The sequence below is a fragment of the Pseudomonas sp. Mb7 genome (assembly GCF_054790525.1).
Map to the genome: position 1 here is coordinate 2458521 of NZ_CP186501.1, position 57324 is coordinate 2515844.

Below are 57324 nucleotides of genomic sequence, written 5' to 3' on the forward strand. Positions count from 1 at the left end.
CAGCGCCCAGCGCATCAATTTGATCTCGAAGTCATTCGAAAGCAGTCGGGACAGCGTGCAAGTGTTCATGGTGTTTCCTTGTTCTTTGGGTTGACGACACTCGCTAGAGAACGGCGCGCTGGGAAAATTACAACCCGACGCAGACTGAAGCGCGACAAAACGCAGGCCGCTTGCGCACTTATGAGTTGCAAGGCTGACATCAATGGGCAAAAAGGCCTTTGTGTCAGCGCCGAAGTTAAATAGAATCAGTCTCATTTGAATTCTTACTTCGCGCAGGGCCTCTTGAGATGACTGAAGCAGCGACGCCGTCGGAGCAGAGCCTGCACGAGCTATACCGCGATCATCGAGGCTGGCTCGAAACATGGCTTCGCCGGCGGATGGGCAACGCGTGGGATGCGGCTGATCTCAGCCAGGACACTTTCTTGCGAGTGCTGTGCAGCGCTCAGCCGATTGCCGACATGCGCGAGCCGCGCGCGTATCTGCTGACCGTGGGCAAACGCCTGCTGAGCAATTTCTACACCCGCCGCAGCCTGGAAAAGGCCTATCTCGAAGCACTCGCGCAGTTGCCCGAGGAATGCGTGCCGTCGCCCGAGCAACGTTGGCTGCTGCTGGAAACCCTGCAAGCGCTGGATGAGCTGCTCGATGGTTTGCCGCGAGCGGTGCGTCGGGCCTTTCTCCTGAGTCAGCTCGAAGGCCTCGCTTACCGTGAAATTGCCGAACGGCTGCAGGTTTCTGAACGCAGTATAAAACGTTACATGGCAATGGCTTACGAACATTGCTTGATGTTGGATCTATGATGCGTGTTGCGCCCAGCACCGAATCGCGCGAAGTTGCCCGTGCCGCCGCACAGTGGTTGGCATTGCTCGAATCCGGCGAGGCCAGTGAAGCCGATCACGTGCGACTGAAGCACTGGCGCGACAGCGATAGCCGCCATGAAAACACCTGGCAGAAGATTCAATTACTGCGCCAGCGCTTTTCCAGTCTGCCAGCAGAATTGGCCATGGCCACACTCGATCGCCCGGATCTGGCGCGGCGTGCAGCTCTGAAAAGGGCGCTGGGTCTGGCGGCGCTGGTGCCGACGGCGTGGTTGATCAGTCGCCAGTTGCCGCTCGACGTCTGGCGCGCGGATTTGCAGACTTCCACCGGCGAACACACGCGAACACGGCTGGCCGACGGCAGCACCTTGCAACTGAACACCGCCAGTGCGGTGAACGTCGATCTGGCCAGCCGTCAGTTGACGTTGGTGCGCGGCGAAATGGCGCTCAACGTTCCGGGTAGCACGGCGTTGACGGTCAACGCGCCGTACGGTCGGATCATTGTCAGCCGCAGCGAAGTCTGCGTGCGCCTCAACCAGCGTGATTGCACCGTGTCGGTGGTCAGCGGTTCGGTGCAATTGCAGCCGTTGCACGGGCCGGCGCTGCAGTTGAACGCCGGGCAACAGGTCAATCTGCAGGCTTCCGGCGCCGGGTCGGTCGCGCTGTTCGACGCCAAAATGCCGGGCTGGCGTGACGGTGTGTTGATGGCGCAAAACCAGCCGTTGGGGGACTTTCTTCGCGAGTTGAGCCGTTATCGCTCGGGGCTTCTGCGCTGGGAGCCGGCACTTGAACGTCTGCGTGTCACCGGCAGTTTCCGCCTCGACGACACCGATAAAGTGCTGACGCTGCTGGCGGCGAGCCTGCCGTTGGAGGTCCATTCGCGCACGCGTTTCTGGGTAACGCTGGCGCCGCGAAAAAATTTCGTCTGAAGCCTGTCCCTTTTTTTCGCCTCACCGGTCATTGCAGGTAAGTGAACAAAATCGAGAGCTTCTTCCAATGCCCGCAGTATTCCCAAGTCGTTTGCGTCCGTTGTTGCAGTTGAGCCTCCTGCTGAGCCTGAGTGCCAGCCCTGTGTTGATCCAGTCCAGTTGGGCCGAAGACGCCGCTCGGCGCAGTTACCAGGTGCCGGCCGGTAGTTTGAGCGCCGCACTGACCCGCTTTGCCGGGTTGGCCGGGGTCAATCTGTCGGTCGATCCGGCACTGGTGAGTGGCCGCAACAGCAACGGCTTGTCCGGTGAATTCGCTGTGGAGGAGGGGTTCGCTCGCTTGTTGCTGGGTTCCGGTCTGCAACTGCAACCGCTGGGTGAGCAGGCCTATACACTGATTCCAGCCGCCGAGGGCAGCAGCCTGCAACTGGCGCCGACGTCGATTCTCGGTGCCACCGGTTCCAGCGATGCCGATGTGTTTGCCGGCGGCCAAGTCGCGCGGCGTGGCTCGCAGGGTTTGCTGGGGTCGAAAGACTTCATGGAAACCCCGTTCAGCATGACCACCTACACCAGCGAGGCGGTGAAGAATCAGCAGGCGCGCACCTTGGGCGATCTGATTTCCAGCGATCCATCGGTGCGCGCGACCAATCCGGCCGGTGGACGTTACGAGCAGTTCACCATCCGTGGTTTCAGTTTGTTCAACAGCGACGTCGCCTATAACGGCCTCTATGGGGTGCTGCCGACTTACACGATCGACATGGAAATGGCCGATCGCGTCGACATTCTGAAAGGCCCGAGCCAACTCATTAACGGCATCTCGCCACGGGGTAGCGTGGGCGGAGGCATCAATGTGGTGCCCAAGCGTGCCACCGACAAACCGATCACCTCGCTGACGGCCAACTATGCATCGAACAATCAGGTCGGTGGCGCGGTGGATGTCGGCCGGCGGTTCGGTGAGGACAATCAGTTCGGCCTGCGCTTCAACGGCGTCAAACAGTCCGGTGATACCGAGTGGGATGATCAAAGTGTCGACCGCGACATGGCCGTGCTCGGCCTGGATTTTCGCGGTGAGCGCTTGCGACTTTCGACCGATATCGGTCACACCGAACGCGACACCGACGCGCCGCAGGAGCGCGTGCAGGTCGCGGCCAATGCCAAGGTTCCGAGCGCGAACAAGGTGCATCGCAACTACGCGCAACCGTGGACTCAGGCGAAAACCGAGGACACCTTCGGCACGCTCAACGCCGAGTTCGACGTCAATGACTCGGTGATGCTGTACGGCGGCGTCGGCGCGCGCAAAAGTAATCATGACTTCTTGCGCCACGCCGTTTCCGTCACCAACGATGCCGGTGATTTCAGCGTTCAACCGCGTGATTTCACCCGCGACGAGAATGTCCGTACCGCAACGGCCGGCGTGCGCAACTGGTTCCATACCGGGCCGGTGAGCCATGAGGTCAATCTGGTGGCCAGCTACTTTTATATGGATTTCGAGAATGGCGGCGCGCGTTATGCGGCCGGGCGCAGCAATCTGTATGACCCGGTGGAAACCGCCAAACCCGGTACGCCGACGCGCTACGACGCCAAGGTGTACACCGAAAACCGCTTCAGCGGCGTGGCGTTGTCCGACACCTTGGGCTTCTTTGATGATCGGCTTCTGTTAACCCTCGGTGCGCGCTGGCAACGAGTGAAAGTCGATGACTGGAGCGATGACGTCAAAGGCGACACGGCTTACGACGAGGAAAAGGTTTCGCCCTCGGGCGGCATACTGTTCAAGGCGACTGACAAGCTGTCGCTCTACGCCAACTACATGGAAGGCCTGAGCCAAGGCAAGATTGCGCCGTCAACGTCAGTGAACGAAGACGAAATCTTCCCGCCGTTTATCAGCCGTCAGGTCGAGATCGGAGCCAAGTACGACGCCGGTTCGTATGCTTTAACGGCAGCAGTATTCAGGATCAAGCAACCCGCCTATGAAACCAACGCCACGACCCGGGTCTTCGGCCCGAACGGCAAACGACAGAACAACGGCGTGGAGCTGAGCATGTTTGGCGAACCGCTCAAAGGCGTCCGGTTGCTCGGCGGCGTGATGTACATCGACAGCGAGCTGACCCACACCACCAATGGCGCTTTCGACGGCAACCGTGCGCCGGCGACGCCGAAATACAACGTCAATCTGGGCGCAGAATGGGACGTGCCGACTGTGCAGGGGCTGACGCTGACAACCCGTGGCATCTATTCCAGTTCGCAGTATCTGGATCAGTCGAACGAGAAGGAGATCGACGCTTGGGAGCGCTTCGACGTGGGTACGCGGTACGCCTTCAAAGTCGATGAAAAAACCATCACCCTGCGCGCCAATGTCGAGAACGTTCTGGATAAAAGCTACTGGAGTTCAGCAGGCGCTTCGGATGACAGTGAACCGGGGTTGACGTTGTCGACACCGAGAACTTATCTGCTTTCAGCGACAGTGGATTTCTGATTCCACTCGGAAAATCAAAAGCGTGCTATCAGCGAGCTGACCCACTCTTACAGTGATGTCCTGACCACCAATGGACAGTCAACTCGCTGAGTGCCCGAAAGCTCCAGGGTCTCGATCAGATGCCGTGCAGCCTGGCGCCCAATTTCGTAGTACGGCAGTTGCACGGTGGTCAGCGGAGGGATGAACAACTCGGCAATGCCGATCATGTTGTCGTAGCCGAGGACGGCGACATCGTCGGGAATTTTCAGGCCACGCCCCAACAACAACTGATAGGCACAAAAGGCAATGCGGTCGTTGCCGCAGATCAAAATATCAAATTGGGGACGACCATCAATGACATGCCGGTCGAGAATGGCGGCTGTTTCACTGTAGGCATCATGATCGGAAAGGTCGTATTGCAGGAGCGTGTCCGGCGCCAGTCCGAATGCCTGACAGGCACGCTGCAGGCCTTTTTGTCGCAGCCCCCATGCCAGACTCTGTTTCGGCAGATTGATACACAGCGGACGCTGGTAGCCGAGGCTCAACGCGTGGTGTACGGCGCGATACTGGCCCATTTCGTCGTCGGGTACATAGCTGACGAGGCTGCTGTCATCTGCCAGACAATTGGCAAGCACTAAAGGCTTGCTCTTCAAGCGCTCGGGAATGCTGACCTGGCGAAACCCCATGGCGCTGAAGATCAAGCCATCCGGACGGTGCGACAGCATCAGGTCGATGTTCTGGTCGGTGGGCGGGTTGCTGAGCAGGTTGAGGATAAAGACATTCCAGCCGGCCTGTTGCGCGGTCTGCTCAATGGACAGCAGCAGCTCGACCGCGAAAGGTGTGGTCGCAGTGTCCAGCGCGAACACACCGATGGTGCGCGACTGGAGGTTGTCACCGCGCATCTTGCGCGCTGACAGGCTGGGTACGAATTGCAGTTCATCAATGGCACGACGCACCCGTAGAAGGGTTTCGGGGCTCAGTTTTTCCGGACTATTGAGCGCTCGAGACACCGTCATCAGGGATACGCCGGCCAGCTGTGCAACGTCTTTCACTGAAGTCATGCGAAGTGCGGCCGGTCAGGTTGGCGCAGAATCATGACACAGGGCCCGGGCTTCTCGCGACCCGAATGACGCCGCTCATGACCATGCAGAACCGAGCGGCCATGCCTTGGCAATCGAGACGCGCCCGCCACTCCCACTGGCCACCAGCTTCACGCCCAGACTGTCGGAACGCGGATAGAGGCGACTGCTGAGGCTGAAGCGGCCGTTTTCGTCGAATACCTCGATGGATGAGCGATCAAGAAACACGCGCAGTTCCAGGCGCTCTTGTGTCGGGTCTATCGCCACGCTGCGCTGGCCTGTGACTTGCGCACCCGAGCGGCTGCGATCAAGCACCAGACGCTGCAGTGATGCATCGTAATAGAGCAGGGTTTCTTCACGGCCATCGTCGCTGCAACGCAAAGCGACTCCCAGGTGGCCGTCAGTGCAGCCGAGCAGATCCAGATGCACATGGATTTCCAGCATGTCGCCGTTTACTTGCGGTACCCAGCGAGTTCCCGAATCTCCCCACCACGGCGTACCCGGCAATTGCGCCATTCGCAGCGCGCTGAGCTCCCGTGCCGGATACACGCAAAGGCGATCGGCGCGCAGCTCAAGTTCGCGGGGCAATCCGAGCATGCCGCACCAGTGATGGGCCTGGCTGGGCATCGGGCTTTCCCACATGTCCAGCCACGCCCAGATGAGGCGCCGACCATCGGCGGCCAACAGCGTCTGCGCCGCATAGAAATCGTGGCCGTTATCCAGCTCGATAAAAGGCCCGCCCGTGAAGTGCCACTGGTTGTCGAGTTGGCCCACTCGATAACCGGTCTGGTACTTGTTGAGCCGATCGTAACCGTCGGCTTGCATGCCTTGCGGAGAGTACAGCAGCACATCGCGTCCATTCAGGCGAAACAGGTCCGGGCATTCCCACATATAGCCATCGCCTTCGCTGCCGGCGGACACATAGTCGAGGAATTCCCAGACGTGCAGATCCGTGGAGCGGTACAGCGGCAGCAGCGGCCTGTCGCCCAGACGTGCGCCGGCAATCAGGTACCAATAACCATCGTCCTGCCAGACCTTGGGGTCACGAAAGTGCATGATGGCGTCTTGCGGCGCGCTGTCGATGACGGCCCCGTGTTTGACGAAGCGGATGCCATCGGTACTGGTTGCCAGGCACTGCACTTGACGGATCAAGCGTTCGTCACCCACTTCGCCCAGCCAGGTGTGCCCGGTGTAGATCAGGGCCAGGGTATCGCCACAGACCACGGCGCTCCCGGAAAAACAGCCGTCGCGGTCGCAGTCATCGCCGGGTGCCAGCGCAATGGGCAGGTGTTGCCAATGCACCAGATCGGCACTCTTGGCGTGGCCCCAATACATCGGCCCCCATTTCGCGTCGAAGGGATGATGCTGATAGAAAACGTGATATTCACCGCGGAAGTACACGACCCCATTCGGGTCGTTCATCCAGCCTGCCGGTGGGGCAATATGATAACCGGGTCGATAATCCTCAATGACGCGGGACTGGCTGTCAGCCAGTGCGTGCTGCGCAAGGTCAAGGGTCGAAGACATTGGATCGCTCGGAGTATTCAAAGACAGGGTCATAGGGCGTGTGCTCGGATTGAGCGTAGAGAGAGGTCATCCGATACGGATTCAATGGCGTGCGGGTGGCGCTTCAATGCCGTGCCGTCGCTGTCGAACAGATGGATCTTGTTGATGTCCAGCTGCAGTTCGACCCGATCGCCCGCCTGCCATCCGGCGTTGACTTCACAACGACAGATAAGTGGCTCGTCCTGCCCGGTATCCAGGTGCACATAGGTTTCACTGCCCAGGTATTCGACCCCGGTCACGACGACGCCTGCCGTGCCCTGCGCCGCTTTGAGCGACAGGTGTTCCGGACGAACGCCCAGGCTCAGCGAGGCTTCTGCCGCCAGGTCCGAGCTGTCGAAGGGCAGGGTGGTCATCCCCAAAACAGTTGCATCGACCAGGCTGGTTTCGCCCGGCGCATGCAAGCGTGCCGGCAGGAAATTCATTCTCGGCGAACCGAGAAAACCGGCGACAAAGCGGCTGGCAGGGCGCTCGTAGAGTTCGCGCGGTGAGCCGACCTGCTCGACGTGACCGCCATTGAGCACAACAATTTTGTCGGCCAGGGTCATCGCTTCGACCTGATCGTGGGTGACGTAGATCATGGTTGAGCGCAGTCGCGCATGCAGCCGGGCGATTTCGTTGCGCATCTGCACCCGCAAGGAAGCATCCAGGTTGGAGAGCGGCTCATCGAACAACAAAATGTCCGGTTCCCGCGCCATGGCTCTGCCCATTGCTACACGCTGACGCTGCCCTCCAGACAACTCTTTTGGCTTGCGTTGCAGCAGTTTGTCCAATTGCAGGATTTGCGCAGTTTTCAGCACCCGCTCGCGCAGGCTGCTCTTTTCAGTCTTGGCCAGTTTGAGGCCAAAACTGATGTTGTCGTAAACGCTCATGTGTGGGTAAAGCGCATAGGACTGAAACACCATGCCGACGCCACGCTCGCGCGGCTCCAGGTCGTTGACCCGGCGCCCGTCGATCAGCAGGTCGCCGGCACAGATCGAATCCAGTCCGGCGATCAGCCGCAGCAGCGTCGACTTTCCGCAGCCCGAAGGGCCGACGAATACCACGAATTCACCCGCAGCGATCTCCAGGTTGATGTCGCGAAGAATCCGCGCGCCGCCCAATTGTTTGTTCACGTTGTCCAGTTTCAATTTCATCACGATGCGGTTCCTTGTCTTTATTGGGCATCAACCCTTTAACGCGCCGGCAGTGAGGCCGGAAACGATTCGGCGCTGGAAGATCAGCACCAGAATCACCAGTGGGACGGTGACCAACACCGAGGCGGCCATCAACAAGCCCCAAGGCAACTCATGGGGGCTGCCGCCGGAAATCAAGGCGATGGCCACCGGCACCGTGCGTTGGCTGTCGGTGAGGGTGAACGTCAGGGCAAACAGGAACTCGTTCCACGCGGCGATGAAGGCCAACAAGCCCGTGGTGACCAGGGCGGGCCAGAGCAGCGGCAACAGCACGCGGGTCAGCGTCACCCAAGGCGACGCACCATCCATGATTGCCGCTTCCTCCAGTTCATGGGGCAGTTGTCCCATAAAGGTGGTCAGCACCCAGACGGTGAAGGGCAGGGTGAAAATCGTGTAGCTGAGGATCAACGCCCACGACGTGTTGTACAGGCCCAAGGCGCGGATCACTTCGAACAGTCCCGACAGCACCGCGACCTGGGGAAACATCGACACGCCAAGCACCATCATCAACACCGTGCCACGCCCACGGAATTTCACCCGGCCCAAGGCATAAGCAGCGGTCAGGCTGAGGAAAAGCGCCAGGGTGACCACGCACAGCGCAACCACCAGCGAATTACCGATTGCTCGCAGGAACGAGGCCTGGTGGAGGACCGCAGCGTAATTGGAGAAGTCAGGATTTTCGATCCAGTAGCTCACCTCGAACAAGGCGCTGGAGGGCTTCAGCGACGTCACGATGGCGTAGTAGAACGGGAAAACCGCATACAGCAGCAAAACCCCGATCAGGCACCAGAATCCGAGGCGCAACAGCGCTTTTTTCAGCAGGCGCGGGCTCATGCGCGGACCTCCAGTTGACGGCGTCCGAGGTAGAGGTAAAGCATGGCGATCACCGCGACCACGAGAAACAACAGCGTCGACGCCGCGCTGCCGTAACCGACATCCTGGAACTCCACCAAGTGCTGGCGGGCATACACCGACATGCTCATGGTGCTCGAGGAGTTCGAGGTCAGCACATAGATGACGTCGAATACCCGCAGCGAATCAAGGATGCGAAAGATCGCCGCCACCAGCAGTGCAGGCATCAACAGTGGCAGGGTGACGCGCCAGAACACCTTCAGCGGATGAATGCCATCGACCCTGGCCGCTTCGTAGCAATCGCTCGGCAACATCTGCAAGGCCGCCAGCATCAGCAGCGTGACGAAAGGCACGGTCTTCCAGACATCAACGATGATCACCGCCCACATCGACAGGTCGGCATCTGCCGTCCAGGCCAGGGGAGCATCAATCAGGCCGAGGCTGAGCATCAGGTGATTGATGATGCCGAACTGGTCGTTGAGCATCCATGACCAGATCTTCGCCGAGACAATCGTCGGAATCGCCCACGGAATCAGAATCAACGCCCGCACCAGAGAACGGCCGGTGAATTTGATGTTCAGCAGCAACGCCACCAACAACCCCAGCACGACCTCCAGTCCCACCGAGACCACCGTGAAATACAACGTGTTGCGCACTGCATTCCACCACTGTGGATCGACGAGGATGCCCGACCAGCCGGAACCGCTGAACAACAGATAATTGCTCAAGCCTATGAAGGTTGCGCCACCGGTGTCCGCCAGGCTGGCGTCGGTCAGACTGAACCAGAATGTGCGCAGCAGCGGCCAGGCGGCGACCAGGGCCAGGCAGACCAGCATTGGCGTCAGAAACAGCCAGGCAGCGCGCACCCGGCGACGTTGTACAGGCGTTTCCCTCGTGAGCAGCAGCTCGTCAAAGGGGGCATGGGTTGTAGAGACAGACATGGTGATTTCCTTCCTTGTGGCTTACCAGTTCCGGCGTTTGATGCGCGTAAGTTCGCTTTCCAGTTCGGCAAGAGCCTGATCCACGGGCAACTCGCCCGCCAGCACGCCATGCACCCGGTCGAAGAAGGCATTTGAGACCCGTGGATAACGATCGGCGGTGATGGCGGCGGGGCGCATGACCCCAGCGTTGAGAATGCTGTGCAGCTGAGCGTAATAAGGCATGGCCGCGAGCAACTCGGGATCTTGATACAGCGACTCGATTACCGGGTTATAGCCGCCTGTCAGGGCGCGATGTTTTTGCTCTTGGGCACTGGTCAGGTAGCTCACCAGTTCTGCGGCAAGTTTGGGATGAGCGCTGTAACGCGATACCGCCAGGCCCCAGCCACCAAGGGTGGAGGCATGCTCGCCGGTTTCGCCGCCGCGGGGCAGGGGAGCGACGCCGACCTTGTCTTTTACGGCACTGTCCTGGCTTTGCACCAGGGCCCAGACATAAGGCCAGTTACGCATGAATAGCGCATTGCCCGACTGGAATACGCCACGTCCTTCTTCCTCGGTGTAATTGAGCACGCCACGCGGGGAGATATCTCCGACCCAGCTTTTCGCCAGCGTTAACGCCGCTCTCGAGGCCTGACTGTTGACCACGATGTCGCCGCGTTGATTGATCAGGCCGCCTTGCGGTTGGCTGCTGATCCACTCCAGCGCATTACACGTCAGCCCCTCGTAGGCACGTCCCTGAAAGATGTAACCCCAGGCATTGGCGTTCCCGGCGTTGCGTTCAGCCTGTTGCACGTCCCTGGCGGTAGCGGTCATTTCCTCCCACGTCTGAGGAACCTGTTTGTTGTATTTCTCAAGCAAGTCCTTGCGGTAATACAGCAGCCCCGAGTCGGTGAACCACGGCATCGTCACCAGCCGGCCGTTGACCGTGGCGTTATCGACCTGGGCCTGGAAATAGCCTTGGGTCGCGTTGGCGGGAAGCACCTCCCGCAGATCCAGCAGGTGTTTGGCCAGCATCCCCGGCCACACCATGTCGATTTGAATGATGTCGATGTCGGTGGACTGCGCACTGAGGATCTGCTGGTAGAACGACAACCTCTCGGTTGCCGAGTTAGGCGTGGAGACCACCTCGACGTTGTTGCCGGTCTGTTTCGACCATGTCTCGACGGCCTCTTTGCACAGTTGCAACTCCGCACCCACCGCACCGCAAGAGATCGTCAGATCGGTTGCGTTCGACACGGATGGCAGTGCGGCAGACAGGGTGATCAATGCGACTGGCAGGAGCGATTTCAGGTGTTTCATCGAGCGTCCTTTATTTTTGTTTTTAGAAAAGTTAACGTTAACATCGCCAAATGTAGCAGCGTATTTGCGAGGAGGCATCCTTTTTTTGTCGTTTGTGACAACTCGCGATTCACGCAAAAAAGGCAACTGCGGCAACCAAAAAATAAAAACAAAACAGGGAATCAACATGCAGAAAGGATCAAGCTGGCTACTGGTCGGCGTGCTCGGCACATCGGCGGCGGCTTCTCAGGGCGCGACACTGGAAGAGCGCATGGCCGCACTTGAAGCGCGTGCCAGCGCAGCGGAAAAGCGTGCAGCCACGGCCGAACAGCAGACCCAGGCACTTGCCCAGGAATTGCAGCAGGTCAAACGCGCGGCGCCGCCCTTGCAACCCGTCGCCTCTAACGTAACAGCCATTTCGGCGCCTGCTCTGGACACCCGACTGGCAAAACTCGAAGCCCGTCAGCAAAGCCTGGAGAAGGAGGGCAATTCCGGACACCTCACCGATGGGTTCAGCTTCAACGGCTATGCGCGCTCCGGATTGCTGGTTGACGAGGGGCTGGGTGGCGGGCGTGGCGGCCCTTATACAACGCCGGCCGGTTCGGTGGGCGGGGCAGTCGGGCGACTCGGTAACGAGGACGACACCTACATGCGTATCGACCTGTCGAAAGAGGTCTATGCGCAAAACGGTACCCGTTCCAAGTTCACGGTCTCCATCGCCGACGGCGTGGAAAGCTCCAATGACTGGACGGCCGACGAAAGCAACCTCAACGTACGCCAGGTATTCGCCACGCTCGACCATGTCGCCGCGTTCAAAGGCAATTCAGTATTCGAGAACGCTACGCTGTGGGCGGGCAAGCGCTTCGATAGAGATAATTTCGATATCCACTGGCTGGACTCCGATGTCGTTTACCTGGCCGGCACCGGCGGTGGAATTTACGATGTGCAGATGAACAAGCATTGGCGCTCGAATTACTCGTTGATTGGGCGTAGCTACGGGGATTTCAGTCAGGGCGGTATCAATGCCGATGTGGAAAGCTACGTCCTGACCTCCAACCAGTTCTTCGAGGATGGCCAGTGGCAGTGGATGTACAACGCCATCGGCGCCAAGAAAAACGATTTCGGCACCCACACCAACAAGGCCGGTTTGACGCCTGCGGATAGCGGTTTGCACAGCATGCTGGCCAATCACCAGAAAACCTTTTTCGGCAGGGAAGGCTTCTTCAAAACGGCGCTGCTCTATGGGCAAGGCCTGGGGGCAGAGGTCAAGAACGTTGGCTCGGATGGTGAACTGATCGACGACGCCCGCGCGCTGCGTCTGGCGCTTTACGGTGAGACGCCGCTGACCTCTGACTGGCGCATCGGGCCCAGCTTGCTGGCTGAACAGAGCAAGGATAGATACGTTAAAGGTGACGACTACCGCTGGCTGACCCTCAACGTGCGCTTGGCCAACAAAATCAACAGCAACTTCGAAATGGCCTACGAAATGAGCTGGCAAACCATGAACCTCGACCCCAAGGGCTATCTACAACGTAATGCGGTCGATGGTAACTTCTGGAAATTCACGGTCGCCCCGACATTCAAACTTGACGTCGGCGATCTACTCACGCGTCCGGAGCTGCGAGTGTTCGCCAGCTACATGAACTGGTCTTCGGATCTGGACAGGTTCAGTACTAACGACTCCTTTGGCATGTCCGACTTCCAGGCGGGAGGCGTGTGGCAATACGGCATCCAGATGGAAACCTGGTTTTAATCGTTGAACGCACTTGCGATAGTGCAGTGCTGGAGCGGTGAAGGATGCTCCAGGCTAATGATGTCGTTTCTTCCCAGGATGGATGATTACCCAATGCTCAAGTTCAATGCTCATCTCGGTTTCCAATTCAATGAATTGCCTTTTCTGCAACGCATCGAAGCCGCCGCAGCCGCCGGTTTCCGGGCAGTTGAGTTCCCGTCGCCGTACGAATTCGGCGCCAGTCTGCTTGCCGACCATCTAGCTCAATACAGTTTGCCGTTGATTCAGTTCGCCGCCCCGGCTGGCGTGAGCAAAGGCATCGCCGCGTTACAGGGCAGGGGAGAGGAGTTTCGTGACGGGTTGCTCCAGGCCGCCCGCTACGCAAAGACCTTGGCGTGTGCGGATGTCCACATCATGTCGGGCGTCACCACGCAGAATGACGCTGAGCGAACCTACGCGGGCAACCTGGAATATGCAGTCAAGTACTTGGAAGATCAGGGGCTGCGGCCGCTGATCGAAGTGATCAGCGCGGAGGCGATGCCGGGCTATTACATGTCCGACTTCAGCAAGGCGCAACAGGTACTGGAGACCTTTCCGAGTGTCGGGCTGATTCTTGATCTTTACCATGCCCAGCTTTTGACCGGAGACGCAGCCGATGTGCTGGCGCGGTTTTATGACAGAACTGTCCATGTGCAAATTGCCGATTGCCCGGGTCGTCACGAGCCGGGAACGGGGAGTATCGACTTTGCTGCGTTGTTCGCGGCGCTGGAGCAGCGCGGCTACGCAGGATGGATCGGATGTGAGTACCGTCCTTCTGTATCTACCGTTGCGAGTCTTGACTGGTTCAAGCAGCTGAGTACTTAGGTTCCAGACAAAAATCTTTGAATCGCAGATATAGGTAAATCGCCGCCATCAAAGGCAGAAGCCCTTGATGGCCGAGCGAGAAGAACTCATCGATATCGGCCTGACGTTGGCGAGTAGGGGGAGTTAATGCCGGACGCGGTTTTTGTAAGTCGAACTATCTTGTTCGGAGATTGTGATCCGGCAGGGGTGGTTTACACCCCGCGATTCTCATATTTTGCTGTAGAGGCCATTGGTATAGCACTCGACAGATGGGTAGGGGGGCCGGGGCTTAGGGCGGTGATGAGTTTTAATATATTGCCGCCGGTGCGTGCGATGTCGATCGAGTTGCTGTCTCCGGTGACGTGGGATGACGAATTGACTATTAAAGTCAGCGTGGCCAGGTTGGGCGAGCACTCTTTTACTTTTTTGGTTGAGGGTTTTATAGGCGAAGGCGTGCTGGCATTTACCGCGAATGTCACACACGTTTGTGTCTCACCGGAAAGTAAGGAAGTTGTACCCATTCCAGCTCCGTTGCGAGCGCTTCTTTCATAGACGATCAGACGGTTCCTCACAACAAAGCGCAACACTGGACTGGGATGCAAGATAAGCGTGGATCGATTGCAAAGCGATTCATTGAAAGGACGAGGACGAGCACGATGAACCGAACCAGTCATATTTGCCTGATGGCCAACTATAACGAATGGATGAACGTAAAGATTTATGAGGCAGCCAGAAGCCTGTCAGATGAAGAACTCTTAGTGGATAGGAAAGCATTCTTTGGTTCAATTCTCGGGACGTTGAACCACGTGGTGGCCGGCGACACTGTCTGGCTAAATCGATTCGCCAAGCACCCTGCTAACTACTTGGCACTGGCACCGATTCAGCAGCTTCCTGCCCCCAAAAGCCTCGACCAGTTGCTTTTCTCGAATATCCGAGATCTTTCGGCACATCGAGTGTGGATTGATCAGCAAATTGTAGAGTGGTCTCGCTCCATTGCAGAGCCGGACCTGGATCACACCCTCAATTACACAAGCATCAAAGGAATACCTGCTGACAGGAGCTTTTATGGCTTGGTCATGCATTTTTTCAACCATCAGACGCACCACCGCGGACAAGTGACAACGTTGCTTTCACAAGCGGGTGTCGACATAGGTGATACGGATCTGGTCGCCCTCATTCCGCTTACATAACGGGGCAAGGCATCGTGCTCTACAATCGCTCATCCCAAGCAGTGTTTGATGTAGCGTTCGGTCAGTTCGACCTTCTTCTAAAGGGCGAATCAGTACCTATCGCAACTACGTTTGTGTGCCTGGGGCAGTCAGCTGCCAGTTCGGCACTGGGCCGCTTGCGTGAACACTTCAACGACCCGTTACTGGTACAAGTGGGGCGCCGCCTGGAACCCACAGCGCTGGGTCTGGAGTTGCTGCCAAAGGTGCGTGCAGCGTTGGCACTGACCCGGGAGATCGTCGACGCTCCGCTGAGTTTTGACCCGGCGAACTGCGACCGGCATATCACTCTGGTGGCCTCTGATTACGTCGCCGACGTGCTGCTTCCGGCGGTCAATCGTTCATTGCAGACATTGGAAGCGGCGGGGCGGATCACCAGTCAGCTGGATCCCAAGGACGCGCGGCGTTACACCGTGCGATTGACGGCCAGCGGTAAAGAACTGCATGACCGCGTGCTCAAAGTTGCACTTGAGCGAGAGTCGCGTCTGCTCAGCGGATTGACCCCGGCTGAGGTCGATACGTTGGTCGACTTGCTTGGGCGTTTGCATATGCAAGTGCCCAATGTGAACAGTTATGACCCGAGTGAGGAGTGAATCAGCGGAAGACCGAGATTTAGCTGGAAAATTCGTCATTCATCGTCGATATGCGCTTAACTACACTAAATGGTCGTTTAGTTGAGCTATAAGAACCACCCTAAAATCAAGGGAGCGGGCGATGATTCAAGGTAAAGCAAGCGCACAAGACGTGATCAATGCGCTGAATCTCGAGCCTCATCTCGAAGGCGGCTATTTTCGTAGAACCTATCAGTCAGACCATCGCGACTGGCTCGAAACCGCTGGCGGCCCACGCTACCTGATGACGTCGATCTACTATTTGCTGACCGAGCAATCACCGGTGGGCCAGTTTCATTTCAATCAGTCTGACATCCTGCATTATTTCCACTTGGGCGACGCACTCGAATACAGCCTGATCCATGCGGACGGTTCATTGCAGACAGTCATCATGGGCAACGATGTTCTCGCAGGACAGCATCTGCAATTGCACGTACCGGGTGGCATCTGGAAAGCATCACGATTGCTGGACGGCAAAAACGGATTTGGATTGATCAGTGAAGCGGTTTCGCCAGGATTTGATTTTGCCGACATGGAGATGGGGAATCGCCAGAAGCTCACGACAGCGTTTCCACAGCATCGAGCATTGATTGAACAGCTGACGCGGGATGAGGATTGAGCGATGCAGATTCAGAGGATTATCAGGCTGGAGGGAAAGCCGGTTTGGAGCATTGCAGGAGAATGAAATCTTGCGGGCAACGTGGCTAATCTCGAAACATCTTGTTACGTGTAATGTATATTATGTTAAATCATATCCATTGCAACGCCGCCGATTGAGCAACATCAACAAACGTCCACTTCAAATGTATTAACTTAACCTGAACCTCGCTAACCCAAGGATTCCCCATGCCTGCCGACGTGGATGTTGCAATTATTGGCGGTGGCCAGTCGGCACTCGCCGTGGCTTACTTCCTGCGCCGTACCGGGCGTTCCTTTGTGATTATTGATGCCGAAGCAGCACCGGGTGGCGCTTGGCGGCATGGCTGGGATTCCCTGCGACTGTTTTCACCGTCGACCTGGAGTTCCATCGCCGGTTGGATGATGCCTCCGGTCACTGACGGTTACCCCAGTCGCGACAACGTACTCGATTACCTGCGCCAGTATGAGCAACGCTACCAGTTTCCTGTCGCACGGCCCTACTGGGTCAACGCTATTGAACGTCGAGGCAATCACCTCAACGTAAAAGCCCAGGGTCGCACTTGGCTGGCCCGCACCGTGGTCAGCGCGACCGGCACCTGGCGCCATCCTTACCTGCCGCATTACCCAGGCAGCGAAACCTTTACCGGTCAGCAATTGCATTCGGCCCATTACGTTAACGCCAAGCCGTTTGCGGGAAAAAAAGTCCTGGTGGTGGGCGGTGGCAACTCCGGTGCACAGATCCTCGCTGAAGTCTCGCAAGTGGCCGATGCCACCTGGGTCACTCCGCAGCCGCCAGAGTTTCTTGCCGATGACGTTGATGGACGCGTGCTCTTCGAACGCGCCACCGAACGCTGGAAAGCGCAGCTGGCCGGCATCGTCATTGAACAACCGGTTGGCGGCCTGGGCGATATCGTGATGGTGCCGCCAGTCGTTGAGGCACGGGAGCGCGGCGTGTTGCACGCGGTTCGGCCGTTCCTGCGCTTCACCGAGACCGGCGTGACTTGGGCTGATGGCTCGCAAACGCCGGTCGACGCGGTGATCTGGTGCACCGGCTTCCGCCCTGCCCTCGGCTATCTGGAATCACTGGGCGTGTGTTCCGCCGACGGGCGCGTGGCCGTCAAAGGTACGCATTCGATTCAGGAACCGCGTTTGTGGTTGGTGGGTTATGGCGACTGGACTGGCGCCGCTTCCGCGACACTGATCGGCGTAACCCGAACGGCGCGCAGTACCGTTGAGGAAATTGAGCGGTTTTTGCTGGAGCAGTGAGTCAGCGCGGCGCGGTTCAGGCAACGTTGAGGTCCCTCTCAGGAATTAAAATGTCTTAACCCGCTTTGTTCTCAACCAGGCAATTGCCTCCATCCACCACGAGCAATTCCCCTGTGATGTAACTCGCTTCAGGTGAAGCCAGGAATACAACGGCTGCGGCCACTTCGTCTGGTCGCCCCGCTCTCCCGAGAGGCGTAGAACGTGCGGCGTTGACTTCATCAGGCGTGCTCGACCCTGTAGCTATCCAGCCAGGGGCAACTGAATTCACAGTGATACCTTGATGAGCCACCTCAAGAGCTAGACTCATGTTCATTCCTACCATTCCCGCCTTTGCAGCACTGTAAGCAGCCTCCCCTGGATTACTCGCCCGTGTGCCGGTAGTTGAGCTGATGTTCACTATGCGGCCATAGCCTCTCGCTCGCATCCCAGGCAACACCCCTTGGGTTAACAGAAACGCAGTTGTCAGATTTCTAGCGATGGAAAGATTCCAGCTTTCGAGGCTCGTACTCGTGAACTCGGAGAACTGTTCTGGACTCCCTTGCATCGCCATACCGGCATTATTTACAAGAATATCGATGCGGCCCCAGACGGCCTCAGCCCAAGCGACGAATTCACTCACCTGATTTTCCTGAGTCAAGTCGACCGGTCGACCCACTGCTTCGAAGCCGGCGGCACGTAACTCCGCAACCCGCTCATTGATGCGTGCGCTGCTTGCCGTGACGATCAACTTGGCCCCTTGAGCCCCAAGACGATGGGCAATGGCCATACCGATTCCAAGCTCACTGCCCGCTCCACTCACAAGTGCCACTTGATCTGCCCAGGTTGAATTCATCATCGTTGCCTCTGTAATTGCAATTACGCACCTCGCTCACTGATCAACCTGAGTGAGTGCCTTCCCCTAGGTGATGCTCCCATGGTGGGCATGGTGACCAAGCCTCCACGAGCTTATCGATGAAGAGTCGAATTTTTGGAGAGAGGTGCCGCTTGCTAGGGTAGATCACCCGAATAGGCTCTGCGGCCTCTGCATACCCAGCGAGCAATTGAACAAGCTTGCCGCTCCTCAAATCGTCGTTCACCACGTAGGAAGGAAGAGTCGCGATACCCAGGCCAGCGACAGCTGACTGGTGTAATGACTCAGCACTGTCCATCTGTAGCCTTCCACCATGAGTAACGGACACAGAGCTACCATTCACGCGAAAATTCCAGGGAAGCAATCTCCCACCGCTCACGAAATGCAGGCACTGGTGCTCGGACAAATCCTGAGGCGTTTCAGGCTCGGCATGTTCAGACAAATACTTGGGTGAAGCGCAGGTAATCATTTGTTGGTAGGCCACAGTGCGCGTTAACAACCGAGAATCTTCCTTCGGTGGACCGATGCGCATGGCCAAATCAAATCCCTCATCGATCAGATCGACCAGCCTGTCAGAGAAGGTGATATCCACGCTCAGGGAGGGCCAATCCTTAAGACAGCACTCAATGTGCTGAAGGACATGAAGTCTGCCCAGCGCAACCGGCAGACTCATCCGCAGTCGCCCACTGGGTGTCGAACGACGAAACGCAAGGGCATCCTCCACATCATCCAGATCCTGAAGAACGCCCACACAGCGCTCATACAGGACCTGGCCGTCATCGGTCATGCTCAAGCTACGCGTAGTGCGATTCAGTAAACGTACCTGTAAACGAGCCTCGAGCCTGACTATCGACTTCCCCACTGCAGAGCGCGTAAGGCCAAGCTGTTTTGCCGCCGCAGTGAAGCTTCCAGCGTTTACCGAGCTCACAAACGCGGCAATATCATTCAGGTTATGGAGTTCCATACGGCCTCGGTGGTCTCAACGTTCGGGCTGCTTGGCACCTGTTATGGGGAACCCTGTTCCCCAATACTAAGCATAGTATCTCAATTAGCTAATCCACTCCCAACGATCAATTGAGGTCATTATGAACACTAAAGTCCAAGCAGCCGTCCAGACCTGGGCCAATAGCCTTAGCGATCTGGTACCCGTTCTTAAGGGAATCGATACCACCACAAAAATTAGCGACATCCGCGACGCTTACGCAAAAATGCTCGCGCAAAATCCAGCGCCAGCTGGCGTTAAATTCGAAGCAGTCGACATGGGTGGCGTACCCGGCACACTGGTTACTCCGGACGAGATCAAAACCGACGCGGTCGTGATGTACATCCACGGCGGCGCCTACATTGTAGGTAGTCCAGACGGCTACCACGGCATCGGCGGCAACTACGCGAAAATGCTCGGTGCTCGTGTGTACATGCCGGACTACCGACTCGCTCCTGAGCACAAGTTTCCAGCCTCTATTGACGACACATTGCGCGCTTACGAATGGTTGCTTGAGCAGAAAATCCCGGCTAACAAAATTGCGTTCTCTGGCGAGTCGGCTGGCGGCGCAATGGTTGTCAGCGTCATGGTCGCGGCTAAATCGAAAGGGCTTCCATTGCCTGCGGTTGGCTCCTCCATCTCACCATGGGCGAACCTCGAACACACCGGTGCTTCCATGAGCAACCGTGAAGGTCTGGATCCTCTGAACTCCAAGCCTGTCCTGGACATCCTCGCCAGAGCATTCCTGGGCGACACATTGGCCAGTCATCCTCTGGCCTCACCTGTGTTCGCGGACGTCACCGGTCTTCCACCAATCTTGGTGCAGATCGGCGAGAACGAGCTGATGTTGAGCGATGCAATGCGCCTTGCAACTCACCTGGCTGATAACCAAGTTCGCGTGAACCTGGAAGTATGGCCTGCGATGTTCCACGCCTGGCACTTCTACGCCACCATGCTGCCAGAAGGTCAGCAGGCTATGGAGAGTTCCGTTCGCTTCATCGAGGCTGGCTTGGCCGACGCTAACCGCTAAAACGCAGAACAACCGCGATGGCTTTGTGGCTGTCGCGGTTTTGCTCATCCTGTTTCTATAAAACCTTCATCAGGCTATTCACAGAGCCTGAGCAAACGCCCTGCCCAACCCCAGAAAATCTAACCAAACGGCCTTCCTGGCAGGGCCGTGTCCACTGAACTTCAAGGTCTACGCGATACCCTGAGCGCCAAGCCTGGCATCCACTTCGACGTTCAACCCAAGCACCTCATAGATCCGAGAAACCACCAGCATCGTCGCCTCCTCAACCGTTCCTTCATTACGGCACAACATCCAGCCGTGATCCTTGACCGCTTGCTCGAACATTTCTGTACACGCCACATGCTCTGCGTGCTTCTGGATCACAGTGCCGCCCAGTCCTCGTGATCGGTTCGCAGCCCTGGCCCATGAAATATCCGGATCGGTGACGACGCCGACATGCAGATCTGGCACCCGCACATCTCGCTCCATATTCAATTGAAGAATCTCGGCAAACGGGATGGTTTGGCGAAACGCGGCATCCGAGGGATACCAGCGATCGATCAAGATGATGCTGTCCAGCGGCTGCTTCGTCAGAACGTTCTGGGAGATCCAGCGACGGCTATCCGCGAGGCGCTGACACACAGCCCACTCCAGATCCCGGCAAGGATTTCTCGCCAGAGTGTTGACCAAGGCCATGGTTTCACCCCTGAACGGATCGCTTTTTCTCTCGCAAAGCCGGATGACTTTCTGGTTGCCCGCCCTCAGTACTTGCGTAACGGCTTCCAACAGTGTGGTTTTGCCGGTGCCTTTGGGCCCATCCAGAGAAACGAACAGCGGACGATTCATTGTTCACGCAACAATCAAGACATTGACGCCCACTCTAACCTCATTTCCGCCATTCCATCAGCGCATCCCTGCCCCTTGCTGATACTCCCGCGGCGTACAGCCAAACTCCCGGCGAAACACCGTGTGCAGATACTGCGCAGATTTAAACCCGCAACTGCGCGCCACGTCGGCGATCACCGAGTCAGTATTTTTCAATCCGCTGGTGGCCGCTGCCAGTTTGAAACGCAGGATCTCGTCGTGCACGCTGCAGCCTCGCTCGGCGCGGAAATGCGCTTCGAGTGATGAGCGCGACACACCGACATACGCCGCCACCTGCGCCGTTTTGATGCCCTGGCAAGCATATTGTCGGATAAACAGCAGCGCCTGCATCACGTACGGATTGCCCAACGGTTGGTGCAAGCTCGACACCTGCACGTTCACAGCATCCGGCGGGATCAGGATCTGCGTATCGGTGGACGGCATGCCGTGCAGCATCTGGTGGAGTAATTGCGCAGCGGTTCGGCCCATGGTTTCCGTGCCCTGAATAACAGAACTCAGCGGCACGCGGGTCAGGCTGCGTGTCAGCGGATCATTGTCGATGCCGATCAATGCCACCTGTTCCGGCACGGCAATCCCGGCGGTCAGACAGGCTTGCAGCAACTGGCGCGCGCGGGCGTCGCTGACGGCGATGATGCCGATGGGTTTGGGCAGGCTTTGCAGCCAGGCGATCAGTTGTTCGACGGCGCTGTCCCACAGCGGTGCGCTGGTGCCCATGCCGCGATAGATTTCGCCGTGCAGGCCGTCGCGTTTCATCAGTTTGCGAAAGGCTTTTTCCCGCTCCTGCGCCCAGCGATTGGCTTGCGCTTCCGGCAGGCTGAAGCAGGCGAAACGCTGCAGTCCCGCTTCGATCAAATGCGTGTAGGCCAACATTATCAGTGCGTTGTTATCGGTGGCGACATAGGGAATCGCTTTCGGATAGGCGCGCTTATCCTCGTACGAGCCCCCTACCGCTACCACTGGCATCTGGATATCGGCCAGCGCCTCGCCAATCAGCGGATCGTCGAAGTCGGCGATGATCCCGTCGCCCTGCCAGCGCTCGATGCCTTTCAAACGACAGAGAAAATCCTCCTCGAGAAACAGGTCCCAGGAGGCACGGGTGCTGCTCAGGTAGTTGCCGATGCCGCTGATGATGCCACGGTCGTAGATCTTGCTGCCGTTGAACAACAGAGCGATGCGGTGAACAGGCGGTACGGTTTTCATTGTTTTTATGCTTGTCCCGAGCCCCTTGTCACAGAGGCGATTGACACAGACTAGGCGCCTGGTCGAAGAAGCTCAATACGCAAAATCGCACTCCGTGTTGATGCTTTTCATAATCAGCGGGGTCGGGGCCGTTGCTAGTATCGAGACACCGCCAAGAACAACAAGGACAAGGTCCATGCAGTATTTCCCTGATGTCGAGCCGATTCGCTACGAAGGCCCAAACAGCGATTCCCCCCTCTCCTTCCGTCACTACGACGCCGACAAACTCATCCTCGGCAAACCCATGCGTGAACACCTGCGCATGGCCGCCTGTTACTGGCACACTTTCGTCTGGCCGGGTTCCGATGTGTTCGGCGCGGGGACGTTCAAGCGCCCATGGCAACACGCCGGCGACCCGATGGAACTGGCGATCGGCAAAGCAGCCGCCGCCTTCGAGTTTTTCTCCAAACTGGGTATCGACTATTACTGCTTCCATGACACCGATGTCGCCCCGGAAGGCAGCTCGCTGAAGGAGTATCGCAACCATTTCGCGCAGATGGTTGATCACCTTGAGCAACACCAGGAAGCCAGCGGCATCAAGCTGTTGTGGGGCACCGCCAACTGCTTCAGCAACCCGCGTTTCGCTGCCGGCGCCGCGAGTAATCCGGATCCGGAAGTGTTCGCCTGCGCCGCTGCCCAGGTGTTCAGCGCCATGAACGCGACCCATCGCCTGAAAGGCGCCAACTACGTGTTATGGGGCGGTCGCGAAGGCTACGAAACCCTGCTCAACACGGACTTGAAACGTGAACGCGAACAACTCGGCCGCTTTATGCGCATGGTGGTCGAGCACAAGCACAAGATCGGTTTCACCGGCGACCTGCTGATCGAACCGAAACCGCAGGAGCCAACCAAGCACCAATACGATTACGACAGCGCCACCGTGTTCGGCTTTCTCCAGCAGTTCGGGCTGGAGCACGAAATAAAGGTCAACATCGAGGCCAACCACGCGACCCTGGCTGGGCACAGCTTCCATCACGAGATTGCCACGGCCGTCTCGCTGGGAATTTTCGGCAGTATCGACGCCAACCGGGGTGATCCGCAAAACGGCTGGGACACCGATCAATTTCCCAACAGCGTCGAAGAAATGACCCTCGCCACCTATGAAATCCTCAAGGCCGGCGGGTTCAAGAATGGCGGTTTCAACTTCGATTCCAAGGTGCGCCGGCAAAGCCTCGATCAAATCGATCTGTTCCATGGCCACGTCGGTGCCATGGACGTTCTCGCCCTGTCCCTGGAGCGCGCAGCGGCCATGGTGCAGAACGACGAGCTGCAACGGCTCAAGGATCAACGCTACGCCGGTTGGCAGCAGCCGTTCGGGAAAGCGGTGATGGCCGGCGACTTCAACCTTGAGTCGTTGGCCGAGCACGCGTTCACCAACGAGTTGAACCCGCAAGCCGTCAGCGGCCGCCAGGAAAGGCTCGAGAACATCGTCAATCGGTTCATCTATCGCTGATCACAGAGGAAGTCTGCGGGCGCATCCACGCGGTGACATTTCTACGACAAATCTGTGCCTGCGGCGTCTGCGGATTCTCTACAGTTTTACCAGCCCGATACTCATCGTCAGGCCGTGTCTTTCCAACAACAATAAAAGGACGCCCCACTATGAAGAACGTAAAACGCACGCTGTTGGCCACTGCCCTGGCGCTGCTGTCACTGCCGGTGATGGCTGACGCTGCCCACCCGAAAATCGGTTTCTCCATTGATGACCTGCGCCTGGAACGCTGGTCGCGTGACCGTGATTACTTCGTCGCGGCGGCAGAAAAAATGGACGCCAAGGTCTTCGTGCAATCGGCCGATGCCAACGAGCAAAAGCAAATTTCCCAGATCGAAAACCTTATTTCCCGGGGCGTCGATGTCATCGTCATCGTGCCGTTCAACGCCACGGTGCTGACCAACGCGGTGGCCGAAGCGAAGAAAGCCGGGATCAAAGTTGTGTCCTATGATCGGCTCATTCTCAACGCTGATGTCGACGCCTACATTTCCTTCGATAACGAAAAGGTCGGCGAGATGCAGGCCCGCGGCGTGCTGAATGCCGCACCCAAGGGCAACTACTTTTTGCTCGGTGGTGCGCCCACCGACAACAACGCCAAGATCCTGCGTGAAGGCCAGATGAAAGTGCTGCAACCGGCCATCGACAAGGGTGATATCAAGATCGTCGGGCAGCAGTGGGTGAAGGAATGGAACCCGACCGAAGCGCTGAGCATTGTTGAAAACGCCCTGACCCGCAACGACAACAAAATCGACGGCATCGTTGCCTCCAACGACGCCACGGCGGGTGGTGCCATTCAGGCATTGGCGGCGCAGCAACTGGCCGGCAAGGTGCCGATTTCCGGGCAGGACGCCGACCTTGCTGCTGTCAAACGTGTGATCGCCGGCACGCAAACCATGACCGTTTACAAGCCGCTGAAACTCATCGCCTCCGAAGCGGCCAAGCTTTCGGTGCAACTGGCACGCAACGAAAAACCCGCCTTCAGCTCGCAGTACGACAACGGCAGCAAAAAAGTCGACACCATCCTGCTCACGCCAACCCCGCTGACCAAGGACAACATCGACCTGCTCGAACAGGACGGCTTCTACACCAAGGCGCAAATTGCCGGGAAGTGACCCCATCACAAATCCCCGGTTATACGAAAACCCTTGTGGGAGCGAGCCTGCTCGCGAATGCGCTGTGTCAGTCAACGAAGCATTGTCTGAACTGACGCTTTCGCGAGCAGGCTCGCTCCCACAGGTTTCGTGGTGTGTGAGTCTTTGATATACGAGCCCTCTCCATGTCCGACTATCTGCTGCAAATGAACGGCATCGTCAAAACCTTCGGCGGTGTCAAAGCGCTGAACGGCATCGACATCAAGGTCAGGCCCGGCGAGTGCGTTGGCCTGTGCGGCGAGAATGGCGCCGGCAAGTCGACGCTGATGAAGATCCTTTCGGCGGTGTACCCGCACGGCACCTGGGACGGTGAAATTCTCTGGGACGGGCAACCGCTCAGGGCGCAATCGATCAGCGAAACGGAAGCCGCCGGCATCGTCATCATTCACCAGGAACTGACGCTGGTGCCCGACCTGTCGGTGGCCGAAAACATTTTCATGGGCCACGAGCTGACACTACCCGGCGGACGGATGAATTACCCGGCGATGATTCACCGCGCCGAAGCGCTGATGCGCGAACTGAAAGTCCCCGACATGAACGTGTCGCTGCCGGTTTCGCAGTACGGAGGCGGCTATCAGCAATTGGTGGAAATCGCCAAGGCTCTGAACAAACAGGCCCGCCTGCTGATCCTCGACGAGCCATCATCGGCGTTGAGCCGTTCGGAAATCGAGGTGTTGCTGGACATCATCCGCGACCTCAAAGCCAAAGGCGTTGCCTGCGTCTACATCTCGCACAAGCTCGATGAAGTCGCCGCCGTGTGCGACACCATTTCGGTGATCCGCGACGGCAAACACATCGCCACCACCGCCATGGCCGACATGGATATTGCGCAGATCATCACGCAGATGGTCGGGCGGGAAATGAGCAACCTCTACCCCTCCGAGCCGCACGATATTGGCGAGGTGATTTTCGAGGCCCGGCACATTACCTGCTACGACGTCGACAACCCCAAGCGCAAACGGGTCGACGACGTTTCCTTCGTGCTCAAACGCGGCGAGATCCTTGGTATCGCCGGGCTGGTCGGCGCAGGCCGCACCGAACTGGTGACCGCGCTGTTCGGCGCCTACCCCGGTCGCCATGAGGGCGAAGTCTGGCTCGATGGGCATCCCATCGACACCCGCACGCCGCTCAAATCAATCCACGCCGGCCTGTGCCTGGTGCCGGAGGACCGCAAGCGCCAAGGCATCATTCCGGACCTGGGCGTTGGCCAGAACATCACCCTCGCCGTGCTGGACAACTACTCGAAACTGACCCGCATCGATGCCGAAGCCGAACTGGGCAGCATCGATAAGGAAATCTCGCGCCTGCACCTCAAAACCGCCAGCCCGTTCCTGCCGATCACCAGCCTCTCGGGGGGTAATCAACAAAAAGCCGTGCTGGCGAAGATGCTGCTGGCCAAACCCCGGGTGTTGATTCTCGACGAGCCGACCCGAGGCGTGGACGTCGGCGCCAAATACGAAATCTACAAGTTGATGGGCGCACTGGCCGCTGCCGGCGTGTCGATCATCATGGTCTCGTCGGAACTGGCCGAAGTGCTTGGCGTTTCCGACCGCGTGCTGGTGATCGGCGAAGGCCAGTTGCGTGGTGACTTCATCAACCATGAACTCACCCAGGAACAGGTACTCGCCGCCGCCCTCAGCCAGCCTGGCAGTCATAACAATAATGATCGGAAAACCGCGTAAATGAATCAGGTCAAACAACTGTTCACCCGCTACAAAATGCTCGCGCTGGTGTTTGCCGTGGTGCTGATCTGGCTGTTCTTCAGTTGGCAGACCGAAGGCGGATTCCTGACCCCGCGCAACCTCTCCAACCTGCTGCGGCAAATGTCGATCACCGGCATTCTCGCCTGCGGCATGGTGCTGGTGATCATCAGCGGCGAGATCGATTTGTCAGTCGGTTCATTACTCGGCCTGCTCGGTGGTCTCGCGGCGATTCTCGATGTTGTCTACCACATTCCGCTGCTGGCCAACCTCAGTCTGGTCGCCCTGTGTGGGCTGATGATCGGCCTCGCCAACGGCTACATGACGGCTTACCTGCGCATCCCCTCGTTCATTGTCGGACTCGGCGGCATGCTGGCGTTTCGCGGGATTCTGCTGGGGATTACCGGCGGCACGACCATCGCACCGGTATCGCCGGAGCTCGTTTACATCGGTCAGGGTTACCTGCCCCACGCGATCGGCACTGGCCTGGGCATTTTGCTGTTCGCGCTGACCGTGTTCCTGACCTGGAAACAGCGGCGCAATCGCGCCCTTCACGGCCTCGCGGCGCATTCGTTGGTGCGTGACGTCATCCGCGTATTGGTGATCGGCGCCGTGCTCGCCGGTTTCGTTCAGACGCTGAACAGCTATGACGGCATTCCCGTGCCGGTCTTGTTGTTGCTGATTCTGCTGGGCGTGTTCAGTTACGTCACCAGTCAGACCGTGTTCGGCCGGCGCGTCTATGCCGTGGGCAGCAATATGGAAGCGACGCGCCTGTCCGGGATCAATGTGCAGGCGGTGAAGCTGTGGATTTTCGGGATCATGGGCGTGATGTGCGCCCTCGCCGGCGTGGTCAACACCGCGCGCCTGGCCGCCGGTTCGCCTTCAGCCGGGAGCATGGGCGAACTCGACGCCATCGCCGCCTGCTTTATCGGCGGTACCTCCATGCGCGGCGGCTCCGGCACGGTGTACGGCGCCCTCCTCGGTGCGCTGGTCATCACCAGTCTGGATAACGGCATGTCGATGCTCGACGTCGACAGTTACTGGCAGATGATCGTCAAGGGCAGCATTCTGGTGTTGGCGGTTTGGGTGGATGTGAGTACGCGGACCGGGCGCCGTTGAGCCGCAGGCATCACGCAGCGGGCGTGGTCGCGGGCGTCGGGCTGAGAATTTCCATCAGGAAGTCGATAAACACATTGATCCGGCTGGACCCACGGTGATTGGGTAAATACAACGCGTTGATGCAGGTGCTGGCACTGCCGGGATTGACCTCGTACTGTTCAAGCAAGCGGGTCAGCCGGCCGGATGCGACGTCGTCGCGCACCAGCCAGTCGGCCAGCAGCGTCACCCCGCCGCCGCCGATGGCGGCTTCGCGCAGGATGTCGGCATTATTGCTTTGCAGGCGCCCGTGGACGTTGAGCTGAATGGGCGCGTCTTCATTCTGAAAAGTCCAGTGCTGGTGGGTGCCGCCGTAATCGAAACGCAGGCATTGATGCTCGAGCAAATCCCGTGGGTGACAGAGCACTGCGCTACGCGCCAGATACGCCGGACTCGCTACCACCCAGCGTTCGAACTGCCCCACGCGTTTGCTGACGATGTCTTCACTGACCACCGACGATCCCAGTCGCACCGAAACATCGATCTGCTCGCTGAGCAGGTCGCTGACCTGATCGCTCAGCGACAGACTGATCTCCAGACCGGGATGCCGTTCAAGCAAACGGCTCAGGTGCGGCGCAATCAGGCGCCGCCCGAACTCCACCGGCACGCTGATGCGCAGACGGCCCTGCGCTTCGGCGCCACGATCGGCAACGACGGCATCGGCCTCGTCAATCGCGTCGAGAATCGCCACGGCTTTTTCGAAATAGGTCTGGCCGGCAACGGTCACGCTGGTGTTGCGCGTGGTGCGATTGAGCAGGCTCGCGCCCAACTCGTGTTCCAGCCCCGCGACTTGCCGGGTCACTGACGACGTTGATATCCCGAGTTTGCGCGCTGCCGAGGAATAACCCCCGCAGCGCACGGTTTCCACAAACATCTTCAATGCCAGCAACTTGTCCATAAGCGGGGTCCGGTCGAGAGGGAACGCGGATGATTGTGCATCACTGTTCGCCCTTCGTCTTGTGCCGCCGTGCTCGCCCGCACTTGCCGGATGTTCAGACATCGGCCTTGCGGCTCAGGAACAACCCGAGCGCCAGCGCTGGCAGCAGCGCCACCGCGACGGCGGACAGGTTCCAGCCGAAGTGCTCGTACAGCGGGCTCGCAACCAGAGACCCCAGCGCGCCGCCGACGAAAATGCTGGTCATGTACACGGCGTTAAGGCGCGCACGGCTGTGGGGATCGAGGGCGTACACCTCACGCTGGCCGAGCACCATGTTCAATTGCACGGCGAAATCCAGCAGCACCGCACACACCACCAGCCAGACATAACCGCTGCCCGGAAGTGCGGCGATCAGCAGCGAAACCGGCGCCAGCAGCAATGCGACCAGCGTGCCGCGACGACCATGCCCGGCATCGGCCAGACGTCCGGCAATCGGTGCGGCAATGGCACCCACCGCACCGACCAGCGCGAAGATCGCGACTTGTGCCTGAGTGAAGCCGTGGTGACGCATCAGTTCAATCGGCGCGAGGGTCCAGAACAGACTGAAGCTGGCAAACAGCAGCCCTTGATACAGCGAGCGCTGACGCAGCAGCGGATAGCGCCGGGCCAAGGCAAACACCGAACCGATCAACGCAGCATACGAAGCTTTATGCGTCGGCAGCCGACGCGGCAGCGCCACCGCAGTGATCAGCGCGATGACCGCCATCAGGGCCGCCGCGCTGTAAAACACCCCGCGCCAGCCGAACACTTCAACCAACAGGCTCGACAGTGGCCGCGACAACAGAATACCCAGCAGCAGACCGCTCATGATATTGCCGACGACGCGGCCACGACTGGCCTCGGGCGCCAGGTGCGCCGCGAGCGGCACGAGGATCTGCACGGCCACCGAGGTCAGACCGATGAGTAAAGACAACAGCAGGAACATCGACGGTGAATGGGTCAGCCCGGCGCACAGCAATGTGACGCTCGCCGCCAGGGTGAAGCCGACCACCAGCCGACGGTTTTCCATCAGGTCGGCCAGCGGCACCAGCAGCAACAGGCCCAGTGCGTAGCCAAATTGCGTCAACGAAACGATCAGGCTGGCATTGGCGCTGGACAGTCCGATCTGCGGTGCAATCAGTTCGACGATCGGCTGCGCGTAATAAAGATTGGCCACGACCGCGCCACAGCAAAATGCCAGGAACGCGACCATCAGGCCGGACAGTGAAGTTGGCTGTTCGGCATTCGCCGCAACGGCCGGGTTGCCCGTGAGCATGATGACACCTCATTGAGTTCAGGAAAGTGCTGCCAAGGCTACGGCCCTGTGGCGATGCGCAGAATCCACGCGGCGGGCAACGCAGTGATGCGTCCGACGCAACGGCGCAGGCGTTGCTTCTCGCGCAACGCGCTGTTGCGTGCGCCGCTGATTCTCCCGCGCAGACGGTTTCTCTACGCTTTGGCCCCTGGCGTCGTCATCCCCAGCGGTGCCCTTCCCCGGCTGTTACAAGGAGCGTTGTCATGACCCGTATCCGATCCGTTCTGCCATTGCCTACCGCGTTTTTCTCCGTCCCATGAGCCGCCACTTGCTGAAATCCAGAACGCTATGGATCAGCGTGGCAGTCGTCGCCGTGCTCGGTCTGATCGTCGCCATTTGGCTGATGTGGCGCCCGGCAATTGCGCCGATCGAGCGCCCGACGCTGTTCGATACTGCGCAATTGCAACGCGGGGCGCGGGTGGTCGAGGCCGGCGATTGTGCGGTCTGCCATACCCGCCCCGGCGGTGAATATCTGGCCGGCGGGCTGCCGCTGGTAACGCCGTTCGGCAAGCTGTACAGCACCAACATCACCCCGGACGCTGAGACCGGTATCGGCCAATGGTCACTGCCGGCCTTCGAGCGGGCGATGCGTCAGGGCATTGCTCGCGATGGTCACTTGCTCTATCCGGCGTTCCCCTACGTGCACTACCGGCGCATGAGCGCAGCAGACATCGCCGACGCTTACGCCTACTTGATGAGCGGCCCCGCCGTGCACGCGCCGGCCGCGCAGAACCAGATGAATTTTCCGATGAACATTCGCCCGTTGGTGGCGTTCTGGAACCTGCTATTTCTGCACGGTGAGCCGCTGACGCCTCTGGCGGGGCGTAGCGAGGCGTGGAATCGCGGGCGTTATCTGGTCGATGGCCCGGGCCATTGCGCCGGCTGCCATTCGCCGCTGAACCTGATCGGCGCGGAAAAGTCCTCGGCATACCTACAGGGCGGCAGCGTTGACGGCTGGCACGCGCCGGCGCTGGTCGGCATGGGCCAGCGCAGCAACCCGTGGAGTCGTGAGCAACTGGTCGGCTATCTGCGCGCTGAGATCGTTGATGGCCACGGCACACCCGCCGGGCCGATGCGTCCGGTCAGCTTGAGTCTGGCCCGCTTGCCCGCCAGTGAGGCCGAGGCGATTGCCGAATACCTGCTCAGTTTGGAAAACCCGCTTTCGGTGACAGAGACAACAGCGCAGCGCGCCGCCAATGCCCCGGCAGACCACTCGACCGGCGCCCTGCTCTTCAGCAGCGCCTGCGCCGGTTGCCATGGCCCAGCGGCGCCGATGCGCACCATCGATGGTCGCCCGGGGTTGCAAAACACCTCGGCGCTGCAAGCGGCCAGCTCGCGCAATTTCCTCAAAACCGTGCTTGAAGGCTTGCCCGCCACACCCGGATCGCCCGGTCCGCTGATGCCTGCATTCGCCGCCAGCCTCGACAACGCGCAACTCGGCGCACTGGCCGCGTATCTGCGTCAGCAAGCCAGCCCCGATCAACCGTGGGCCGACCTCTCTTCCACTATTGAAGCGTTACGTCAGGAGACGAAATGAGCCAGATCACCCTCAACGTCAACGGAGCCGCGCAAGCGCTTGAGCTGGAGCCGGACATGCCGCTGCTGTATGCGCTGCGCAATCACTTGAACCTCAACGGCGCCAAATACGGCTGCGGTCTCGGTCAGTGCGGCGCCTGCACGGTGATCGTCGATGATCAACCGGTGTTCGCCTGCCTGACGCCCTGCGCCGGCCTCGAAGGCAAAAAAATCCGCACCGTGGAAAGCCTCGGTAGCGCAGAAGATCCTGGCCCCCTGCAAGCGGCGTTCATTGAGAAACAGGCCGCGCAATGCGGCTACTGCATTGCCGGCATGTTGATGCGCGCGCAGGCGTTGCTTGAGCGTAATCGCCACCCGGATGAGGCGACCATTCGCGAGCACATGGCTGGCAACCTGTGTCGCTGCGGTACGCACTTGCGGATCATCGAGGCGATCAAACAGGTGGCCGGGCACAACGGGAGCCTGACATGAGTGAGTCGAATGAATTGAATCCGAGCCGACGCGCCTTTCTGCGCGGTGGTGCGTTGCTGATGGCGTTCACCCTGCTGCCGGTCGCGCGGCGTGTATTAGCGGATACGGAAGTCGATACGCTCGGCACCGTGGTCCTCGCCCCCGACCTGCCCGGAAGCCTGCGCACCAATCCGTTTCTCGACGCTTGGATCCGCATCGGCGCCGACGGCATTACCGTCTACACCGGCAAGGTCGAATTGGGCACCGGGGTGAAAACCGCGCTGCTGCAAATCGCCGCCGAACGTTTGCAGGTGCCGGCGTCCGCGATCAACCTATTCACCGCCGACACCGCGCTGACACCCAACGAAGGCTACACCGCCGGCAGCCACAGTATTTTCGACAGCGGTACCGCGTTGTATAACGCCGCCGCACAGGTACGCGAAATGCTCGTCGATGCCGCCGCGCGCAGTTGGCAGGTTGATGCAGCACTGCTGAGCACCCGCGACGCTGTGATCGTAGGCCCGGCCGGCCAGCAGATGAGTTACGCCGACGCGGTCAAGCATGTCGATGTGCATCAATATGCCAAGGCTCAGTCACCGGCGATGGCCGCCGCTGATTTCAAACTGATCGGCCATTCGTTGCCGCGCCTCGACATTCCGGCGAAGGTCAGCGGTGGTGCGGCCTTCGTCCAGGACATGCGCCTGCCGGGCATGCTGCATGCGCGGGTGATCCGCCCGCCCCGTCCGGGCTGCACGTTGCAAGCATTCGACGCGGCGTCCATCGAAGCGCTGGCTGGCGTGGTCAAGGTGATCCGCGACGGCAACTATCTGGCGGTGGTCGCCGGTGATGAGTGGCAAGCGATCAAAGCCATGCGCCGTGCCAGCGAAGTCGCGCAGTGGAGCAGCGGCGAGGCGATTCCTGATGCGGCGCAGATTCATGACCTGCTCAAACGCCTGCCCTCACGGCGCTATCCGATCAGCCACAGCGGCACGCCAAACGGCGCGGCCGACACGCGTTTTCAGGCGCGGGTCACCAAGCAATATCTGATGCACGGCTCGATCGGCCCGTCTTGCGCAGTCGCCTGGTTCAAGGACGGCACGCTCACCGTCTGGACCCACACCCAAGGCGTTTACCCGCTGCGCGCCGGCATTGCCGAAATGCTCGGCCTGCCACCTGAGCGGGTGCGCTGTATTCATACTGAAGGCTCAGGGTGTTACGGCCACAACGGCGCAGATGATGCCGCCGCCGATGCAGCATTGATTGCCCTGCGCGTGCCCGGTACGCCGGTGCGCGTGCAATGGATGCGCGAACAGGAAAATCTTTGGGAGCCGTATAGCTCGGCGATGGTCACCGAAGTCGACGCCGGCCTCAGCCAGGGCCGCCTGCAGGACTGGGCCTACGAACTCTGGACCACGCCGCATAACGAACGCATCGTCAACGCCGGGCGTCTGCTGCCGGCACGCTTGCTCGCGCGGCCCTTCGCCTCGGCGCCATCCGTGCCGATCGCCCAGCCCGAAGGCGATGGTGATCGCAACGCGGTACCGCTGTATGCGTTGAACTCGACGCGCATCAACATGACCTTCGTCACCCAGATGCCCTTTCGCACCTCGGCCATGCGTTCACTGGGCGCGCACATCAACATTTTTGCCATCGAGGCGAGTATCGACGAACTGGCGATCAGGGCCGGCATCGACGCGGTCGCCTTGCGTCTGGCCCATCTCAGCGACCCGCGTGCTCGCGCGGTGGTAGAACGTGTGCGTGATGAGATCGGTTGGCCGCAAAAAAGCAGCGAGCCCGGCGCCGGTATCGGTTTCGCCTTTGCCCGCTACAAAAACATCATGGGTTACTGCGCCATCGCGGTGAAACTTCGCGTGCATCCGCAGACTGGCGAGATCCGCATCGATCACGTGGTGACGGCGGTGGATGTCGGCCAGATCGTCAGCCCCGATGGCCTGCGCAATCAGGTCGAGGGCGGCATCGTGCAGTCCGCGAGCTGGACCCTGTACGAAAAAGTCGCCTACGACGCGGGGGGCATTCGCAGCTACGACTGGAGCGGTTATCCGATTCTGCGCTTCACGCAACTGCCGAAAAAAGTCGATGTGCATTTGCTCGACCAACCGGGAGAACCCTTCCTCGGTGCCGCTGAAATCGTTCAAGGGCCGATGGCCGCCGCCCTTGGCAACGCCGTCGCCAACGCCACTGGCCGGCGCTGGCTGAACCTACCGCTCACGCGCTCAAACCAATCCGCCTGAGCCACGCCCGTGTACATCGCTGATGAGCACGGGCGCCGTTGCGTTGCGCGCAAAACAGCGTAGCGCCGGTCACCGATTATCACCCTCACGACACCCGGTTAAGTTAGCGGCACTGGTTCGCGGCCCCGCTGCCGCGCTTGAATTCCTTCAATTGAAATCTGGAGCTACCCATGACCCGTCGTCTGTTCCAACCCCTCGCACTCGGTCCTTACACCCTCGCCCATCGCGTGGCGATGGCGCCGTTGACGCGCTCACGCGCCGGCCAACCGGGCGATGTACCGACGCCGATGAACGCCGAGTACTACCGCCAGCGGGCCAGTGCCGCGCTGATCATCACCGAGGCCACACAAATCTCCCCGCAGGCTCAGGGTTACGCCTGGACGCCGGGCATCTACAGCCCCGAGCAGGTCCGCGCTTGGCGTGATGTCAGCGCGGCGGTGCATGAGGCCGGCGGCCTGATCTTCATGCAACTGTGGCACGTCGGCCGGGTGTCCCACCCCAGTTTTCAACCCGATGCTGGCCTGCCGGTTGCGCCCAGCGCGCTGCCGGTACCTGGCAAGACGTTTATCGTCGACGAAAACGGTAACGGTGTCTGGGGTGATGTGCCGGTGCCGCGCGCGCTGGAAACCGCGGAAATCGCCGGCATCGTCGAGGACTACCGCGTGGCCGCGCGCAACGCATTGCAGGCGGGCATGGACGGTGTAGAGATTCATGCCGGCAACGGTTACCTGCTCGACCAGTTTCTTAACAGCAACAGCAACCAGCGTGACGATGCCTATGGCGGCAGCGTGGAGAATCGCGCGCGGTTTTTGCTGGAAGTGGTTGCGGCCGTGGCTGAAGAAGTCGGTGCCGAACGGGTCGGCGTACGCCTGACGCCGATGGGGCGCTTCATGGGCATGGGCGATGACACCCCGGAGGCAACCTTCGGCCACCTCGTCGAAGCGCTCAATCATTGGAATCTGGCCTACCTGCACCTGGTCGAGCCGGCGATGGTCGGCACAGTCAAAGACGAGAACTTCGACCCGCGCTGGGACGCGATCATTGCCCAGTTGCGCAAAACGTGGAACGGCGTGCTGATCCTTGCCGGCGGCTACGATGCGCAATCTGCCGAGCAGGCGCTGATCGCTGATCGTGCCGACATCATCGCTTTTGGCCGGCCGTTCCTGGCCAACCCTGACTTACCGCGTCGGCTGCACGATGGCCTGGCGCTCAACGTGCCGGATCCGAGCAGCTTCTTTGGCGGGGATCAGCGTGGCTACATCGATTATCCATTTCATGCCTGAGCAGAAGCAGACCACCCACCTCTCATGATGTGTAAATCCAAGCAGGGGCCGATGCGCCCCTGCCCTACCAAGTCGTACGATCTCTACGCTTAGTCAAATAGGTAAAAAACCGGCTTAACGCCGAACATATGCGTAGCTGTGCGCTTTCAGGTCTATTGCCCGACGTCGCCGAATGCGATAAAACGGACTAGTTGTACGACAACATAATAAAAACCAAGTCGTTCGAACGGCTAACAATCCTGAGATCTGCCATGCCTCGCCCTACCGCTACGCAAACCGTGCCGCCACCCTACCCCCGTTATCTGGCGGTGATCATTCTGTTGTGCATGGGCTGTGCGTTTGCCGGCAATCATGTGGCGGCGCGAGTCGCATTTGATGATGGTGCGGGAGTGTTGCTGGCGATTTTGATGCGTTCCGGCGGGACCTTGCTGGTGCTCGCCATGCTGGTGCTGTGGCAAAGACAAAGCCCGCGTTTGCCGGCGGGCGCATGGCGCTGGCAACTGCTGCTGGGGTTGCTGATCACTGCGCAGAGTCTGTGTCTGTATTCCGCTGTCGCACGGGTGCCGGTGGCGCTGGCCCTGCTGGTGGCGAACGTATTCCCTATTCTGCTGGCATTGCTCACCTGGGCGCTGGGTGGCCCGCGACCGAGCGCGCGCACCGCGATATTGATGGGTTTGATTCTATTGGGTCTGGTGTTTGTGCTGGATGTCCCCGGGCGCCTCTCGACCACGACAGACGTCAGTGCGCAATGGCTGACCGGCGTCGCGCTCGCGTTCTGCGCCGCCAGCGTGTTCGCCTGCGCGCTGTGGATCACCGACCACAAACTGTCTCAGGTACGCGGCTCGGTGCGCAGTCTGCTGACCATTTTCATCGTGTTCAGCAGCGTCAACCTCGCAGGGCTGACGGGCGCTCTTCCCGGCGGATTGAACCTGCCCGCCACCTCGACCGGATGGCTGGCCCTCGCCACTCTGGTGGTGCTGTACGGCACAGGTTTTATCGTCTTGTTCATTTCCGTACCTCGACTCGACATGCCGCGCAATGCGCCGGTGATGAACATCGAACCATTGGCAACGCTGCTGATGGGCTGGATTGTGCTGGATCAGATGCTCAGCAACGGACAGATTCTCGGCGGGGTAATTGTGGTCACGGGCATCGTTTTGCTGACATATCGTAAATCAGTGGTCAAGGCTGAGGTTAAAGTCAGTGCGTGAGGGGTTCTCGCCAGCGGTTCTCACGGTCGAGTTTGGCCTGCTTCGGCCAGCTTCTTTTGCACATAAAAAAGCATCAACACCGAATTTGTCTGAGCCTGTCGAGATTGCTGCTCAAACAACGCCACAAGCTCTTCTTCACGCTTGCACTCAGCGTTGATATCGCCCCTTGCAAATTCGCAGCTACCGTATTGGCCCCAGCCTTTGCGGGCCTCATCGGTATCTCGGGCGGGATACACCCAATACGCTTGCCATGCACCGTCGACGACAGGTTTGCCGGCCGCGTCTATCTGCTCAATCGCCTGCAAGGTTGCTGTCGCAGCGGCGTCCAGAAAACCTTGAGGGGTGGCATCGGCTTTATCCGCCTCATCACGAAGCGCCTGACACTGCGCGTCAGACAAGTCGAACACTGGCAGCGCTTCAATGCTCTCGAACTCATCAAACGGATCGGCATGATTGCCCGGCAACTTGGCGTGGTAAGCCGGCACGACATGGCCGGGGACGCTCATGTCTTGTATGTAATGCAAGACCCTTCCCGCTTGCTCGTATACCGCAACGGGATCGGCACCGGGTTCCACCAGCAGCGCGTTCAGCTTTTCAATACGTTTGGAAAAAATCACGTCCAGGCTACGGTTGGCGAACCAGAATGGCTCAAGTTTTTTGTTGCGGTTATAGAAGTGCCAATTGGTAGCGCGCTGAGGGAGCGTTAGCAGGTTTGAATCCTCAGCGTCAGTGCCTGCCGCCAAAGCCTCCGCCAACTGTTCGGGCAACTTCACCCCCGGGCAGCGTTGATACGCCTGAGCTGCTTTCAGTGCATAGGCCGAATGCAAGTCGGGGTTGAAGGCGAAGGCTGGGGTTGACGGGTTGAACAGCAGCGATAGGCCAAATACTGCGAGGTAACGTGTTGCGGCTCTTCGGCCTATCCGGGTGGCTTCCATGCTGTTGATCTCCAGAAACTTGCGTGATTGCGGAACACTTATCGTACGCGCGGCAATTTAGCACTTAGGTGGTGGCAAAAAGCTGTTTTTTGCTCAGCCACTCAGGACAAGCATAAAGGGCAACCCCTGCGTCCTAACGTCGCAGCAAACAACTATTGGCAAATCCTGCACAAGCCTTAGAATCCCGCGCTCTCTTGCAGCCCCCTCGGTGTCTGCCTGCACCACAACACACTTCGGCTTGGCAATCGCATGCGCAGCGGCGCACGTTGCGCTGTTCGTCCTCTAGAGGTTTTTATGTCTCCGCGTTTGCTGGCCATGGCGCTGGCGCCCCTGCTCGGGCTGTTCATTGTTGCGCTGGGCAACGGTTTCATGTCGTCGCTGACCACCCTTCGACTGGACGCTGCCGGTGCCTCGACCACGATGATCGGTATCGTTTCATCGGCCTACTTCATCGGCCTGACCCTGGGTGCGGTGTTCAATGACCGTTTGATTCTGCGCATCGGCCATATCCGCGCCTATGGCAGTTTCGCCTCGCTGATCGCCGTGACCATTCTGCTGCAGGGCTTGTTCTATGACACTTGGGGCTGGTTCGCCCTGCGCCTGATCAACGGCTGGGCCACGGTCGGCGTGTTTCTGGTGATCGAAAGCTGGCTGCTGCTGGCGGGCGACGCGAAGATTCGTGGGCGCTTGCTCGCGCTGTACATGATCGTCTTGTACGGCGCTGGTGTGCTGGGCCAGGCAACGCTGGGGAAAATCACCGGGTTGAGCGACAGCGCACCGTTCATGGTGGCCGGCATGCTCGCCTCGTTGTCGGTGCTGCCGATCGTGATCCTGCCGCGCGTGTCGCCACTGCTCGATCAAGTCGAGCCGCTCAAACCCCGACAACTGTTGGGCGTGACACCGACCGGGCTGGTCGGCTGTTTCGGCTCGGGTGTGACCATCGCGGCGATTTACACCTTGCTGCCGTTGTATCTGCAACGCAGCGGTCTGAATGTCGGGGAAGTTGGCAGCATGATGGCCTGGACGATTCTCGGCGCGATGCTCCTGCAATACCCGGTGGGACGTTGGTCCGATCGCAAGGATCGCTTGCAGGTTCTGACCATTCTGACGGTGGCATGCACGGTATTGTCGCTGGTGATCGTCCTGCTGCCGTTGTCCTCGACAATGCTCGCGGTGATGTTGTTTCTGCTCGGTGGCGGCGTGTTTGCGCTGTACCCGGTCGCGGTCAGCCACGCCGCCGACCGCGCCCCGGCCGAAGCCTTGGTGCCGATGATTCAGGGCTTGCTGCTGATCAACTCGCTGGGCTCGGCGATCAGCCCGATGATGATCTCGCCGGTGATGAATTCGTTCGGCGCCAATGGACTGTTCTGGGTGTTTGCGTTGGTCAATCTGTGCATGGTCACCTTCTTCCTGTGGCGCCGTGGCAAACGCCCGGTTCCGGCCAATCCCGCACCTTTTGCGGCGGCAGCGACGTTCTCGCCGACTGGTGCGGAGCTGCGGGTGACTGAAGACTTGCGTCAAGCGGTGCAGGAGCATCCGCCGATGGTCGATGCACTGAGCGGCGAGCCTTCGCCGCAATGTGAGACGCGCTAGGGGTTGCGCCAGTCTGCGCCAAGCGCAGGCTGGCTCGCACCGCTATTCAGATTCGTGGGTGATATCCACGAGCGGAATAGGTTCAATCGCCCAAGCGCGAATCTGACGACGTTCAGGGCTGGGTATTGCGCAGGCTTTGCGTCCAGTGAACGTTCGCGCAAGACGCTCTTCATCAATGCGCCAGCCGCGCAACTCCAGTGCCTGCACGTCTTTGCGAAAGGCAATCTGCAGCGCATCGGATTTCAACGAAACCTCCTGCTGAAAAGAGTCCGGCACACGCTCGGGCCGGACGTTTTTCAGCACAGCGTGATCTTGTTCGAAGATACGGATATTGCTCGCAATGAACCTGCGATCCAGCAGTCGGGTGCGCAGGAACGTTCTGCCCATCATCCACCAGGTGCGCGTGCGATTGGCGTCAATCGGCACATGCGCCGAGACGATGTAGATCCGCCAGCCGTTAGGCAACTCAAGCTCAAGCGTTGTACAAGGGCCGGACAGGTGAAACCCCGGAACAGTGGCCACACTGACAAACTCGGTGGAGGATTTGCGCCGCAGCAGCCCTTTGCGTGCCGGCCTGCGCATGAGCATTTGGGCGCTGCCGCTCCACGCATCGCTGTCGACCTCGAATGATTCAATCTCGGGATGATCCGGATCGCCGAAGGTTGATCCATGGACAAACGGTGCGTGCGCGAAGTCCAGACCGTTTTCGATAATCCGGTCCCAACTGGCCTGCCAGTCGAAGTGGCCCGAGACCACGCGGATGGCGGGATCGTCGAGCCAGTCGAGCGTGGGCAACGGTGGACGCTCGGATTCTGGCAGATCACCTAAAAACGCCCAGATCCAACCGTATCGCTCCAGCGTCGGGTACGCATCGACGCGGGCCTTGGCGGGAATCCGCAGGTCCGGCTGCGCCGGTATCTGCGTGCACACACCATCACCACCAAACCGCCAGCCGTGATAGGGACACTGCACGCTGTTGCCGACCTTGCTGCCGGCTGACAGTGAACCGCCGCGATGCACGCAAATATCTGAAAGCACATGAGCGACGCCCGCGTCATCGCGGAACGCAACGAACGGTTGTCCGAGCAATTTAACCGGCATCAGTCCATCAGTCAGCTGTGACGATGGGAGAACGACATACCACAGGTTTGTAAGCATGGGGGGCGTGCGATCCGTCAGTACGGTGAGTTCAAATCAGAAAAACCCTGGAGTGCAAAACTAAACCAGAGGGCTCCACTTGGCCAACGTGATTTGCCAGTGCCCTTTGCCTACACTTGCTTGCCAATGATGTTTACCTCTCTGCCGAAGGAGTCACCATGTCCAAGCTCTATCCGAGCATCGATCCCGAGGGATTGGTCGAGTATTCCGTGGTCTACACCGACCGCTCGCTCAATCACATGTCGCAGTCCTTTCAAGGCGTGATGAAGAACATTTCCACGACCCTGAAACAGGTCTACCACGCCGAAGCGGTGGCGGTGGTTCCGGGCAGCGGCACGTTCGGCATGGAAGCGGTGGCGCGGCAGTTCGCCACCGGCCAACAGTGCCTGGTGATACGCAACGGCTGGTTCAGTTATCGCTGGAGCCAGATCCTTGATATGGGCAATATCCCGGCGGCCACCACGGTGCTCAAAGCCCGGCCGATCGAGACGGGTCGCCAGGCAGCCTACGCCCCGCCGCCACTGGACGAAGTGCTGGCAGCCATCGCCGCACAGAAACCGCAGGTGGTCTTCGCGCCCCACGTTGAAACTTCATCCGGGATCCTCCTGCCCGACGAGTACCTGCGGGCAGTCGGCGACGCCGTGCATGCAGTGGGCGGGCTGTTTGTGCTGGACTGCATCGCCTCCGGCACGATTTGGGTGGATATGCACCAATGCGCCGTCGACCTGCTGATCAGCGCCCCGCAGAAAGGCTGGAGCGCCTCCCCTTGCTGCGCCCTGGTGATGTTCAGTGCTGCGGCGCTCGAGCGTATCGAACAGACGCAAAGCAGCAGCTTCGCCTGCGACCTGAAAAAGTGGCTGCAGATCATGCAGGCCTACGAACAGGGCGGACATGCCTATCACGCGACCATGCCCAGCGATTCCCTCGCGCGGTTCAACGACGTGATGAAAGAGACGCAAGTGTACGGCTTCGACAAGATCCGCGATGAACAACAGGCGCTGGGCGATCGGGTGCGCGTCCTGTTGACCGGCAGAGGTTTCAAAAGCGTCGCCGCAGCCGGCTTTCAGGCCCCGGGCGTGGTGGTGAGCTACACCGATGATGCGGATATCAAGAACGGCAAGAAATTTGCCCAGCACGGCCTGCAGATAGCCGCGGGCGTGCCGTTGCAATGCGATGAACCGGCGGACTTCCAGACCTTCCGCCTCGGGCTGTTCGGGCTCGAGAAGCTGCAGAATATCGAGCGCACGGTCAGCCTGCTGGAGCAGGCGCTGGATGAGGTGATGGTTGGCTAAGACCCAATGGTGCCCGCAGCAAATTCCGAACCTTTGAACTCAAGAAGGGCATTCTCGACGTGTGCCCTTCTTCCAGCAAGGCGGTTCATCATTCTGTTCAGTGGTCTATCGACTATTTGGCCCGGGACCAATCAGCGAGCTTTCAATCTGCACGCCGGGCATCATTTGCTGCAAACCTGCGATCAGCTTGTCCCCGGCTTCAGTCAAGGCTTCAAGCGGCATCGCTGGCAAACTCTCCAGAATGAACCACATGCACTTCGCATCGGCACCGAGGCGCGTTCTGACACCTTGCCGCCAATTCCAGCGGCGGCAGGTCACGCCTTTGTCATCGCGCCAGACCACTTCGCCGGCATCCGGATACTCGACAGCAGGAACGCCCTCTTTCATCGTGTCAAACGGCTCGGTGCCATCGGCGACGACAAGATGCGGAGTGCCTGCATAAGCCTCTATGTTTTCCCCGCCTACCGGAATGGCGTACTCGATGCTGATGGCGTTGTAGAGATCGACGATGGGATCGAGGCTCGGCAAGGTCCCGTCACGTAAAACCCTTTTACGCAACGCTTCGGCTGAACAAGGCGTGCGCTGCGGCTTGGCCCCGAACTTTCTGAAGGCGTCGGCCCAGGCGGCAAGGTGAGCGTCTCCCCAGCTTGGACCACCTGCCTGCACAGCCTTGCAAGCATGATCCAGGGCGGCCCGAGCAACTTCAGGACGAGTGAGTGGTGCAGCTTCCACCACAATGCTCAGGGCCCGGAACTCCGGAGCCAGTTCTGCAACGGCTGGATCGATCAACGGCAGTACGGACAGCATCAAAAACCTCCAGGATTCAAATGGTGTTTCATGCTATCTATCGATGACCGATTTAGTCAATATAATGACCGCCATGTTCCGCTTCAGTGGGTGAGTCGATTGACGCCACGATCGTTAAGGGCCGAAAATTCCAGCACTTTTTTCATGAACCTGATCAATGACCATGAATGCCAGTTTGTCGACTACCCCGGGTGCTGATGCTCAAGCCGTCAGCCTGGCCGTCGCACGCACACTCAAACAAGCCCGCAAGGCACAGAAAATTACGCTGGACGAGCTTTCTCGGCGCTCAGGCGTGAGCAAAGGAATGGTCGTTGAAATAGAAAAATGCACCGCGAATCCCAGTATCGGCATTCTTTGCAAAATCGCAGCCGCGCTGGGCCTGTCGGTTGCCGACATCGTCAATGTGACCGAGGCACCCTCTGCCCATATCATCGAAAGCCAGGATATCCCTACGCTCTGGACCGGTGACCTTGGAGGCACCGCGCGACTTCTTGCAGGAACGTCCGGCCCGAACATGATCGAGTTATGGCGCTGGGAAATGCATCCAGGTGAATCGTTCGCTTCATCGGGGCACCCTCAAGGCACGCTTGAACTGTTCCATGTAGAGAAAGGCACGTTGAAATGCATGATCGGGGAAACAGAGCTGATCATTCCTGCCGGGAGTTCGGCAGTGGCGAAAACTGATGTGCCTCACTCCTACTCCAACGCGGGCAGATCCAAATTGGTGTTCACCATGTCCGTGACCGAGATACATCAGTAGATACCCGACATTCAGGTGCAGTCTTCATGACATAACCGTCAGTAGTTGAAGTCGTGCCCCAACTCACTCTGCATCCACTCCAGAAATCTCCTGACCCGAGGAAAACCGGCATGCGCTCTCGGGAACACCAGGTGGTGCGCGGTGATCGGCGCACTCAAGCCTGGCGTCACTTCGACTAAAGCGCCGCGCGCCAGATAATCCTGAGCAAGCAGCGTGCTTTCCAACGCGAACCCAAGCCCGTGACTGGCCGCCTCCAGTGTCATGTAGGAGCGGTCAAAGCTGAGTGAATAGGGTTTTTCAGGACGCGACAGGCCATGTTGAGCAAACAGCTGCGGCCACTTGATCAGCGTCGCTTCCGACAGGATCAGATTGCAGTCGAGCAGATCCGCGACTGTGCGGATCGGGCGCTGCTGCAGCAGTTTCGGTGACGCCAGAACCGCGATCTTTTCATTGCGCACCGTACGGACTTCGAAACTTGGCCAATTGGGCATGCCGTGACGGATGTCGACATCGATCTTGTCGCGACTGAAATGCAGTGATTCGTACGAACACGACAGATTGAGCTGGATGTCGGGATGACTCTGGCGAAACTGTTCCAGCCGCGGCATCAGCCACAGCAGTCCGAAGCTGGGCGACGAGTGCAACCGCAGACAATCGAGGCTGACATCGCTGGCGGCACGCTCTGTCGCCACCGCCAGGCTGTGCAGGATGCCGGACACTTCAGTCAGGTATTGCTCGCCCACTGGCGTCAGTGTCACGCCTCTGGCTGTTCTGAGAAATAGCTGACGCCCGATCATCGCCTCCAGCTTCGCCAACTGGTGACTGACCGCTGACGGGGTCAAGTCCAGCAATTCGGCGGCGCGGGCAACGTTGCCGAAGCGTGCCGTTTGCTCAAAGGCCTGAATGGCTTTCAGGGGTGGCAGGGTCGCAGGTGCATCGCCAGATGAACTCATGATGATTGTTTTTCCGCTGCAAGTGGCTTGGGCCGGGGTTATGGCTATTCAAGCATTGGCAGATAGCGCTGGCGAGTGCTGAATTTTTCTCAGCACCCAGTGAGGTTTGCGTTATTGCTCAGGGCCGGTCTGGAGGACAAGCTGAGTCATCGGTTCTTTGCGGACCGAACCCATAAAAACAATTAGAGGAACACCTCCATGCTTCTCCAAGGCAAAGTCGCAATCATCACCGGTGCCGCATCTGCCCGTGGCATCGGCCGCGCTACTGCGACGACGTTCGCACAACAAGGCGCACGTGTCGTCATTCTCGATCTGGATGCCTCCGCAGCGCGTGACGCCGCCGCATCGTTGGGCGAAGGTCACCTGGGACTGGCGGCTAACGTCGCGGACGATGCACAGGTTCAGCAAGCCGTTGCCACCATCATCGAGCACTTCGGTCGTATTGATATCCTCGTCAACAACGCCGGCATCACCCAGCCACTCAAAACCCTCGACATTCGTCCTTCGGACTATGACAAGGTGCTGGACGTCAGCCTGCGCGGCACCCTGCTCATGTCCCAAGCGGTGATTCCGCTTATGCGTCAACAGGCCAGCGGCAGCATCGTCTGCATGTCGTCCGTGTCAGCCCAACGCGGTGGCGGCATTTTCGGTGGCCCGCATTACAGCGCGGCCAAGGCCGGTGTGCTGGGTCTGGGTAAAGCCATGGCGCGGGAACTGGGCCCCGACAACATTCGCGTCAACTCCATCGCGCCGGGCCTGATCCACACCGACATTACCGGCGGCCTGATGCAGGATGAGCGCCGTCACGCCATCATCGACGGCATTCCGCTGGGTCGCTTGGGTGAGGCGCAAGACGTCGCCAACGCTGCGCTGTTTCTCGCCAGCGACTTATCCTCTTATCTGACTGGCATCACGTTGGATGTGAACGGCGGCATGCTGATTCACTGAGTACTTCTGGGCGGGCCTGTGCGGCCCGTGCGGTTCTGGATCGATGACGCAGCCGGGCCTGATGGCCTGGCGGTCAATAAAAACAAGAGATCAGACCATCATGACTACCCTGTCGCTCGAAGCGGTTTCGACCGTGCGCTCCTCTGCCTATCGCAAAACGGCCTGGCGCCTGATGCCTTTCCTGATGCTGTGCTATTTGTGCGCTTATCTGGATCGGGTCAACGTCGGCTTCGCCAAGCTGCAAATGATGAACGATCTGGCCCTCAGCGAAACGGTCTACGGATTGGGCGCCGGCGTGTTCTTCATCGGCTATTTCCTCTGCGAAGTGCCGAGCAACATCATCCTGCACAAGGTCGGTGCGCGCGTGTGGATCGCGCGGATCATGATCACCTGGGGCATCGTCTCGGCGCTGTTCGCCTTCGTCGAAACCGCGTGGCAATTCTATGCGCTGCGATTTTTGTTGGGGATTGCCGAAGCCGGTCTGGCGCCGGGCCTGTTGCTCTACCTCACCTACTGGTTTCCGTCCTACCGTCGGGCACGCATGACGGTGCTGTGGTTCATCGCCATTCCGCTGTCAGGCATGGTCGGTGGTCCGCTTTCCGGCTGGATCATGAACCACTTTGCCGGCGTGCACGGTTGGGCCGGCTGGCAGTGGATGTTCGTTCTGGAGGCGGTACCGACCGTCATCGTCGGGCTGCTGGTGCTGAGCTATCTGAAAGACGGCGTGCATCAAGCCACTTGGCTCAATGACGAAGAAAAAGCCCTGATCACCCGCGAGCTGGCTGAAGACGACCAGCAAAAAGTCACCCACGCCTCGGTTGGCGAATTCATTCGTGATCGCCGTCTGTGGCTGCTGGCGGCCATCTACTTCTGCGTGGTGATGGGCCAGTACGCAATCACCTTCTGGCTGCCCACACTGGTGCGCAATGCGGGGGTTTCCGACCCGCTGCACATCGGTTTCATGACCAGCCTGCCCTACCTGTGCGCCATCGTCGCGATGTTGTTGGTGGGCCGCAGTGGTGACAAACATCGCGAACGCCGCTGGCACCTCATCGTGCCGATGATTGCCGGTGCGATCGGCTTGAGCCTGGCGGCGATGATGGGCGGCAATTCGACGCTGTCGATCCTCAGTCTGTGCCTGGCCGCTTCCGGCATTTTATCGGCGACGTCGCTGTTCTGGATGCTGCCCACCACGCTGCTCGGCGGGGTGTCTGCCGCCGCTGGCATCGCCGCGGTCAACAGCTTCGCCAATCTCGCCGGGTTCTGCTCGCCTTATCTGATCGGCTGGATCACCACCCTTACCGGCTCCAGCGCCATCGGCATGTACCTGATTACGGGCGTGCTGTTCCTCGGCGCCAGTCTGGTCCTGCGCATTCCCGCCGCCCTGGTCAATCGTTGAGTTAACGGAGTTTCATCATGACGACTAATCTTTCACACGCTGCATCCCTGAGCCTGACGGAGCGCGCGCACAACATTCGCCGCCATGCGTTGCGCATGGGCCAGGTCCAGGGTCAGGGCTACGTCGGCCAGGCACTCGGCGCTGCCGATCTGCTGGCGGTGTCTTACTTTCATGCGATGAATCATCGCCCCGCAGACCCTGAATGGGAGCAGCGCGATCGCTTCTACCTCTCCATCGGTCACTACGCCATTGCACTGTACGCGGCGCTGATCGAAGCCGAGATCATCCCGCTCGAAGAGCTGGAAACCTACGGCTCGGACGACAGTCGCCTGCCGATGTCGGGCATGGCCGCCTACACCCCGGGCATGGAAATCACCGGCGGCTCGCTGGGCCAAGGCTTGGGCATCGCGGTCGGCGCCTGCCTGGGACTCAAGCGCAAAGGTTCGCCCTCCTTCGTCTACAACCTGCTGTCCGATGGCGAGTTGAACGAAGGCTCGACGTGGGAAGCGGTCATGTCGGCTTCGCACTGGAAGCTCGACAACCTGATCGCCATCGTCGACGTCAACAACCAGCAAGCTGACGGTCACTCCAGTGAAATCCTCTCGTTCGAACCCATCGTCGATCGCTGGCAGGCGTTTGGCTGGTTCACCCAGCGCGTCGACGGCAATGATCTGGAGGCGCTGGTCAGCGCGTTCGATGCCGCGCGTAATCATTCCGGCAGCCAACCACGAGTGATCATCTGCGACACCAAAATGGGCAAAGGCGTGCCCTTCCTGGAAACCCGCGAGAAAACCCACTTCATCCGTGTGGAAGAGCACGAATGGGACCTGGCGCTGCGCAATCTTGAAGAAGGAAAAAACCAATGAACAACGCCGTGAACACACCCATGCCGACTGCCGAGCCGAGCAAGAAACGCCTGACCACGTCGGCGATGATCGCGTCCATCGCTTCTGAGGGCCAAGCCACCAAAGCCGCGCCTTTCGGTCATGCGCTGGCGGCGCTGGCTGATCAACGCCAGGACATCGTCGGCCTGTCCGCCGACCTGTCCAAATACACCGACCTGCACATCTTCGCCAAGGCCCACCCGGACCGTTTCTATCAAATGGGCATGGCCGAACAACTGCTGATGAGTGCAGCCGCGGGCATGGCCCGTGAAGGCTTCGTCCCCTTTGCCACGACCTATGCGGTGTTTGCTTCGCGGCGTGCCTATGACTTCATCTGCATGGCCATCGCCGAGGAAAACCTCAACGTCAAAATCGTCTGCGGCCTGCCCGGTCTCACCACCGGATACGGCCCCAGCCACCAGGCCACCGATGACCTGGCCATCTTCCGTGCCATGCCCAACCTGATGATTGTCGACCCCTGCGATGCCCTGGAAATCGAACAGGCCGTACCAGCGATCGCCGCGCATCAAGGGCCTGTGTACATGCGCTTGCTGCGCGGCAACGTACCGCTGGTGCTCGACGAGTACGGCTATCAGTTCGAGATCGGCAAAGCCAAAACCCTGCGCACCGGTAACGATGTGCTGATCATCTCCACCGGCCTGATGACCATGCGTGCACTGGAAGCCGCCAAGGAACTGCAAGCCGATGGCTTGGATGTCGCCGTACTGCACGTACCGACGATAAAGCCGCTGGATGAGCAAGCCATTCTTGCCGAAGCACGCAAATCAGGTCGTTTGGTGGTCACCGCAGAAAACAGCTCGATTATTGGTGGTCTCGGTGAGGCCGTCGCTGGTGTGCTGCTGCGTAACGGGGTCACGCCAGCGTTCAGGCAGATCGCCTTGCCGGACGCGTTTCTGGACGCGGGTGCTTTGCCGACACTGCATGATCGTTACGGCATTTCTACCCAGGCCGTCTGCGCGCAGATCAAGCTCTGGCTGGACCGCTGACCGATCAGGGCGCTTATGGACAAGCGCCCTACAACTCGCAGACAACGAACAACTTGTACGATGTCCTATCACAAGGTATTACTACGTCTCCCACAAAAAAAATAAAACCACGGAGATCGCTACATGGACTCACGCCTGTCCGCCAAACCTGAGAGCTTCAACCAAGCGCAAGGCAACACCCGCCGCAGCTTCCTGAAAAAGTCCCTCGCCGTTTCCGCCACGCTCGCCACCGTTGGCAGCACCGCACTGACGCGGATCGCCGAAGCCGCCGAACCCTTGAGTCAGCGCTACCCTGATCCGCTGATTCACATCCTCGACGATAGCTTCCTCGATCTGCGTATTTTCAACGCCAGTGTTGAAAAACTTGCCACCGGTATGCGCTGGGCCGAAGGTCCGGTCTGGGTCGGTGATGGCCGCTATTTGCTGGTCAGCGACATCCCAAATAATCGCATCATGCGCTGGGACGAAATCACCGACACCTTCAGCGTGTATCGCGAACATTCCAATTTCTCCAACGGCATGTGCCGGGATCGCCAAGGGCGTCTGATCGTCTGCGAAGGCTCCACCACCACCAGCGAAGGCCGGCGCATCACGCGCACCGAAGCCAATGGCACGATCACCGTGCTGGCCGACAGCTTCGACGGCAAGCCCTTCAACTCGCCCAACGACATCGTCTGCAAAAGTGACGGCTCGATCTGGTTCACCGACCCGCCATTCCAGACCAGCAATAACTACGAGGGCCACAAAATCACCCCGAGCCAACCCCACGCCGTGTACCGAATCGACGGCGAGAGCAAAAAAGTCACTCGGGTCATCGATGATCTCAACGGCCCCAACGGCCTGTGCTTTTCGCCCGATGAAAAAACCCTTTACGTCGTCGAAGGTCGCGCCAAGCCTAATCGCTTGATCTGGGCGATTGCCGTGAATGACGACGGCACACTTGGCGAACGCCGAAAGCACATCGAAGGGCTGGAATATGCCGCCATCGACGGCATCAAATGCGACGAAGCCGGCAACCTGTGGTGCGGCTGGGGCGGCAATGGTGATCCCAAGGCTGACCTGGAAAAACTCGACGGCGTGCGCGTTTTCAATCAGCAGGGCAAGGCCATCGGGCACATTTCCCTGCCAGAGCGCTGCCCGAATTTGTGCTTTGGGGGGCGCGAAGGGAATCGGCTGTTCATGGCCAGCAGTCACTCGATCTATTCGCTGTTTGTGAATACTCGGGGGACTACGTTTGCGTTGTAAAAGCCAGGTTCGTCTCGCGACAGTTTCGTGAGTATCGAAACGATAGTCTGCCGCGCATCCAAGGGTGCGCGGCATTCAAGCCCGGTTACCATCCCGCCTCGCCGGCCCCTGTGAAACGCCCTAGCGTCAGACACCCCAAGATTGTGTTCGAAATTGATAAAAGTCTTTCCCTGATCCGTGCCTGTTTGCGCAAAACCCTCAAGCCTAAAGTTCGTCCTGCCAGCAACATCACACTTACTTTAGGAAATCACATCATGAAAACGGCAATGATCATCGTCGCACTGTTGGGCTTCAGCTCTGTGGTAGCAGCGCAGGAAGGTTCTGCAACGACTAAACAGGTCGAGCAATATCGCTACGGTACCCACCTGGATGTCGCCAAGGTCATCTCTGAAGACCCGGTGCCGGATGTTTGCGCAGTGGTACCGACGCACATGACCTACCAGGATTCGCAAGGCAAACGCCATGTACTGACCTATAACGTCATGGGCCGTTGCAGCCAGGGCTAGGTCAGCTGTTCGCCGATCATTGCGCCTCGGAGAGTGGTCTCATCGAGGCGCAAATACCTTTTTGCTCCGCAGTATTTCAATCGATCAGTTCTTTGGCCGTGGCTGCCAGCTGACTGCCAACCCGATCTTTCAGCGTTTCAATAAACCGGGTGATTTTTGCATCGACAAACTGCCGAGAGGTATAGACGGCGTACACGTTACGCTCATAGGTATGGTAGTCAGGCAAAACCCGCACTAGCTTGCCGGAACGCAAATCGTCGATGGCCGTAAACCCGGCCAGCAAGCCAATCCCCGCGCCCTCTCGAATGGCATGTGCCATCGCATCCATATCGTTAACGCTGAAACTTGGCCCTGTCGGGACAAATGTCGCGTCCCCCGCCTTGCTTTTGAGTTGCCACTCATCCCGGACATAGTCCACGGTACCCAACAACAGACACTGGTGATCCCGCAGGTCTTCAGGTGTTTCCGGGGCCGCATGCCTAGCCAGGTAATCCGGCGACGCCGCCAACACACAATGGCTGACGCCGATCTTCTGGCTGACATACGCCGAATCGGGGAGCGCGCGGGCGATCAGAATCGAGACGTCAAGTTGGTCTTCCAACAGGTTAGGCATGCGTTGCGAGAGCAATAAATCCACCGTCACCTCCGGGAATTGCTGGCGGTACTCCAGCACCGCCCCCGTGACCAGATGCCGGGCCAGCCCAGGAACGCAATGCACCCGCAGTGTTCCCCGAGGCTCCAGCGCGGCATTGCTGGCTTCGGCTTCGGCACTCTCCAGATCAGCGAGGATTTTCGTGCAGCGCTCATAAAACCGTCGCCCGGCATCGGTGACCGACAGGCGTCGGGTCGAGCGTTGCAACAGACGTGCGTCGAGCACGTTTTCCAGCGCCGATACAGCACGCGATACGTTACCGACGGTGGAGTCCAGATGATTGGCCACGGCCGTGAAACTGCCCATCTCGACAACCTTTATGTACACCGACATGTTCGAAAGCTTATCCATCGCGACCTTCCTGTAGATCTGACGCTCACCCGTGATAACGCGCATTTTTTCCGGATGCTACACGTTCGGCTCGACACTCGATATTACCTCTGGCGACAACAATGATTCCCTTTGGCCCGTCTAAATCAATGGGCCCTCCTTCCATAGACTTGGTTGCACAGGCCGCCTGAACAGGCGCCGGGTTTCTTACGAATCTCTGACAACCAACTGAAGGGCACATCATGAAAACCTCCTACGACCCGCTTTATCTTTTCATCGGTGGTGAATGGATCAGTGCCGAAGGGCGCGATACTGCCGCCGTCTTCAACCCGGCAACCGGCCGGGAAATCGGCCGCGTCCCACTCGCCACCGCAGGCGACCTTGATCATGCCTTGGAAGTGACTCGCCTGAGCTTCGAGCAATGGCGCCAGACCGTGCCTGACCAACGCGCAAAAATCCTCAAGCGTGCCGCCGACCTGATCCTCGAGCGTGCACCGCAGATCGCCGCGCAGATGACCCTGGAGGAAGGCAAGCCGCTGAATGAAAGCCTGGATGAAGTGACCCGTGCGGCGGAGTATTTCGAATGGTTCGCCGAAAGCGCCCGGCGTATCGATGGCCGGGTGGTCCCGGCCAACCGTCCAGGCGTGCTGCAACTGGTCAAACGCCAGGCCATCGGCCCAGTGGCCGCATTCACACCGTGGAATTTCCCGGCCATCACCCCGGCACGCAAGCTCTCGGCAGCACTGGCCGCCGGTTGCAGCGTCATCCTCAAACCGGGTGAGGAAAGTCCCTCCACAGCACTGGCCCTGGCGCGTGCACTCGACGATGCAGGATTGCCCAAGGGTGTGCTGCAAGTGGTCTTCGGCGTACCGGATCAAGTCTCCAGCCATCTGATCGCCTCGCCGATCATTCGCAAGGTGACCTTCACCGGCTCGGTGCCCATCGGTCGTCTGCTGTCTGCACACGCTGCCGAAGGCGTGAAGCCCATCACCCTTGAACTCGGTGGGCACGGACCGGTGCTGGTGTTCGAAGATGCCGACATTGAAAAAGCCGCCGTTGAGGGCGTCGCCAACCGCTTTCGCGGCACCGGGCAGGTGTGCATTTCATCCACTCGGTTTCTGATCCAGCGTGGCGCCTATCAAGCCTTTGTCGATCACTTTGTCGCGGCGGTCCAAGCCCTGAGAATCGGTGACGGCCTGCATCCGGATACTCAGGTCGGCCCTCTGGCCAACCCAAGGCAATTGGCAAAAATGGAGGAACTGGTCGCCGATGCCGTCGAAAAAGGTGCACGGGTATTGGTCGGTGGCGAAGCCTTGTCAGGCGAGGGCTACTTCTTCCAGCCCACCGTTCTGGCAGATGTGCCGATGAACGCCCGCGTCATGCACGAAGAACCCTTCGGCCCCATCGCCGTGCTGATGCCGTTCGATGAACTGGCCGATGGACTGCAAGAAGCCAACCGCCTGCCCTACGGACTCTCGGCCTACGCGTTCACCTCCAGCGCGCGCACGGCCATTGACGTCGCCGACGGATTAGAGGCCGGGATGATCGGCATCAACCAATACCGCATCGTCGCGACCGAGCTCCCGTTCGGCGGCATGAAAGAAAGCGGTCACGGCTCCGAAGGCGGCATTGAAGGCATCGAGCACTATCTGACCCACAAATTCATCAGCCAGGTTTAAGGAACTCGCCCATGTCCAAGCTCAATTTCAGCAGTCCTCGCGAAGCCGCGCGCGCGTTCACGCCAAAGCTGTCGCAATTCGTCGACTCGACGCTTTATCCGCAAATCTGGAGTGACCCGGCGCTGTCCCCGCGCGACCGTAGCCTGATCACCGTGGCGGCATTGATAGCCGCTGGTCACTCGGAAGAGTTGCCTGCCCACTTACGCCGCGCGGCTGGCAACGGTGTAACCCAAGACGAACTGGCGGCAGCGATCACGCACCTGGCTTTCTATGTGGGCTTCCCTGGCGCCATCACTGCGTCTGCTATCGCCAACGCCACGTTCAGCGAAACGGAGAACAACTGAATGAAAGCCATCAACATCAGAGAATTTGGTGCGCCAGACGTCCTCGAACTCGTCGAGGTCGCCGATCCTGAAGTCCGTCCTGACGACCTGCTGGTACGTGTCTATGCCGCCGGAGTGAACCGAGCGGATCTGACGCACCGGACCGGTGGCTACGGCCATCCGGATTTCGGCGACTCGCTGATCATCGGCTTGGAAATCGCCGGCGAAGTGATCGGCAAAGGTAACGCGGTGACAGGGTTCGAGGTCGGAGATCGCGTCATGGGTGTGGTCGGCGGCGGCGCCTACGCCGAGCGGGCACGCATCGATTACCGCATGGCCATGCACATCCCTGCGCAGCTTGATTATGTACACGCGGCGGCCATTCCCGAGGTCTTCGTCACGGCCCATGAAGCGATGATGCACCTGGCCCGGCTCAAGGCCGGCGATTCGGTGCTGATTCATGCGGCCGCCGGCGGCGTCGGATCTGCTGCGGTGCAGTTGGCTTACGCCACCGGCGCCACGGTGTATGCGACCACCGAAGGCAGCAAGTTGGCGCGTGTCGAGCATTTGGGCGCAGACGTGGCGATCGACTACAAGACCCAGGATTTCGCTGAGGTGATCGCCGACAAAACCCAGGGTCGTGGCGTCGATGTGATCATCGATTTTATCGGTGAGCCCTACTTCGCCCGCAACATCGCGTCCCTTGCCAAGGGCGGTCGCCTGATTCAGGTCGGCATCCTTGGCGGTGGCGGCAACGTCACGGTGGCGCTGGAGGACATTCTTTACCGCCACTTGCAAATCATCGGCACGGTGATGAAGTCACGCACGCAACCGGAGAAGCACGCCATGATCAAGCGATTCCGCGATCACTGGCTTGATCGCTTCGAGGGTGCCGGAAGCCTTGAGCCGGTCGTCGATAGCACGTTTGCTCTAGCGCGGGCTGCCGATGCGCATCGCCGGATGGAGTCTTCCGGGAACGTCGGGAAAATCATTTTGACGATGCAGCCAGAAGACTTGATTTAAAACGGGTCGAATGGTCGATTAACAACGGTGCCCTTGATGGGCACCGTTTTCTGCTTATGCATTGACATGCATAAGTGTTCGGGCTTAGTCGACCTGTTCCGTATGTCGACAACCCGCTTCTCATGCCTTTCTTTGAAAGTTCGACGTGGGGCTGGCCATGCCTTTCGACATTGCGATGATTGTGGCTGAGGTGAAGAAGCTGTTGGCCTCCTCATAGATACTCAACGACAAAGGCAATTTCGGCATTGGCATTGCCCGCTCGCATTTGCGCATTGGAAGGCTCGATGCGCACGAAGCGCGCTTGCAAGTCTACAGATGCGTTCCCGCCTTCCGATGTAGGCGCTTTCATTATGTAGTTCTGATTCAGCTTGAGTGGCTTCCCGTCTCTGAAGCGCATCTGCAATGCCAAACCTTTGGCAGTGGAACTACTGTTCAGATTTACCATGCCAGTATTAGCGTCCCACAGAGGGCTGCCCGCAGTGGGCGAAAAGGAGTAGCGGAAGTTGTTTATTCCGGCAGGACAGTTTTTCATACTGAGAAAAAAGTATTGCTCCTTGGCATAGGCACCGTTCTTCGGGAAATCGCTCAAGTTATAGCTACCCATATCAACTTTTACATCGGGTGTTTCGCAAGACTGTGAGACGACCCGCGTGCCATTTGTATTCATTGCCAGAGGCTCGATTTCAGCGGCGACAAAGACTCCCAATTGGCCTGAGGGTATCGTCGCACTCCCTGAAATAGTGCCCGTCTTTACGAGCCGCAAGATGTGCTCACTGCCATTCCAGCCCCAACCGCCAGCACCGTCGCTGTCTCCCGGAAAGCCTTTCCATGCTTTACCCGAGGGCGGTCGAATCCATTGCCAGCCGATCCCGGTATTTCCAACAGGAAAAATCTGCGCGCCTGATTGGGTGACACCCACAGAATTGCGCACACCTTCATTGTGTACCGCAGAGCACCTGAACGAACTGGGAATGGCTCCCAGGGTCACGATTGGGCTTTCATAGATAACCGTGCCGTTAGGTGTGTCCTGCGGCACCGAGATCGTGGCCGGAAGGACAACTTGGACATTGCCCTTGGAGTGGTCGGGATAGAACTCGCATACCGCCGCCATTGCATTTGACGACAGCATATACAAGAGCCCGACAATTAGTATATGGCATAACTTCATAACACTCTCTCTGACTCTGCGTTGCATGCAAACAACTGAATGATTGACGATGGTACGAATATTCAACCGGCAGCACAATCACCACAACCGGAGCGAGAAGATAATGAATAAATAGCACTTGGGCAAAAAGTTTATTTATTCAACAATCAGACAATTCTCATGGATTTATAGTCAACTAACTAAATCTTGAAACCTATAAAAAGGACGCGTTGTTGAACACCTCCTTTACCAGCGCAAATAACCAACACCCAATTTAAGACTCGTCTTAAAGGCGCAACGGAACTCGGCCATTACACTGGCCGCTCTTGATAGGAGAAACGATTCTGTGAGAGCCCTCGATACCCTCAATAGTCCAAAACCCCAGAGCAACGCCGCCATCTACTGCCTGACGATTCTGGCACTGGCGCTGATCGCCATGACTGTGGTCGCCGGTTACCAGCTCAATGAACTGTTTCCACTGAAGGATGTGGTGCAACAACAGGAGGTCCAACTCACCCACCGCGCCGATGCTATCAAGTCAATGAGCGCAGAACTCAAGCGCCTGACAGAACAGAAGCAAGCCCTGGAAACCGATCTGCTTAACGCGAAGGAACAAGTGAAGGCCGCCGAGACGGCAAAAACCGAACTGGAAAACACTCAACGCGCGACGCAAACAAGCACCGCGCTAGAGGATGAAGATTCTCTGTGCGCGATCATCGAGCAAAATATCCGCCTCGTAGCGGATCAGCTCAGTCGCGACGACTTCTTTCGCTTGCGTGATGAGCGCGAAGCTGAAGCCGAAGCAGTGCTTGAAAGCTATGAAAAACAACTCGCCACCTGCATTGAACAACTGACGGCACAAACCGCATCGCCAGCTCAGAAATCTGCACCCGATGTGCAAGACTTCACTTCACCGATCAAGCACTGATAAAAAAAGCCCTGGCAACCAGGGCTTTACGCTCACAGTCAGAGCTTGAATTCCTTGGTCAATTTGTTCAGCGACGCCGCTAACTGCGAGAGCTCCGCCGATGCAACCGCCGTCTGTTTCGATCCTTCTGCAGTTTCGCAAGACAGGTCGCGAATGCTGATCAGGCTGCGATCCACTTCGCGCGCAACCTGAGCCTGCTCTTCGGCAGCGGTCGCCATCAGCAGGTTTCGTTCATTGATAAGATTCAGAGACCCAGTGATGTCAGTCAGCACTTCGCCGGCGATATTGGCCATCTCGAGTGTTCTTTCAGCTTGAGAGCGGGTGTGACTCATGGAAGAAACCGCCCTGCTGGTGCCCGACTGAATGGAGCTGACCATGGACTCGATGTCCTCGGTCGATTTCTGCGTACGCTGCGCCAGCCCTCTCACCTCATCTGCAACCACGGCAAAGCCGCGGCCCGCCTCCCCCGCCCGCGCCGCCTCTATGGCCGCGTTCAACGCGAGCAGATTGGTTTGTTCGGCGACTTCTCGGATCACGTCCAGCACGCTGCTGATATCGCTCGCCATCGTAGAAAGCGCCTGCACTTCTGCCGAGGTGCCATGCACGCTGGAAACCATCAGATTGATTGCCGCGACCGTTTCGCTGACCTGGGCTTTACCGGCAATGGCTGCGGCGCTTGATTCCGACGTCAGTTGCGAGGTCGATGCGGCGTTGTCCGCGACCTGCTCCACCGCCGCACTCATTTGCGTCACGGCGGTGGCGGCCATTTCGATTTCATGACTCTGACGTTGAGTGATACGCGAAATATCTTCGGTGACGCCGTGCATGACTTCCGAGGTTTCGGCCAACTGCGTGGACGAGTCACGGATCATGATCAGCGCATCACGCAAACTGGCTTGCATCGCGGCCAACGACGACAGCATCTGCGCTGCCT

General features: G+C 59.0%; 53 protein-coding genes (2 of these 53 running past the window's edge). 33 read left to right on the forward strand and 20 right to left on the reverse strand.

The window, feature by feature from the left end; translation table 11 throughout:
* Positions 1-255, reverse strand: the 5' portion of a protein-coding gene (locus ACOYXH_RS11255) for a YkgB family protein (protein ID WP_460064541.1). The gene continues 432 nt to the left of window position 1, outside the view; the window shows 255 of its 687 coding nt (coding positions 1-255); the start codon lies at positions 253-255; its stop codon lies beyond the left edge, outside the window.
* Positions 256-287: 32 nt separating this feature from the next.
* Here ACOYXH_RS11255 and ACOYXH_RS11260 point away from each other — a divergent pair, with 32 nt between their 5' ends.
* The 3 genes from ACOYXH_RS11260 (at position 288) to ACOYXH_RS11270 (ending at position 4214) form a co-directional block, all read left to right on the forward strand.
* Positions 288-797, forward strand: coding sequence for a sigma-70 family RNA polymerase sigma factor (locus ACOYXH_RS11260; RefSeq protein WP_460064543.1), 510 nt, complete (start codon positions 288-290; stop codon positions 795-797).
* The gene (locus tag ACOYXH_RS11265) at positions 797-1744 is read left to right on the forward strand and encodes a FecR domain-containing protein (protein ID WP_220556166.1); all 948 of its coding nucleotides are present in this window, start codon (positions 797-799) and stop codon (positions 1742-1744) included. Before ACOYXH_RS11260 ends, ACOYXH_RS11265 begins: the two co-directional genes overlap by 1 nt.
* 67 nt (positions 1745-1811) lie before the next feature.
* On the forward strand, positions 1812-4214 hold the full coding sequence (locus ACOYXH_RS11270) for a TonB-dependent receptor (RefSeq protein WP_460410691.1): 2403 nt from the start codon (positions 1812-1814) through the stop codon (positions 4212-4214).
* 47 nt (positions 4215-4261) lie between these two features.
* Here ACOYXH_RS11270 and ACOYXH_RS11275 read toward each other — a convergent pair whose 3' ends face one another.
* The 6 genes from ACOYXH_RS11275 to ACOYXH_RS11300 form a co-directional block, all read right to left on the reverse strand.
* On the reverse strand, positions 4262-5254 hold the full coding sequence (locus ACOYXH_RS11275; protein ID WP_320414470.1) for a LacI family DNA-binding transcriptional regulator: 993 nt from the start codon (positions 5252-5254) through the stop codon (positions 4262-4264).
* A 75-nt stretch (positions 5255-5329) separates the two neighbouring features.
* Positions 5330-6799, reverse strand: a complete 1470-nt coding sequence (locus tag ACOYXH_RS11280) for a glycoside hydrolase family 32 protein (protein ID WP_460410692.1) — start codon at positions 6797-6799, stop codon at positions 5330-5332.
* Between the two features lie 29 nt (positions 6800-6828).
* Positions 6829-7974 (reverse strand): ABC transporter ATP-binding protein, encoded by a 1146-nt coding sequence (locus ACOYXH_RS11285; protein ID WP_460410693.1) that lies wholly within the window; start codon positions 7972-7974, stop codon positions 6829-6831.
* Positions 7975-8001: 27 nt separating this feature from the next.
* Positions 8002-8844: a carbohydrate ABC transporter permease gene (locus ACOYXH_RS11290; protein WP_007910217.1), complete on the reverse strand. Its 843-nt coding sequence runs from the start codon at positions 8842-8844 to the stop codon at positions 8002-8004.
* Positions 8841-9803: a carbohydrate ABC transporter permease gene (locus ACOYXH_RS11295; protein ID WP_095048929.1), complete on the reverse strand. Its 963-nt coding sequence runs from the start codon at positions 9801-9803 to the stop codon at positions 8841-8843. Before ACOYXH_RS11295 ends, ACOYXH_RS11290 begins: the two co-directional genes overlap by 4 nt.
* A gap of 21 nt (positions 9804-9824) precedes the next feature.
* A complete protein-coding gene (locus ACOYXH_RS11300) occupies positions 9825-11099 on the reverse strand; it encodes an ABC transporter substrate-binding protein (RefSeq protein ID WP_460410694.1) in 1275 nt (424 codons plus the stop codon).
* A 166-nt stretch (positions 11100-11265) separates the two neighbouring features.
* On the opposite strand from ACOYXH_RS11300, the gene ACOYXH_RS11305 reads away from it, so the two are divergent.
* The 7 genes from ACOYXH_RS11305 to ACOYXH_RS11335 all read left to right on the forward strand — a co-directional run bounded on the left by ACOYXH_RS11305 (position 11266) and on the right by ACOYXH_RS11335 (position 17395).
* On the forward strand, positions 11266-12831 hold the full coding sequence (locus ACOYXH_RS11305; protein ID WP_460410695.1) for a carbohydrate porin: 1566 nt from the start codon (positions 11266-11268) through the stop codon (positions 12829-12831).
* Positions 12832-12924: 93 nt separating this feature from the next.
* Positions 12925-13674, forward strand: a complete 750-nt coding sequence (locus ACOYXH_RS11310) for a hydroxypyruvate isomerase family protein (protein ID WP_460410696.1) — start codon at positions 12925-12927, stop codon at positions 13672-13674.
* Positions 13675-13800: 126 nt separating this feature from the next.
* The gene (locus ACOYXH_RS11315) at positions 13801-14205 is read left to right on the forward strand and encodes an acyl-CoA thioesterase (protein WP_095048932.1); all 405 of its coding nucleotides are present in this window, start codon (positions 13801-13803) and stop codon (positions 14203-14205) included.
* Between the two features lie 104 nt (positions 14206-14309).
* Positions 14310-14843, forward strand: coding sequence for a DinB family protein (locus ACOYXH_RS11320; RefSeq protein WP_460064558.1), 534 nt, complete (start codon positions 14310-14312; stop codon positions 14841-14843).
* Positions 14844-14857: 14 nt separating this feature from the next.
* Positions 14858-15472 carry a MarR family winged helix-turn-helix transcriptional regulator gene (locus ACOYXH_RS11325; RefSeq protein WP_460064560.1) on the forward strand — a complete coding sequence of 205 codons (615 nt, stop codon included), beginning with the start codon at positions 14858-14860 and terminating at the stop codon, positions 15470-15472.
* Between the two features lie 121 nt (positions 15473-15593).
* Positions 15594-16109 carry a cupin domain-containing protein gene (locus ACOYXH_RS11330; protein ID WP_460064562.1) on the forward strand — a complete coding sequence of 172 codons (516 nt, stop codon included), beginning with the start codon at positions 15594-15596 and terminating at the stop codon, positions 16107-16109.
* A 227-nt stretch (positions 16110-16336) separates the two neighbouring features.
* Positions 16337-17395 carry an ArsO family NAD(P)H-dependent flavin-containing monooxygenase gene (locus ACOYXH_RS11335; RefSeq protein ID WP_460410697.1) on the forward strand — a complete coding sequence of 353 codons (1059 nt, stop codon included), beginning with the start codon at positions 16337-16339 and terminating at the stop codon, positions 17393-17395.
* Positions 17396-17450: 55 nt separating this feature from the next.
* Here the strand turns inward: ACOYXH_RS11335 and ACOYXH_RS11340 are convergent, their stop codons facing one another.
* Together ACOYXH_RS11340 and ACOYXH_RS11345 are read right to left on the reverse strand one after the other, a co-directional pair.
* On the reverse strand, positions 17451-18227 hold the full coding sequence (locus ACOYXH_RS11340; RefSeq protein WP_460410870.1) for an SDR family NAD(P)-dependent oxidoreductase: 777 nt from the start codon (positions 18225-18227) through the stop codon (positions 17451-17453).
* Positions 18228-18270: 43 nt separating this feature from the next.
* Positions 18271-19209: a LysR family transcriptional regulator gene (locus ACOYXH_RS11345; protein ID WP_460410698.1), complete on the reverse strand. Its 939-nt coding sequence runs from the start codon at positions 19207-19209 to the stop codon at positions 18271-18273.
* A 121-nt stretch (positions 19210-19330) separates the two neighbouring features.
* Here ACOYXH_RS11345 and ACOYXH_RS11350 point away from each other — a divergent pair, with 121 nt between their 5' ends.
* Positions 19331-20257: an alpha/beta hydrolase gene (locus ACOYXH_RS11350; protein ID WP_460410699.1), complete on the forward strand. Its 927-nt coding sequence runs from the start codon at positions 19331-19333 to the stop codon at positions 20255-20257.
* Between the two features lie 168 nt (positions 20258-20425).
* Here the strand turns inward: ACOYXH_RS11350 and ACOYXH_RS11355 are convergent, their stop codons facing one another.
* Together ACOYXH_RS11355 and ACOYXH_RS11360 are read right to left on the reverse strand one after the other, a co-directional pair.
* Entirely contained in the window at positions 20426-21082 is a 657-nt protein-coding gene (locus ACOYXH_RS11355; protein WP_095125971.1) for a dTMP kinase, read from the reverse strand.
* Between the two features lie 57 nt (positions 21083-21139).
* Complete coding sequence (locus ACOYXH_RS11360) at positions 21140-22321, reverse strand: XylR family transcriptional regulator (RefSeq protein ID WP_460410700.1); 1182 nt, start codon at positions 22319-22321, stop codon at positions 21140-21142.
* Positions 22322-22496: 175 nt separating this feature from the next.
* Between ACOYXH_RS11360 and xylA the strand changes: the two genes are divergently transcribed.
* The 4 genes from xylA (at position 22497) to ACOYXH_RS11380 (ending at position 27822) form a co-directional block, all read left to right on the forward strand.
* Positions 22497-23813, forward strand: a complete 1317-nt coding sequence (xylA, locus tag ACOYXH_RS11365) for a xylose isomerase (RefSeq protein ID WP_320414500.1) — start codon at positions 22497-22499, stop codon at positions 23811-23813.
* Positions 23814-23962: 149 nt separating this feature from the next.
* Positions 23963-24964: a D-xylose ABC transporter substrate-binding protein gene (gene xylF, locus ACOYXH_RS11370; RefSeq protein ID WP_095048965.1), complete on the forward strand. Its 1002-nt coding sequence runs from the start codon at positions 23963-23965 to the stop codon at positions 24962-24964.
* Between the two features lie 164 nt (positions 24965-25128).
* On the forward strand, positions 25129-26685 hold the full coding sequence (gene xylG / locus ACOYXH_RS11375; protein WP_460410701.1) for a D-xylose ABC transporter ATP-binding protein: 1557 nt from the start codon (positions 25129-25131) through the stop codon (positions 26683-26685).
* The gene (locus tag ACOYXH_RS11380) at positions 26686-27822 is read left to right on the forward strand and encodes a sugar ABC transporter permease (RefSeq protein WP_007913196.1); all 1137 of its coding nucleotides are present in this window, start codon (positions 26686-26688) and stop codon (positions 27820-27822) included.
* 10 nt (positions 27823-27832) lie between these two features.
* Here ACOYXH_RS11380 and ACOYXH_RS11385 read toward each other — a convergent pair whose 3' ends face one another.
* Together ACOYXH_RS11385 and ACOYXH_RS11390 are read right to left on the reverse strand one after the other, a co-directional pair.
* Positions 27833-28756, reverse strand: coding sequence for a LysR family transcriptional regulator (locus ACOYXH_RS11385; protein ID WP_460410702.1), 924 nt, complete (start codon positions 28754-28756; stop codon positions 27833-27835).
* Positions 28757-28850: 94 nt separating this feature from the next.
* Entirely contained in the window at positions 28851-30050 is a 1200-nt protein-coding gene (locus tag ACOYXH_RS11390; RefSeq protein ID WP_460410703.1) for an MFS transporter, read from the reverse strand.
* 307 nt (positions 30051-30357) lie between these two features.
* Here ACOYXH_RS11390 and ACOYXH_RS11395 point away from each other — a divergent pair, with 307 nt between their 5' ends.
* The 5 genes from ACOYXH_RS11395 (at position 30358) to ACOYXH_RS11415 (ending at position 36821) form a co-directional block, all read left to right on the forward strand.
* A complete protein-coding gene (locus ACOYXH_RS11395; protein WP_460410705.1) occupies positions 30358-31626 on the forward strand; it encodes a c-type cytochrome in 1269 nt (422 codons plus the stop codon).
* On the forward strand, positions 31623-32096 hold the full coding sequence (locus tag ACOYXH_RS11400) for a (2Fe-2S)-binding protein (RefSeq protein WP_095125976.1): 474 nt from the start codon (positions 31623-31625) through the stop codon (positions 32094-32096). The genes ACOYXH_RS11395 and ACOYXH_RS11400 overlap by 4 nt, the downstream gene beginning before the upstream one ends.
* Positions 32093-34327 carry a xanthine dehydrogenase family protein molybdopterin-binding subunit gene (locus ACOYXH_RS11405; RefSeq protein WP_460410706.1) on the forward strand — a complete coding sequence of 745 codons (2235 nt, stop codon included), beginning with the start codon at positions 32093-32095 and terminating at the stop codon, positions 34325-34327. The genes ACOYXH_RS11400 and ACOYXH_RS11405 overlap by 4 nt, the downstream gene beginning before the upstream one ends.
* A gap of 170 nt (positions 34328-34497) precedes the next feature.
* Complete coding sequence (locus ACOYXH_RS11410) at positions 34498-35610, forward strand: alkene reductase (RefSeq protein ID WP_460410707.1); 1113 nt, start codon at positions 34498-34500, stop codon at positions 35608-35610.
* Between the two features lie 251 nt (positions 35611-35861).
* Complete coding sequence (locus tag ACOYXH_RS11415; protein ID WP_095048973.1) at positions 35862-36821, forward strand: EamA family transporter; 960 nt, start codon at positions 35862-35864, stop codon at positions 36819-36821.
* A gap of 20 nt (positions 36822-36841) precedes the next feature.
* On the opposite strand, the gene ACOYXH_RS11420 is transcribed toward ACOYXH_RS11415, so the two are convergent.
* Complete coding sequence (locus tag ACOYXH_RS11420; protein WP_220556188.1) at positions 36842-37756, reverse strand: phospholipase C/P1 nuclease family protein; 915 nt, start codon at positions 37754-37756, stop codon at positions 36842-36844.
* A 294-nt stretch (positions 37757-38050) separates the two neighbouring features.
* On the opposite strand from ACOYXH_RS11420, the gene ACOYXH_RS11425 reads away from it, so the two are divergent.
* Entirely contained in the window at positions 38051-39349 is a 1299-nt protein-coding gene (locus ACOYXH_RS11425; RefSeq protein ID WP_095118906.1) for an MFS transporter, read from the forward strand.
* Positions 39350-39391: 42 nt separating this feature from the next.
* On the opposite strand, the gene ACOYXH_RS11430 is transcribed toward ACOYXH_RS11425, so the two are convergent.
* A complete protein-coding gene (locus tag ACOYXH_RS11430) occupies positions 39392-40507 on the reverse strand; it encodes an aromatic ring-hydroxylating dioxygenase subunit alpha (RefSeq protein ID WP_460410708.1) in 1116 nt (371 codons plus the stop codon).
* A gap of 158 nt (positions 40508-40665) precedes the next feature.
* On the opposite strand from ACOYXH_RS11430, the gene ACOYXH_RS11435 reads away from it, so the two are divergent.
* Complete coding sequence (locus tag ACOYXH_RS11435) at positions 40666-41799, forward strand: alanine--glyoxylate aminotransferase family protein (protein ID WP_460410709.1); 1134 nt, start codon at positions 40666-40668, stop codon at positions 41797-41799.
* A 105-nt stretch (positions 41800-41904) separates the two neighbouring features.
* On the opposite strand, the gene ACOYXH_RS11440 is transcribed toward ACOYXH_RS11435, so the two are convergent.
* The gene (locus tag ACOYXH_RS11440) at positions 41905-42606 is read right to left on the reverse strand and encodes a B3/B4 domain-containing protein (RefSeq protein WP_460410710.1); all 702 of its coding nucleotides are present in this window, start codon (positions 42604-42606) and stop codon (positions 41905-41907) included.
* A 157-nt stretch (positions 42607-42763) separates the two neighbouring features.
* On the opposite strand from ACOYXH_RS11440, the gene ACOYXH_RS11445 reads away from it, so the two are divergent.
* Positions 42764-43366, forward strand: coding sequence for a helix-turn-helix domain-containing protein (locus ACOYXH_RS11445; protein ID WP_460064579.1), 603 nt, complete (start codon positions 42764-42766; stop codon positions 43364-43366).
* A 38-nt stretch (positions 43367-43404) separates the two neighbouring features.
* Here ACOYXH_RS11445 and ACOYXH_RS11450 read toward each other — a convergent pair whose 3' ends face one another.
* The gene (locus tag ACOYXH_RS11450) at positions 43405-44319 is read right to left on the reverse strand and encodes a LysR substrate-binding domain-containing protein (protein WP_460064581.1); all 915 of its coding nucleotides are present in this window, start codon (positions 44317-44319) and stop codon (positions 43405-43407) included.
* 198 nt (positions 44320-44517) lie between these two features.
* On the opposite strand from ACOYXH_RS11450, the gene ACOYXH_RS11455 reads away from it, so the two are divergent.
* From ACOYXH_RS11455 to ACOYXH_RS11480, 6 genes are all read left to right on the forward strand, one after another.
* Entirely contained in the window at positions 44518-45267 is a 750-nt protein-coding gene (locus ACOYXH_RS11455) for an SDR family NAD(P)-dependent oxidoreductase (RefSeq protein ID WP_016984523.1), read from the forward strand.
* A 100-nt stretch (positions 45268-45367) separates the two neighbouring features.
* The gene (locus ACOYXH_RS11460) at positions 45368-46666 is read left to right on the forward strand and encodes an MFS transporter (protein ID WP_016984522.1); all 1299 of its coding nucleotides are present in this window, start codon (positions 45368-45370) and stop codon (positions 46664-46666) included.
* Between the two features lie 17 nt (positions 46667-46683).
* A complete protein-coding gene (locus ACOYXH_RS11465) occupies positions 46684-47532 on the forward strand; it encodes a transketolase (RefSeq protein ID WP_460064584.1) in 849 nt (282 codons plus the stop codon).
* Positions 47529-48557 carry a transketolase family protein gene (locus ACOYXH_RS11470; RefSeq protein WP_258709908.1) on the forward strand — a complete coding sequence of 343 codons (1029 nt, stop codon included), beginning with the start codon at positions 47529-47531 and terminating at the stop codon, positions 48555-48557. Before ACOYXH_RS11465 ends, ACOYXH_RS11470 begins: the two co-directional genes overlap by 4 nt.
* A gap of 123 nt (positions 48558-48680) precedes the next feature.
* On the forward strand, positions 48681-49802 hold the full coding sequence (locus ACOYXH_RS11475; protein WP_460064586.1) for an SMP-30/gluconolactonase/LRE family protein: 1122 nt from the start codon (positions 48681-48683) through the stop codon (positions 49800-49802).
* 254 nt (positions 49803-50056) lie between these two features.
* Entirely contained in the window at positions 50057-50308 is a 252-nt protein-coding gene (locus tag ACOYXH_RS11480) for a DUF2790 domain-containing protein (protein WP_160040049.1), read from the forward strand.
* 76 nt (positions 50309-50384) lie between these two features.
* On the opposite strand, the gene ACOYXH_RS11485 is transcribed toward ACOYXH_RS11480, so the two are convergent.
* Positions 50385-51311 carry a LysR family transcriptional regulator gene (locus tag ACOYXH_RS11485; protein WP_150729215.1) on the reverse strand — a complete coding sequence of 309 codons (927 nt, stop codon included), beginning with the start codon at positions 51309-51311 and terminating at the stop codon, positions 50385-50387.
* Between the two features lie 221 nt (positions 51312-51532).
* Here ACOYXH_RS11485 and ACOYXH_RS11490 point away from each other — a divergent pair, with 221 nt between their 5' ends.
* From ACOYXH_RS11490 to ACOYXH_RS11500, 3 genes are read left to right on the forward strand one after another with little or no spacing between them, the layout of a single operon-like run.
* Positions 51533-52969, forward strand: coding sequence for an NAD-dependent succinate-semialdehyde dehydrogenase (locus tag ACOYXH_RS11490; RefSeq protein WP_460410711.1), 1437 nt, complete (start codon positions 51533-51535; stop codon positions 52967-52969).
* Between the two features lie 11 nt (positions 52970-52980).
* Entirely contained in the window at positions 52981-53313 is a 333-nt protein-coding gene (locus ACOYXH_RS11495) for a carboxymuconolactone decarboxylase family protein (protein ID WP_034154073.1), read from the forward strand.
* Positions 53314-54315 carry an NAD(P)H-quinone oxidoreductase gene (locus ACOYXH_RS11500; RefSeq protein WP_460064591.1) on the forward strand — a complete coding sequence of 334 codons (1002 nt, stop codon included), beginning with the start codon at positions 53314-53316 and terminating at the stop codon, positions 54313-54315.
* Between the two features lie 211 nt (positions 54316-54526).
* Here the strand turns inward: ACOYXH_RS11500 and ACOYXH_RS11505 are convergent, their stop codons facing one another.
* Positions 54527-55510: a fimbrial protein gene (locus ACOYXH_RS11505; RefSeq protein WP_460410871.1), complete on the reverse strand. Its 984-nt coding sequence runs from the start codon at positions 55508-55510 to the stop codon at positions 54527-54529.
* A 388-nt stretch (positions 55511-55898) separates the two neighbouring features.
* On the opposite strand from ACOYXH_RS11505, the gene ACOYXH_RS11510 reads away from it, so the two are divergent.
* A complete protein-coding gene (locus ACOYXH_RS11510; RefSeq protein ID WP_150648034.1) occupies positions 55899-56390 on the forward strand; it encodes a hypothetical protein in 492 nt (163 codons plus the stop codon).
* Positions 56391-56428: 38 nt separating this feature from the next.
* Here the strand turns inward: ACOYXH_RS11510 and ACOYXH_RS11515 are convergent, their stop codons facing one another.
* A protein-coding gene (locus ACOYXH_RS11515; protein ID WP_095048988.1) for a methyl-accepting chemotaxis protein crosses the window boundary here: on the reverse strand, positions 56429-57324 show its 3' portion. It continues 733 nt past the right edge of the window; only the last 896 of its 1629 coding nucleotides appear in the window; its start codon lies beyond the right edge, outside the window — the gene reads right to left on this strand; it ends in the stop codon at positions 56429-56431.

Bases quoted from the DNA above. Each gene is read 5' to 3' on its own strand.
- ACOYXH_RS11260 (WP_460064543.1), top strand. From the start codon at position 288: ATGACTGAAGCAGCGACGCCGTCGGAGCAGAGCCTGCACGAGCTATAC.
- ACOYXH_RS11265 (WP_220556166.1), top strand. From the start codon at position 797: ATGCGTGTTGCGCCCAGCACCGAATCGCGCGAAGTTGCCCGTGCCGCC.
- ACOYXH_RS11270 (WP_460410691.1), top strand. From the start codon at position 1,812: ATGCCCGCAGTATTCCCAAGTCGTTTGCGTCCGTTGTTGCAGTTGAGC.
- ACOYXH_RS11275 (WP_320414470.1), bottom strand. From the start codon at position 5,254: ATGACTTCAGTGAAAGACGTTGCACAGCTGGCCGGCGTATCCCTGATG.
- ACOYXH_RS11280 (WP_460410692.1), bottom strand. From the start codon at position 6,799: ATGTCTTCGACCCTTGACCTTGCGCAGCACGCACTGGCTGACAGCCAG.
- ACOYXH_RS11290 (WP_007910217.1), bottom strand. From the start codon at position 8,844: ATGAGCCCGCGCCTGCTGAAAAAAGCGCTGTTGCGCCTCGGATTCTGG.
- ACOYXH_RS11295 (WP_095048929.1), bottom strand. From the start codon at position 9,803: ATGTCTGTCTCTACAACCCATGCCCCCTTTGACGAGCTGCTGCTCACG.
- ACOYXH_RS11300 (WP_460410694.1), bottom strand. From the start codon at position 11,099: ATGAAACACCTGAAATCGCTCCTGCCAGTCGCATTGATCACCCTGTCT.
- ACOYXH_RS11305 (WP_460410695.1), top strand. From the start codon at position 11,266: ATGCAGAAAGGATCAAGCTGGCTACTGGTCGGCGTGCTCGGCACATCG.
- ACOYXH_RS11310 (WP_460410696.1), top strand. From the start codon at position 12,925: ATGCTCAAGTTCAATGCTCATCTCGGTTTCCAATTCAATGAATTGCCT.
- ACOYXH_RS11315 (WP_095048932.1), top strand. From the start codon at position 13,801: ATGCCGGACGCGGTTTTTGTAAGTCGAACTATCTTGTTCGGAGATTGT.
- ACOYXH_RS11320 (WP_460064558.1), top strand. From the start codon at position 14,310: ATGAACCGAACCAGTCATATTTGCCTGATGGCCAACTATAACGAATGG.
- ACOYXH_RS11330 (WP_460064562.1), top strand. From the start codon at position 15,594: ATGATTCAAGGTAAAGCAAGCGCACAAGACGTGATCAATGCGCTGAAT.
- ACOYXH_RS11335 (WP_460410697.1), top strand. From the start codon at position 16,337: ATGCCTGCCGACGTGGATGTTGCAATTATTGGCGGTGGCCAGTCGGCA.
- ACOYXH_RS11340 (WP_460410870.1), bottom strand. From the start codon at position 18,227: ATGAATTCAACCTGGGCAGATCAAGTGGCACTTGTGAGTGGAGCGGGC.
- ACOYXH_RS11345 (WP_460410698.1), bottom strand. From the start codon at position 19,209: ATGGAACTCCATAACCTGAATGATATTGCCGCGTTTGTGAGCTCGGTA.
- ACOYXH_RS11350 (WP_460410699.1), top strand. From the start codon at position 19,331: ATGAACACTAAAGTCCAAGCAGCCGTCCAGACCTGGGCCAATAGCCTT.
- ACOYXH_RS11355 (WP_095125971.1), bottom strand. From the start codon at position 21,082: ATGAATCGTCCGCTGTTCGTTTCTCTGGATGGGCCCAAAGGCACCGGC.
- ACOYXH_RS11360 (WP_460410700.1), bottom strand. From the start codon at position 22,321: ATGAAAACCGTACCGCCTGTTCACCGCATCGCTCTGTTGTTCAACGGC.
- xylA (WP_320414500.1), top strand. From the start codon at position 22,497: ATGCAGTATTTCCCTGATGTCGAGCCGATTCGCTACGAAGGCCCAAAC.
- xylF (WP_095048965.1), top strand. From the start codon at position 23,963: ATGAAGAACGTAAAACGCACGCTGTTGGCCACTGCCCTGGCGCTGCTG.
- xylG (WP_460410701.1), top strand. From the start codon at position 25,129: ATGTCCGACTATCTGCTGCAAATGAACGGCATCGTCAAAACCTTCGGC.
- ACOYXH_RS11380 (WP_007913196.1), top strand. From the start codon at position 26,686: ATGAATCAGGTCAAACAACTGTTCACCCGCTACAAAATGCTCGCGCTG.
- ACOYXH_RS11385 (WP_460410702.1), bottom strand. From the start codon at position 28,756: ATGGACAAGTTGCTGGCATTGAAGATGTTTGTGGAAACCGTGCGCTGC.
- ACOYXH_RS11390 (WP_460410703.1), bottom strand. From the start codon at position 30,050: ATGCTCACGGGCAACCCGGCCGTTGCGGCGAATGCCGAACAGCCAACT.
- ACOYXH_RS11400 (WP_095125976.1), top strand. From the start codon at position 31,623: ATGAGCCAGATCACCCTCAACGTCAACGGAGCCGCGCAAGCGCTTGAG.
- ACOYXH_RS11405 (WP_460410706.1), top strand. From the start codon at position 32,093: ATGAGTGAGTCGAATGAATTGAATCCGAGCCGACGCGCCTTTCTGCGC.
- ACOYXH_RS11410 (WP_460410707.1), top strand. From the start codon at position 34,498: ATGACCCGTCGTCTGTTCCAACCCCTCGCACTCGGTCCTTACACCCTC.
- ACOYXH_RS11415 (WP_095048973.1), top strand. From the start codon at position 35,862: ATGCCTCGCCCTACCGCTACGCAAACCGTGCCGCCACCCTACCCCCGT.
- ACOYXH_RS11420 (WP_220556188.1), bottom strand. From the start codon at position 37,756: ATGGAAGCCACCCGGATAGGCCGAAGAGCCGCAACACGTTACCTCGCA.
- ACOYXH_RS11425 (WP_095118906.1), top strand. From the start codon at position 38,051: ATGTCTCCGCGTTTGCTGGCCATGGCGCTGGCGCCCCTGCTCGGGCTG.
- ACOYXH_RS11430 (WP_460410708.1), bottom strand. From the start codon at position 40,507: ATGCTTACAAACCTGTGGTATGTCGTTCTCCCATCGTCACAGCTGACT.
- ACOYXH_RS11435 (WP_460410709.1), top strand. From the start codon at position 40,666: ATGTCCAAGCTCTATCCGAGCATCGATCCCGAGGGATTGGTCGAGTAT.
- ACOYXH_RS11440 (WP_460410710.1), bottom strand. From the start codon at position 42,606: ATGCTGTCCGTACTGCCGTTGATCGATCCAGCCGTTGCAGAACTGGCT.
- ACOYXH_RS11445 (WP_460064579.1), top strand. From the start codon at position 42,764: ATGACCATGAATGCCAGTTTGTCGACTACCCCGGGTGCTGATGCTCAA.
- ACOYXH_RS11450 (WP_460064581.1), bottom strand. From the start codon at position 44,319: ATGAGTTCATCTGGCGATGCACCTGCGACCCTGCCACCCCTGAAAGCC.
- ACOYXH_RS11455 (WP_016984523.1), top strand. From the start codon at position 44,518: ATGCTTCTCCAAGGCAAAGTCGCAATCATCACCGGTGCCGCATCTGCC.
- ACOYXH_RS11460 (WP_016984522.1), top strand. From the start codon at position 45,368: ATGACTACCCTGTCGCTCGAAGCGGTTTCGACCGTGCGCTCCTCTGCC.
- ACOYXH_RS11465 (WP_460064584.1), top strand. From the start codon at position 46,684: ATGACGACTAATCTTTCACACGCTGCATCCCTGAGCCTGACGGAGCGC.
- ACOYXH_RS11470 (WP_258709908.1), top strand. From the start codon at position 47,529: ATGAACAACGCCGTGAACACACCCATGCCGACTGCCGAGCCGAGCAAG.
- ACOYXH_RS11475 (WP_460064586.1), top strand. From the start codon at position 48,681: ATGGACTCACGCCTGTCCGCCAAACCTGAGAGCTTCAACCAAGCGCAA.
- ACOYXH_RS11480 (WP_160040049.1), top strand. From the start codon at position 50,057: ATGAAAACGGCAATGATCATCGTCGCACTGTTGGGCTTCAGCTCTGTG.
- ACOYXH_RS11485 (WP_150729215.1), bottom strand. From the start codon at position 51,311: ATGGATAAGCTTTCGAACATGTCGGTGTACATAAAGGTTGTCGAGATG.
- ACOYXH_RS11490 (WP_460410711.1), top strand. From the start codon at position 51,533: ATGAAAACCTCCTACGACCCGCTTTATCTTTTCATCGGTGGTGAATGG.
- ACOYXH_RS11495 (WP_034154073.1), top strand. From the start codon at position 52,981: ATGTCCAAGCTCAATTTCAGCAGTCCTCGCGAAGCCGCGCGCGCGTTC.
- ACOYXH_RS11500 (WP_460064591.1), top strand. From the start codon at position 53,314: ATGAAAGCCATCAACATCAGAGAATTTGGTGCGCCAGACGTCCTCGAA.
- ACOYXH_RS11505 (WP_460410871.1), bottom strand. From the start codon at position 55,510: ATGCAACGCAGAGTCAGAGAGAGTGTTATGAAGTTATGCCATATACTA.
- ACOYXH_RS11510 (WP_150648034.1), top strand. From the start codon at position 55,899: ATGACTGTGGTCGCCGGTTACCAGCTCAATGAACTGTTTCCACTGAAG.